Annotated in this window: 53 protein-coding genes; 19 read left to right on the plus strand and 34 right to left on the minus strand. The window is 37.6% G+C overall.

What is annotated here, in order from left to right; all coding sequences use genetic code 11:
- The first annotated feature begins 54 nt into the window (after positions 1-54).
- From comGA to V7161_RS09725, 10 genes are all read left to right on the plus strand, one after another.
- Positions 55-1,137, plus strand: a complete 1,083-nt coding sequence (comGA, locus tag V7161_RS09680; RefSeq protein WP_335444567.1) for a competence type IV pilus ATPase ComGA — start codon at positions 55-57, stop codon at positions 1,135-1,137.
- Complete coding sequence (gene comGB, locus V7161_RS09685) at positions 1,124-2,155, plus strand: competence type IV pilus assembly protein ComGB (RefSeq protein WP_335444569.1); 1,032 nt, start codon at positions 1,124-1,126, stop codon at positions 2,153-2,155. Before comGA ends, comGB begins: the two co-directional genes overlap by 14 nt.
- Positions 2,156-2,173: 18 nt before the next feature.
- The gene (gene comGC / locus V7161_RS09690) at positions 2,174-2,491 is read left to right on the plus strand and encodes a competence type IV pilus major pilin ComGC (protein WP_335444571.1); all 318 of its coding nucleotides are present in this window, start codon (positions 2,174-2,176) and stop codon (positions 2,489-2,491) included.
- The gene (gene comGD / locus V7161_RS09695; protein ID WP_335444574.1) at positions 2,488-2,928 is read left to right on the plus strand and encodes a competence type IV pilus minor pilin ComGD; all 441 of its coding nucleotides are present in this window, start codon (positions 2,488-2,490) and stop codon (positions 2,926-2,928) included. The genes comGC and comGD overlap by 4 nt, the downstream gene beginning before the upstream one ends.
- On the plus strand, positions 2,912-3,244 hold the full coding sequence (comGE, locus tag V7161_RS09700; RefSeq protein ID WP_335444576.1) for a competence type IV pilus minor pilin ComGE: 333 nt from the start codon (positions 2,912-2,914) through the stop codon (positions 3,242-3,244). Before comGD ends, comGE begins: the two co-directional genes overlap by 17 nt.
- Positions 3,195-3,668 carry a competence type IV pilus minor pilin ComGF gene (gene comGF / locus V7161_RS09705; RefSeq protein ID WP_335444678.1) on the plus strand — a complete coding sequence of 158 codons (474 nt, stop codon included), beginning with the start codon at positions 3,195-3,197 and terminating at the stop codon, positions 3,666-3,668. Before comGE ends, comGF begins: the two co-directional genes overlap by 50 nt.
- Positions 3,665-4,051, plus strand: a complete 387-nt coding sequence (comGG, locus tag V7161_RS09710; protein ID WP_335444578.1) for a competence type IV pilus minor pilin ComGG — start codon at positions 3,665-3,667, stop codon at positions 4,049-4,051. The genes comGF and comGG overlap by 4 nt, the downstream gene beginning before the upstream one ends.
- Positions 4,052-4,111: 60 nt before the next feature.
- A complete protein-coding gene (locus V7161_RS09715; protein WP_223591394.1) occupies positions 4,112-4,297 on the plus strand; it encodes a YqzE family protein in 186 nt (61 codons plus the stop codon).
- A gap of 227 nt (positions 4,298-4,524) precedes the next feature.
- The gene (locus V7161_RS09720) at positions 4,525-5,223 is read left to right on the plus strand and encodes a helix-turn-helix transcriptional regulator (protein ID WP_335444581.1); all 699 of its coding nucleotides are present in this window, start codon (positions 4,525-4,527) and stop codon (positions 5,221-5,223) included.
- Between the two features lie 82 nt (positions 5,224-5,305).
- Positions 5,306-5,548, plus strand: a complete 243-nt coding sequence (locus V7161_RS09725) for a DUF2626 domain-containing protein (RefSeq protein ID WP_289985032.1) — start codon at positions 5,306-5,308, stop codon at positions 5,546-5,548.
- Between the two features lie 40 nt (positions 5,549-5,588).
- Here V7161_RS09725 and V7161_RS09730 read toward each other — a convergent pair whose 3' ends face one another.
- Together V7161_RS09730 and V7161_RS09735 are read right to left on the minus strand one after the other, a co-directional pair.
- On the minus strand, positions 5,589-6,680 hold the full coding sequence (locus V7161_RS09730; RefSeq protein WP_335444586.1) for a class I SAM-dependent methyltransferase: 1,092 nt from the start codon (positions 6,678-6,680) through the stop codon (positions 5,589-5,591).
- A 238-nt stretch (positions 6,681-6,918) separates the two neighbouring features.
- The gene (locus tag V7161_RS09735; protein WP_335444588.1) at positions 6,919-7,554 is read right to left on the minus strand and encodes an MBL fold metallo-hydrolase; all 636 of its coding nucleotides are present in this window, start codon (positions 7,552-7,554) and stop codon (positions 6,919-6,921) included.
- A 93-nt stretch (positions 7,555-7,647) separates the two neighbouring features.
- On the opposite strand from V7161_RS09735, the gene V7161_RS09740 reads away from it, so the two are divergent.
- Both V7161_RS09740 and V7161_RS09745 read left to right on the plus strand, forming a co-directional pair.
- On the plus strand, positions 7,648-8,124 hold the full coding sequence (locus tag V7161_RS09740; protein ID WP_335444592.1) for a hypothetical protein: 477 nt from the start codon (positions 7,648-7,650) through the stop codon (positions 8,122-8,124).
- Between the two features lie 106 nt (positions 8,125-8,230).
- On the plus strand, positions 8,231-8,407 hold the full coding sequence (locus V7161_RS09745) for a DUF2759 domain-containing protein (protein WP_223591389.1): 177 nt from the start codon (positions 8,231-8,233) through the stop codon (positions 8,405-8,407).
- Between the two features lie 34 nt (positions 8,408-8,441).
- Here V7161_RS09745 and V7161_RS09750 read toward each other — a convergent pair whose 3' ends face one another.
- The 21 genes from V7161_RS09750 to V7161_RS09850 all read right to left on the minus strand — a co-directional run bounded on the left by V7161_RS09750 (position 8,442) and on the right by V7161_RS09850 (position 27,789).
- Entirely contained in the window at positions 8,442-9,584 is a 1,143-nt protein-coding gene (locus V7161_RS09750; RefSeq protein ID WP_335444595.1) for a hypothetical protein, read from the minus strand.
- 96 nt (positions 9,585-9,680) lie between these two features.
- Positions 9,681-10,868 (minus strand): M14 family metallopeptidase, encoded by a 1,188-nt coding sequence (locus V7161_RS09755; RefSeq protein ID WP_335444598.1) that lies wholly within the window; start codon positions 10,866-10,868, stop codon positions 9,681-9,683.
- Between the two features lie 100 nt (positions 10,869-10,968).
- A complete protein-coding gene (locus V7161_RS09760; protein WP_335444601.1) occupies positions 10,969-11,943 on the minus strand; it encodes an ROK family glucokinase in 975 nt (324 codons plus the stop codon).
- 15 nt (positions 11,944-11,958) lie between these two features.
- Positions 11,959-12,165 (minus strand): YqgQ family protein, encoded by a 207-nt coding sequence (locus tag V7161_RS09765; RefSeq protein ID WP_289988005.1) that lies wholly within the window; start codon positions 12,163-12,165, stop codon positions 11,959-11,961.
- 118 nt (positions 12,166-12,283) lie between these two features.
- Positions 12,284-13,831 (minus strand): rhomboid family intramembrane serine protease, encoded by a 1,548-nt coding sequence (locus tag V7161_RS09770; protein ID WP_335444604.1) that lies wholly within the window; start codon positions 13,829-13,831, stop codon positions 12,284-12,286.
- Positions 13,832-13,920: 89 nt separating this feature from the next.
- Entirely contained in the window at positions 13,921-14,115 is a 195-nt protein-coding gene (locus V7161_RS09775) for a hypothetical protein (RefSeq protein ID WP_335444606.1), read from the minus strand.
- Positions 14,116-14,175: 60 nt separating this feature from the next.
- The gene (locus V7161_RS09780) at positions 14,176-15,129 is read right to left on the minus strand and encodes an L-lactate dehydrogenase (protein WP_335444610.1); all 954 of its coding nucleotides are present in this window, start codon (positions 15,127-15,129) and stop codon (positions 14,176-14,178) included.
- Positions 15,130-15,263: 134 nt separating this feature from the next.
- The gene (locus V7161_RS09785) at positions 15,264-16,034 is read right to left on the minus strand and encodes a DUF92 domain-containing protein (RefSeq protein ID WP_335444612.1); all 771 of its coding nucleotides are present in this window, start codon (positions 16,032-16,034) and stop codon (positions 15,264-15,266) included.
- A gap of 11 nt (positions 16,035-16,045) precedes the next feature.
- Positions 16,046-16,612 (minus strand): 5-formyltetrahydrofolate cyclo-ligase, encoded by a 567-nt coding sequence (locus V7161_RS09790; protein WP_335444614.1) that lies wholly within the window; start codon positions 16,610-16,612, stop codon positions 16,046-16,048.
- Positions 16,613-16,666: 54 nt separating this feature from the next.
- On the minus strand, positions 16,667-16,816 hold the full coding sequence (gene rpmG, locus V7161_RS09795) for a 50S ribosomal protein L33 (protein ID WP_015594975.1): 150 nt from the start codon (positions 16,814-16,816) through the stop codon (positions 16,667-16,669).
- A gap of 54 nt (positions 16,817-16,870) precedes the next feature.
- On the minus strand, positions 16,871-17,503 hold the full coding sequence (locus V7161_RS09800) for a hypothetical protein (protein WP_335444618.1): 633 nt from the start codon (positions 17,501-17,503) through the stop codon (positions 16,871-16,873).
- A gap of 75 nt (positions 17,504-17,578) precedes the next feature.
- Positions 17,579-18,154, minus strand: a complete 576-nt coding sequence (locus V7161_RS09805; protein ID WP_335444621.1) for a DUF4912 domain-containing protein — start codon at positions 18,152-18,154, stop codon at positions 17,579-17,581.
- A 162-nt stretch (positions 18,155-18,316) separates the two neighbouring features.
- Positions 18,317-18,976 (minus strand): phosphate signaling complex protein PhoU, encoded by a 660-nt coding sequence (phoU, locus tag V7161_RS09810; RefSeq protein WP_335444624.1) that lies wholly within the window; start codon positions 18,974-18,976, stop codon positions 18,317-18,319.
- 12 nt (positions 18,977-18,988) lie between these two features.
- Complete coding sequence (gene pstB / locus V7161_RS09815; RefSeq protein ID WP_335444627.1) at positions 18,989-19,762, minus strand: phosphate ABC transporter ATP-binding protein PstB; 774 nt, start codon at positions 19,760-19,762, stop codon at positions 18,989-18,991.
- Between the two features lie 12 nt (positions 19,763-19,774).
- Positions 19,775-20,596 (minus strand): phosphate ABC transporter ATP-binding protein PstB, encoded by an 822-nt coding sequence (gene pstB / locus V7161_RS09820; protein ID WP_335444629.1) that lies wholly within the window; start codon positions 20,594-20,596, stop codon positions 19,775-19,777.
- Between the two features lie 16 nt (positions 20,597-20,612).
- A complete protein-coding gene (gene pstA, locus V7161_RS09825) occupies positions 20,613-21,500 on the minus strand; it encodes a phosphate ABC transporter permease PstA (RefSeq protein ID WP_335444632.1) in 888 nt (295 codons plus the stop codon).
- Positions 21,500-22,420, minus strand: a complete 921-nt coding sequence (pstC, locus tag V7161_RS09830; protein ID WP_420491603.1) for a phosphate ABC transporter permease subunit PstC — start codon at positions 22,418-22,420, stop codon at positions 21,500-21,502. Before pstC ends, pstA begins: the two co-directional genes overlap by 1 nt.
- A gap of 77 nt (positions 22,421-22,497) precedes the next feature.
- Positions 22,498-23,409, minus strand: coding sequence for a phosphate ABC transporter substrate-binding protein (locus V7161_RS09835; RefSeq protein ID WP_335444634.1), 912 nt, complete (start codon positions 23,407-23,409; stop codon positions 22,498-22,500).
- A 193-nt stretch (positions 23,410-23,602) separates the two neighbouring features.
- The gene (locus V7161_RS09840) at positions 23,603-25,657 is read right to left on the minus strand and encodes a peptidoglycan D,D-transpeptidase FtsI family protein (RefSeq protein ID WP_335444683.1); all 2,055 of its coding nucleotides are present in this window, start codon (positions 25,655-25,657) and stop codon (positions 23,603-23,605) included.
- 190 nt (positions 25,658-25,847) lie between these two features.
- Entirely contained in the window at positions 25,848-27,065 is a 1,218-nt protein-coding gene (locus V7161_RS09845) for an MFS transporter (protein ID WP_335444637.1), read from the minus strand.
- A gap of 115 nt (positions 27,066-27,180) precedes the next feature.
- Complete coding sequence (locus V7161_RS09850) at positions 27,181-27,789, minus strand: superoxide dismutase (protein WP_223591361.1); 609 nt, start codon at positions 27,787-27,789, stop codon at positions 27,181-27,183.
- A 346-nt stretch (positions 27,790-28,135) separates the two neighbouring features.
- Here V7161_RS09850 and V7161_RS09855 point away from each other — a divergent pair, with 346 nt between their 5' ends.
- From V7161_RS09855 to ispG, 4 genes are all read left to right on the plus strand, one after another.
- The gene (locus V7161_RS09855) at positions 28,136-28,831 is read left to right on the plus strand and encodes a Crp/Fnr family transcriptional regulator (RefSeq protein WP_335444640.1); all 696 of its coding nucleotides are present in this window, start codon (positions 28,136-28,138) and stop codon (positions 28,829-28,831) included.
- A 103-nt stretch (positions 28,832-28,934) separates the two neighbouring features.
- Positions 28,935-29,702 carry a DUF1189 domain-containing protein gene (locus V7161_RS09860; RefSeq protein ID WP_335444643.1) on the plus strand — a complete coding sequence of 256 codons (768 nt, stop codon included), beginning with the start codon at positions 28,935-28,937 and terminating at the stop codon, positions 29,700-29,702.
- 374 nt (positions 29,703-30,076) lie between these two features.
- Positions 30,077-30,409: a hypothetical protein gene (locus V7161_RS09865; protein ID WP_335444646.1), complete on the plus strand. Its 333-nt coding sequence runs from the start codon at positions 30,077-30,079 to the stop codon at positions 30,407-30,409.
- Between the two features lie 119 nt (positions 30,410-30,528).
- A complete protein-coding gene (gene ispG, locus V7161_RS09870) occupies positions 30,529-31,629 on the plus strand; it encodes a flavodoxin-dependent (E)-4-hydroxy-3-methylbut-2-enyl-diphosphate synthase (RefSeq protein ID WP_223591652.1) in 1,101 nt (366 codons plus the stop codon).
- A 60-nt stretch (positions 31,630-31,689) separates the two neighbouring features.
- Here ispG and V7161_RS09875 read toward each other — a convergent pair whose 3' ends face one another.
- A complete protein-coding gene (locus V7161_RS09875) occupies positions 31,690-32,127 on the minus strand; it encodes a DUF308 domain-containing protein (RefSeq protein WP_335444648.1) in 438 nt (145 codons plus the stop codon).
- Positions 32,128-32,323: 196 nt separating this feature from the next.
- Here V7161_RS09875 and V7161_RS09880 point away from each other — a divergent pair, with 196 nt between their 5' ends.
- Entirely contained in the window at positions 32,324-32,929 is a 606-nt protein-coding gene (locus V7161_RS09880; RefSeq protein WP_335444651.1) for a hypothetical protein, read from the plus strand.
- Positions 32,930-32,965: 36 nt separating this feature from the next.
- Here the strand turns inward: V7161_RS09880 and V7161_RS09885 are convergent, their stop codons facing one another.
- From V7161_RS09885 to V7161_RS09895, 3 genes are read right to left on the minus strand one after another with little or no spacing between them, the layout of a single operon-like run.
- Positions 32,966-33,379: a Fur family transcriptional regulator gene (locus tag V7161_RS09885; RefSeq protein ID WP_223591354.1), complete on the minus strand. Its 414-nt coding sequence runs from the start codon at positions 33,377-33,379 to the stop codon at positions 32,966-32,968.
- Positions 33,369-34,238, minus strand: coding sequence for a metal ABC transporter permease (locus V7161_RS09890; protein ID WP_335444653.1), 870 nt, complete (start codon positions 34,236-34,238; stop codon positions 33,369-33,371). Before V7161_RS09890 ends, V7161_RS09885 begins: the two co-directional genes overlap by 11 nt.
- Positions 34,235-35,008: a metal ABC transporter ATP-binding protein gene (locus V7161_RS09895; protein WP_223591351.1), complete on the minus strand. Its 774-nt coding sequence runs from the start codon at positions 35,006-35,008 to the stop codon at positions 34,235-34,237. Before V7161_RS09895 ends, V7161_RS09890 begins: the two co-directional genes overlap by 4 nt.
- A 138-nt stretch (positions 35,009-35,146) precedes the next feature.
- On the opposite strand from V7161_RS09895, the gene V7161_RS09900 reads away from it, so the two are divergent.
- The gene (locus V7161_RS09900) at positions 35,147-35,401 is read left to right on the plus strand and encodes a DUF2624 domain-containing protein (RefSeq protein WP_223591350.1); all 255 of its coding nucleotides are present in this window, start codon (positions 35,147-35,149) and stop codon (positions 35,399-35,401) included.
- Positions 35,402-35,436: 35 nt separating this feature from the next.
- On the opposite strand, the gene V7161_RS09905 is transcribed toward V7161_RS09900, so the two are convergent.
- Both V7161_RS09905 and V7161_RS09910 read right to left on the minus strand, forming a co-directional pair.
- Complete coding sequence (locus V7161_RS09905; protein ID WP_335444656.1) at positions 35,437-36,330, minus strand: deoxyribonuclease IV; 894 nt, start codon at positions 36,328-36,330, stop codon at positions 35,437-35,439.
- Positions 36,331-36,352: 22 nt separating this feature from the next.
- Entirely contained in the window at positions 36,353-37,669 is a 1,317-nt protein-coding gene (locus V7161_RS09910; protein WP_335444659.1) for a DEAD/DEAH box helicase, read from the minus strand.
- A 266-nt stretch (positions 37,670-37,935) separates the two neighbouring features.
- Between V7161_RS09910 and vrrA the strand changes: the two genes are divergently transcribed.
- On the plus strand, positions 37,936-38,592 hold the full coding sequence (gene vrrA / locus V7161_RS09915; protein WP_335444660.1) for a VrrA/YqfQ family protein: 657 nt from the start codon (positions 37,936-37,938) through the stop codon (positions 38,590-38,592).
- A gap of 56 nt (positions 38,593-38,648) precedes the next feature.
- On the opposite strand, the gene V7161_RS09920 is transcribed toward vrrA, so the two are convergent.
- The 5 genes from V7161_RS09920 to V7161_RS09940 all read right to left on the minus strand — a co-directional run bounded on the left by V7161_RS09920 (position 38,649) and on the right by V7161_RS09940 (position 43,372).
- Entirely contained in the window at positions 38,649-39,587 is a 939-nt protein-coding gene (locus tag V7161_RS09920) for a 4-hydroxy-3-methylbut-2-enyl diphosphate reductase (protein ID WP_335444662.1), read from the minus strand.
- A gap of 170 nt (positions 39,588-39,757) precedes the next feature.
- Positions 39,758-40,873: a Nif3-like dinuclear metal center hexameric protein gene (locus V7161_RS09925; protein ID WP_335444665.1), complete on the minus strand. Its 1,116-nt coding sequence runs from the start codon at positions 40,871-40,873 to the stop codon at positions 39,758-39,760.
- Positions 40,851-41,579, minus strand: coding sequence for a tRNA (adenine(22)-N(1))-methyltransferase (locus V7161_RS09930; RefSeq protein ID WP_335444668.1), 729 nt, complete (start codon positions 41,577-41,579; stop codon positions 40,851-40,853). The genes V7161_RS09925 and V7161_RS09930 overlap by 23 nt, the downstream gene beginning before the upstream one ends.
- Positions 41,580-41,668: 89 nt before the next feature.
- Positions 41,669-42,037: a cytochrome c550 gene (cccA, locus tag V7161_RS09935; protein ID WP_335444671.1), complete on the minus strand. Its 369-nt coding sequence runs from the start codon at positions 42,035-42,037 to the stop codon at positions 41,669-41,671.
- Between the two features lie 195 nt (positions 42,038-42,232).
- The gene (locus V7161_RS09940; protein WP_335444675.1) at positions 42,233-43,372 is read right to left on the minus strand and encodes an acyl-CoA dehydrogenase; all 1,140 of its coding nucleotides are present in this window, start codon (positions 43,370-43,372) and stop codon (positions 42,233-42,235) included.
- Between the last annotated feature and the right edge of the window lie 272 nt (positions 43,373-43,644).

A 43,644-nucleotide genomic window follows, 5' to 3' on the forward strand; every position in this document is an offset into this window, starting at 1 on the left:
GGAGGAAAAGAGAGAAACATGTCGAAATTTATGTAAAGACAATATAAAAAGGTGGTGTTACCGATTGTTAGCTCAATTGAAATTTTAGCAAACAGGATCATCACAGATGCAGCCCGAAACCAGGCAACAGATATACATATCATTCCACGGAAGAAAGACACTCTTGTCCAGATTCGTTTAACTAACAAGCTCATTCCCCGATTATCACTTCCAAAAGAAGAATGCGACAGATTAATCTCACACTTTAAATTTACAGCCAATATGGATATCGGAGAAAGAAGACGCCCGCAAAGCGGAGCCATTTTTTGCGAGGTCGATGGACAATTAATGGGCCTTAGGCTTTCCACTCTTCCATCTAACAACAGAGAAAGTCTTGTGATCCGGCTATTACCTCAGCAGGAACAAATTCCTTTTCATCAACTCTCACTCTTCCCTTCTATGACTAGAAAACTGCTGGCACTTCTCAAACATGCTCATGGATTAATTATTTTTACAGGTCCAACTGGCAGCGGCAAAACTACCACACTTTACTCCCTTTTGAATGAAACTGCCCACCTATTTCATCGTAATGTCATCACCCTTGAAGACCCAATAGAAAAAAACTACGAATCCGTTCTGCAGGTACAGGTCAATGAAAAAGCCGGCGTCACTTATGCAGCCGGTTTAAAGGCCATTCTTCGTCATGACCCTGATATTATCATGGTTGGGGAAATCAGGGATGCCGAAACAGCTAAAATTGCCGTAAGAGCAGCTCTCACTGGGCATTTGGTTCTCAGCACGATGCATACAAGGGATGCCAGAGGTGCGGTTTACCGCCTCAGAGAATTCGGTGTCAATTGGTTAGAGGTGGAACAGACATTAATTGCCGTTACAGGACAAAGATTGGTAGAGCTAACCTGCCCCTATTGTGAGGGAGATTGTTCACCATTATGTTATTCAGATGGAAGATGGAAAAGAGCCAGCGTGTTTGAACTGCTATCAGGAAGAAATTTAAGCAATACCATGAAAGCGGCAAAAGGTGAGAACATTGAAACACATTATCGGACAATTAAAGATGTGATTAAAAAGGGCATTGCCCTTGGTTATATACAAGAATCTGAATATGACCGGCTGGTATACGATCATGAAAAAACGTAAATGGTCAGTTAACGAGCAAGCCGCCTTTTTAAAAAGAATTGGTGAACTATTAGCCAGGGGGTATCCAATTGCAGCTGCAATTGAGTCGATATCATTACATTTACCTAAATCTAGAAAGGAGGAATTATATGATTGTTTAGTAGAGTTAAAAAGAGGTTTGCCTTTTCATGATGCACTGGACAAACTAGGATTTCACAAAGACTTAATTGGTTATGTTTATTTTGCTGAACAGCATGGGAGCTTCGCGGAAGCCCTTCTCGAGGGAAGCAGCCTTGCACAATTGAAAAATAAGGATTTACATAAGCTGATAAAACTTCTTCAATATCCTTTTGTTTTAATCCTGATCACTGGGTTCCTCTTTGTGTTTATAGAAAATACCCTGCTCCCGAGATTTACGACCCTATTTGCATCGCTTGGCCTTGAAGCAAATTTCTTTACAAGGGTCATTTACGCCTTTGATCATTATTTTCCTGTCTATATTGAGACAATGCTTGTCCTGTTATTCTTAACAGCAATCTACTACTTCTTCATCTTCCGAAAATACTCTATCCTAAGGCAACGGGAACTTCTTGTTCGGATACCTATTGCTGGCAGAATCCTCAAATTGCTGTTTACCCACTACTTTTCCATACAATTAAGTTTCCTTTTATCCGGCGGAATTTCAGTTTCAGAAGCTCTTGTTCTTTTTGAGCAAAATGAAAAACAGCCCTTTTATAGTGAACTGGGTAAAACAATTAAATCAAAGCTTGTTACCGGAGAAAAATTAGAGACGATTATTGCAACTTTTTCGTTTTTTGAAAAAGAATTTCCAATGATTATGAAGCATGGCCAAGAAAATGGAAAATTAGAGCAGGAATTGCTTTTTTTCAGCAAGCATTGCGTGTCAATCATGGAGGAATTAATTGAAAAAAGCTTAAAAACTATTCAACCAATTCTTTACTTATTTATTGGCCTTCTTATTGTGTCGATGTATCTATCTATTTTATTACCAATGTTTCATCTAATGGATGGAATCTAAAAAATGGAGGTTTTTAAAATGAACTTTAAAAAAATAAAAAACGAAAAGGGATTTACCTTAATTGAAATGATGATTGTTATGCTCGTGATATCAGTAATATTAATGATTACGATTCCGAATGTCACAAAACATAATTCGAATATCAATAACAAAGGCTGTGATGCATATGTAAAAATGGTTCAAGCCCAGGTTCAGGCTTACGAAATGGAACATAACGAGGTTCCTACCCTGGCTGAACTGGAAACAGCAGGATATTTAAAAGAAAATCAAGGTTGTCCTAACGGCAAGAATGTTGTCATCGATGCTGCAGGAAATGTTTCCGTTGCCTCATCATGATAAATAACCAAAAAGGATTTACATTAGTTGAGTCCTTGGTCGTTCTCTCCATCTTTATAATTCTTTCCCTAGTTACAGCCATTTCTTTAAAACCACAGCATGCTGTATTAGAAGATGCAGCGTTTCTTACCCAATTGAAGGCAGACTTATATTATGCTCAGAACTATGCAATTTCACATCAACATGAAGTATCGGTAGTTTTTATCCCCAGTGAGTATAAGTATTATATGTTTTTGCGGACCGAGGTACCGCCCATAGTTGAGAGAACATATTCAACCAACATTAATCTCACGGTAGGAACTCTCCCCTTTTATTTCAAATTCCTGCAGGACGGAAATGTAAATAAATTTGGTTCCTTTGTGATCCACACTCAGAAAAATGATTACCTCTTGACCGTTTTGATTGGAAAGGGACGGTTTTATGTTACGAAAAAATAATGGATTTTTTTTACTGGAACTATTATTATCACTTTCAGCCCTTTTAATGATTTGTCTGTTTTTAATCCCACTATTAATTGATATAAGAGCTCAAGCTAGAACACTGGAAATTGAAAAAAAGGCCCGTCAAATCATGTTTGAGGAACTACAAGCAAAATTAAACAATAACCCCGTTTTCTTAAATTACTCAGTTAATCACAATAGCATTGAGTACAAAATTAATTGGACTGAAAACAGCCAGTATAAGGAGGTGTGCGTTAGAGTTGATGACAGTTCAATCCATAAACAAACCCAAATTTGCAGCCAACTTGAATGATAAAGCTTTTACGCTTATCGAAGTGCTCATTGCCCTTTCCATTTTTTCTGTCCTAGCTTTTTTTATGATGCCTATTTTTCAAATTTTGTTTAACAGCAAAGATTCGCAAGCAGAATTACAATCTATGGAGTGGGAAGTTTTTTGCAATCAGATAAAAAAAGAAATCCGATTGTCCACAAAGGCCCAAGTTATTTCTGGCCGATTAATCCTGACAAAGGACGCAGAAACGATTCAATATGAGAAATATGGATCCAATCTGCGCAGGCGGGTCGATTCCACCGGACATGAAATTCTTCTGCAAAATGTATCTCAGTATTCCTTTTCCATTCAAAACAATTCGGTAAAAGTAACGGTTAAGGATCTTTCAGGGAAAGATTATTCAGTGATTGCTTACTCCATAGTGAATTGGAATGCAGCCCCATGAAAAATAGTCAAAGTGGATTTACTTATCCTTTAACACTTTGCCTGCTTATCCTTTTTCTTATGTTTCTCTCAATCCATATTGAACAAATACTATCCGAAAGAAAAATGGGTCATGAAACGGCCACAATTCTGCAGGAAGAGTATTATTTTCTCTCATCAGTGAAAAAAATTGAGAATCTATTCCAATCAGCTGGAGCAATTCCTTTAAAAGGAACGCTCGTTTATCAAAAGGGCAATTTGGGATATCAGGCGGAAACTCCTATAGTGTATGTTCAGAAGGTCAATTTTACGCTTAACCTATACTCTGGAGAAATGGTATATGGGATAGGATATTTTGATACGAGAACAAAAAAGTTAATAAAATGGGTCGAAAAAATGAATTAATTTGTTTGAATTAATAATTTTTGGACATACTTATATGTGTATAAAAAGGCAGGTGTGTCCATGAAAACGAATGATTATGTAAAATATATGACACAAACGATTGTTAAATATGCAGACCAGCCAAAAGAGGAAAGGAAACGTATACGTCAAGAACGTAAAGACGGAAGAGCTTCCTTTTGGTATCGTTGGTTTGGAATTCTCCCTTATATCCTATACACCGAAGTTAAGAAAAGAAGGAAAATATAAGAAGTGGTCCTTCATGACCGCTTCTCTTTTTTTACATTCCAATAATAACACATTGACATTATACTATCCCCTTCAATTCCAATCCAAATATAAATATTGTTACAATATAAAGTCTATAAATGTGAACATTTTCTAAACATATAGTGTATACCTTGTTAACCTCATTCCCTCTTTATTATTGCTGTATTATAATGGAATAAATTATGGGGGTCCGAGGTGAACTAGAGATGGAACAAACTTTAAAAATTACAAACGTTTTGTCAGATCCAACGCGGTACTACATTTATCAATACATTACGAAACGCCATCAAGAAGTAACTGTTCAAGAAGTGGCAGATAATTTTAATATTCATCCAAATGTGGCAAGACTGCATTTATCAAAGCTTGAAGATGTGAATATGTTGGCATCCGAAACAAAAAAAACGGGTAAAGGCGGCAGACCTAGCAGATTATATCGCTTATCTGATGATGTTATTCAGCTGCATTTTCCATACCGTGACTATATGCTCCTTTCGAAGGTTGCGATTCAAACCATGATTTCCCTTGGGGAGGTTGGCAGAGAGGCCCTTTTCTTAACTGGAAAACGGTTTGGTGCAGAAATTATTGAGCAGGAAATGACAAAAAGTTCACTTGGTGAAGAATTAGAATTCGAGCAAAAGCTAAATATATTAAAGAGTGCAGCAACACTCGCAGGTTTCTATCCGGAATTTGAAGCAAATGGCGAAAAAACCAAAATATACTTCCAAATTTTTAATTGTCCTTTTAAAGAAGTGGCTGAAGAACATACGGAAACAGTTTGCAGTATGCACCATGAATTTTTAAAAGGAATGTTTGGAGCTCTTTTTGAATCGGTAGAGTTGATTGAAAAAGAAAATATGATTTCCGGTTGTGAAACCTGTTCTTATCAAGCACTTGTCACAAACTAATTCGAAACCATTATTTACATTGCACCTCCTTTTCTTTATAATATTGTAATGATGGTATCGTAGGGTAAAAGGAGGGATACATATGGATCGCATGTTCAGAGTTTGTGGTTTCTGGACGGGCATTTTCACCGTTATGTTATATCTTGGTGATTTGGATAAGACAGCTATGCTTTTCTTAGCCCAAACAGGATTCTTTGTTCTGTTAAGTTATCTTAAACTTTCCGAGCGTATGTATTTGTATGTTTTCGGAGCATATTTAACTATTTTCTTCGCTGGCTTTACATATTGGACAACGTTCATGATGCCACTTGGTGGCGGAGAATAAGAAAAAATAAAAACGCCGTTAAAACCGGCGTTTTTATTTTTTATACGGAGAATAGATCACTTTCACTTAATTGAAGAGCTTTTTGTTGAATAATAATATGAAAGTAAGAACTCATTCCTGATGGCATGATCAAACTTCGTATAGCCCTATTCCTTTTGCTAACCTCTGAAAAAGGATTGGGGTCATAATGGTCCTCTAGTTCCTTAAGAATACCCGTTTTAAGTAAAAATTCATCCTGCCGAAGTTTTGTTAAGAATCGTAAACTTACTTGTTCCCCTTTTTGGATAAGATAATCAAAATGGATATGCGTGGTAATATCCATTTCACCTGGATTTTCTAGGACATTATTTATCATCCGATGTTGTTGATATCCTCTCAAGCTTCCCTCTGCCCTTCTGGGATTCCTCCACTCTTCATTTGTATATCCATAATCAGCCGTTACTACGAATCCTTTGGTAAGTACATTCGATATATTCTGCAACATTTTTTCCATTGCTAAAGGAATCTCTATCCGTTGACTATCACGCAAAGTTAGATCGCTTTCCCGTAAAAAGCGGAGAATATCTTCATTTTCTAGAGGTATCTTTTTCTCTACAAAACCTTCACTTTGATAACCGACCATCACCTCGGATAACTGCCCATGATTTTTTTCAATGACATGAACCGGAAGTGCATCAAAGAGTTCATTGGAAAAAATCACCCCTTCAAAGGCGTGCAGTTCCATCAAATTCTCAATTTGGATCACGGAAGGATAATTTTTTAGTAATTCCTTTTGCAGGTTTCGGTGAAAGTTACTTGTTTCCACAATAATGTATTGTAATGGAGTATTGATTGTTTCATACCATTCCTGCAGGAAAGATTGAGCAAATCTGCCATTCCCTGCCCCAATTTCGCAAAATACAGGTTCAAGATTCGCTATTTTACATATTCGTGAAAACCATTTGGCGATTAGCCTGCCATATACGTCTGAGATATTACTCGTAGTAATAAAGTCGCCAAGACGTCCAATTTTTTGTTTATCTTTCATATAATATCCGAATTGCGGATGATAAAGGGCTGCACCAATAAAGTCAGCATAGGATATAAGACGACTTGGTGAATTAGAAATTAGCTGTTGTAAATATGTATCCATCATTGCTCCTTCGAATTAACACTATTGACATAGTGAAAACTTTATTATATTGTAAAATTAGTAGCTTAACAATATCCCCTCCCATTATTATGAATAGAACATCCCCCAGAAAGACCCTTCTCTTTATGAGAAGGGTCTTTCTATTTAGATTAATCTTGGCTGTTGATTTGCGCTCCAGGCGCTTCGCTCCACTCAACAGAGTGCCAAAATCAACGATAACTACTAACACATACACAAGTTAGAAGCCATTCAAAAACGGATTACCATCCATTTCATCAACAATCGTTGTTGCAGACCCATGTCCTGATAATACATAGGTTTCCTCTGGCAATGTTAAGAGCTTGTCATGAATACTTTTTAACAGCTGGTCCTGATTTCCGCCTGGAAGATCTGTTCGGCCAATACTGCCTTGAAACAGAGCATCGCCTGAGATGACAAACCCGTCTTTTTCAAAATAATAAGAAACACTTCCAGGTGAATGACCTGGTGTATGTAATACAGTAAACTCAAAATCATCGATTTTCATTACGCCTTCATTTTTTATAAGATGGTCGGCGGGATTTACCCTAATTTCTTCAATTAACCTAAAGAAGGCGGATCCATTTAGCGCTGGGTCCCCGAGCCATTTTTCTTCCTGTTTGTGAATATAGACGGGAATATTATAAAAATCTCTTACTTCACTTACTGCGCCAATATGGTCAAAGTGCGCATGGGTAAGCAGGATTGCAGCGGGCTTTAAGCCTCTCTTTGTTAATAAATTGATCAGTTTTTTTCCTTCACCGCCCGGGTCGAAAATTAAACAAGCACGATCCGGATTTTCAACAATATAACAATTGGTCTGTATACTTCCTAAGGGTATTTGCTGCCATTTCATTTTCATTGTCCTCCAAATTGGAATTGAGATACAATTATTTTACACTATTAATTAAGAAGGCGGAAGAATTGCCTATAAAAGGGGGATACTAAAATGAAACAAGCTTTTGCAGTCGAAGCTAATTCTGAAATTGCCGATTTCCCAGAAATTCATGATTTGTTATTTCAAGAGACCAACATTAATTGGAATGTTAGAAACTTTTTTATTTACCTTATAGATGAGGAGGCGAACCTCGCACAAGAATTATTAGAGGCTGCTGATCTTTTTGAACATATTCACCCGTTATTGGTTGTGGCAAATGGTAAAAAGAGCACAACTTTCGAGGATTATGCGATTGAATTAGACGTTGACCATTGCGGTCTATTTGCGTCTGATATCCTTCCCTTTTGTATTACCAAGGGAAATCAAAATGACATTCAAATGGCGATGTATCAATTTGAGGAGCATTTAGTGTTTGAAACAAGGGAAAATGGGTCAGCTCTTTTCTTTATTGATAAAGACAATATTGAACTGATTCAGAAAATTGCCAGGGCATATAATATTGTTGTCACTTTTGCCCTCGACAAATGAAAGAAAAAAATATAAAATAGGAATCGAATGTATATAATATTGTTACATAATTTTCTTTCAAACTTAGGCTTCATGCCTGCTTATTACTTATAAAGGGGGATTTCTCATGGGTTTGGTTATCATTTTTGCTCTCGTTACCTTGCTCGCTGTATTTGGAGGATTAAGGTCACTAAAGGATAAAAATATGCTAGGTGCATTTTGGGGTGTAGCATCCTTTCTTGTTTTTGGCTGGTTTACAGTTATGACCATCGTTGAACACGGTTTCCCTACTGGAACACATTAAAAAAAAGACTGTCAGCCGACAGTCTTTTTTTATGTCATTCTTTTATCAGCTTATATTTTTTCTTTGCTTTTAAATCGATAATATTTTCAAAACTGTTTCCAAATAACAAGGCATAGCCGGATGGTGAAATCGTTATGGGCGCGTTTTCTAAACCTTCCATAATAACTTTATTGCTCCCCTTTTTAACATCATATAATACTAATTGAAAACCACTCGTATAAGAATCAATTTCACCACTACTCAGCGGTTGAAGAGTGATAAATTGTCCCTTATTCTCATTGTAATCATAAAAAGGGACTAACCAATCCGAGAAATTCGTTAATTGCGGGATAGAGAATGAAAATATTTCTTTTTTGCTTTGATCATAGAAGAAATAGACAGCCTTAGATTGATCCTGCTTACTCACCGTGACAGTCATAATTAAATGGCGAAATGTTGAAAAATGAATGGCTGATGAAAATATTGGTTTCTTACTTTCATCATCCAGGTTCATCCCGATAAGTGGAGCAAATAAAGCAGGATTATTTTCATCCCAATTTAGGAAAGCTATTTCCTCTTCATTCATCCATTTAATAAATGGCTGAGGTATGGAAAGCTCCTTTGTTTTTGAATTTTCGATGTCTAGTAATGAAACAGAGAAAGTCCAATCTTCTGCAAATTTGGTAACGAGTATTTTTGACTCGTTATATGGATTCCACTCAAACTCTAACTCATGAGAGGGAAATGATTTATTTAGTTTTTGTGAACCCTTAGCATCGATTATTGTAACTAAGCCCTCATACGAAGATGGAGAGGAATGAATTAAAATATAATTTTTTGATGGGCTAATTTCAACAGTAACGATTGGATACTTACTTTTATAAATTAAAGCACTTTTGCCGGTTAATAATTGATATCGGTAGACATTGGAAGTCTGCTCGACGTTTGTTATATAGAGGACTTCGGTATCTGAGATCCACCCTGCAAATTTGTAAAATTCACCTTCTGGTGGTGAAACAGGCAGCTTCCATTCTGTTCTTTGTTCTGTAGTAGGAGTTTTGCTCTTATCTGGTTTAGCTGAAGTCTTTGATTTCTGCGGGTCTTTATTCACGCAGGCACTTAAAAGGAGGGTCATAACAATCAATAGTATGGACAAAGTATGATTTTGATAGGACACTTTTCTCTTTAACAGAATCATCTTCCCCCTCCTTGTATCCCTCTTTTGCTTTTTTCCATAATGATAATTAATTTTAATGAGAATATACGGACAATACAAGTAATGAGCTTACTAAATTTATAAATAAAGGGCTGCTAAAAATATTGCTTCTGCCCGTTTCAATATTTTTGGAAATTGCGATAGCGGCAGGGGGTTTATTCCTTTTCCTAACTCCAACGTAAAACCTGGCTGTTTAAACTCCTGAATAAACCAGTCCTTATATCCTGCATGGCTATTTACATAGCGAATCGCCTCATATCCGCTGACTTTTTCAAATTCTTTAGCAATCGTCTCTGATTCAGCAGGTTCAAAGCCTTCATAACCCCAATAAAACTCCTCCCCTTGGGTATGGAACGCTAATACACGATTAAATGGGTTATTTTTTGCCAAATCAGCCATGGCAATAGCTTCTGGTTCCGTTAACGGCAAATCGCCTGGATAGTCCCTTGGCGCTGGTGATTTGGGCCGCTTGTTTTGTTTATAAATATCCCAGTTAGCCGGAAATTGATTATTTAAATCAATGCCTCGGATATTGGCTTTCCAATGAATAAAATCATCCGTACCCTCATTAATGCTGATGACTTCATCTCTTAAACTAATAGGAGGCCCGTTTAAAACCAAATCCACTCCATCGGGATTAACCATTGGAACGATAGACAATTCTACATTTTGATATAGTTCAAGAGTATTCCTCCCTCCCATTAAGCTTCCATTTGTTAAAGAAAGCAAATACTGATTTACCAGATTCATCAGCACCAAAGTTGTAATCCATTCATTCGCATGGAAAGAGGCATTCATATGTACTTTTTTAGCACCCTTTCCAATCCGAATTTCATGAATCGAATTTCCAAGTACACTGTTTCCAATTACAGTAACTTTTATAAAGGGGTATACCTTTTGAAAATGATTAATTATTTTAACTAAACTCTTATAATCGCAGCCTGCTTTTGCTGATATATTGGGTTTAGTAATCCTTTCAGGCAAGTACATCGTTTCACCCAATATTAACTTTTTAGAATCCAGGTTTTGATTTAATAAAAGAATGGCATCAACGTCTATATTTTTAGAATGGGCAATTTTCCAAAAGGTATCATCTTTTTTAATGGTATATGGTACAGAAATAAATCCAGGCAAAAGTATTTTTTCTGAGACTTTTAAATGAATTGGATCGACATCCGGGTTGGAATCGATAATGAGTTCAAGCGGTACCATATACAAATTACTCAAATATGACAAGGTATCTCCGGAGCGTACAATTATCTCCATAATATCTCCCTCCATTTTATATGTAACATATGAAAGAGATTTGGAAAAATGATTTCAAAAGAAAAAACCTGCAATAAATGCAGGCTTTTTTCTAATTCTCTTACAGGTTTAAGTTATTTTTAATGAGATATGCCGCTCCAAGTACTCCAGCATCATTTCCCAACGTAGCAACCGCTAGCTTAGTAGAATCCTTTACTGATGAGAATGCATATTTTTCAAAGTTTTCTCTGACAGACTTCAATAAAATATCACCAGCTTTTGATACACCGCCGCCCAGAACGATTTTTTCAGGATTAAGTGTGTTTGCTATATTGGCCAAAACATATCCTAAATGGAATGAAACATCATCTAATACCTTTTTAGCCAATAAATCACCATTTCGTGCAGAATCAAAAACATCTTTTGCGGTAATATTTCCATTTGCTGCATGCTTTTCAGCTAATTCTCCATTTGATCCGTCTTTTAAAAGTGCTTCATTAGCCAAACGAACAATGCCAGTTGCTGAGGCAACTGTTTCCAAACAGCCTGACTTCCCACAATTGCACGGAGCCCCGCCAAAAGGAATGGCGGTGATATGGCCAATTTCTCCCGCAGCACCGTTAACCCCTTGAACAATATTTCCGTTTGCAATGACCCCACCGCCAACACCAGTTCCCAGGGTGACACAAACCAGGTCCTTCGCTCCATTACCTGCCCCCTGCCACATTTCTCCTAATGCGGCACAGTTGGCATCATTTTCAATTACTGCTGGCAAGGAGGTTGCTGCCTCTAAGCTTTCTTTAAGCGGGTAGTTATCCTTCCACCCAAGGTTGACAACATTTAAGATAATTCCTGCTTCATAGTCTACTGGTCCAGGTGCTCCCATTCCGATTCCAATTAATTGTTCTCGGTTGGCACCAAGTTCAGTTAGTTTTTTATTGATTGATTTTGCAATATTAGAAGTGATGTTTTGACCTTCATTCGAATTATCTGTTGGAATTTCCCATTTATGTACGATAACTCCATTCATTGATATAAAAGCAATTTTGGTCGTTGTTCCTCCCAAATCAACACCTGCGAACCACTGATCTGACATTAATCTCACCTATCTTTATAATTGACTTTTTTCTTTTAGAAATTGTATTTCTTGTCTTAAAATTAAAAGGGCTGTTTGATATTCCCTTTGCTCAATTAATTGGGCTTGAAACAACTCCGTTAATTCCGCTTCCATTAGTTCTAGGTCTGCGACTCGATCTCCGATATAAATGATCGTTCCAAATTTCTTTAAAAATTGTTGAATTTCATAAACCGTTTTCATTTAGAATCCCCTTAATTTATTAAATGGAGGAAAAAATATTATAGAAAAAGTATACCGTATGCCACATTTCTCCTCAAGGAAATATATTTTGAAAAAAGGTTAATTAAAATTTAAAGGCTCACTGTCCTCCATTAGCTTTGATAAATTGGACTAGTTTTGCAAAATCCTGGTTATCTGGTTCTAATTTTAGTGCCTTTTCTGCATTTGTTCTGGCTTCCTTGATATCATTTTCATTTAAGTTTACCAATGCCAGATAATAATAGGCTGCAGCTGTATTTGGTTCTAGTTTTACCACCGTTTGCAAATGATTTTTTGCATCTGGATACAACTTTTCCTTATATTCAACAAAGGATAAGATTAAATATAATTTTTCAGAAGGATTGACCCCCGTCTCTTCGAAATTCTTTAATGTATCATATGCCTGATCATATTTTTCCTGATGAATATACTCCTGTGCCATCGAAATAGCAGATTTTTCACCAATCAACTTTGATGAATTACTAAATCCATAATATAACGAACCCCATAAAATAATAGCAGAAATAATGAAAATGAATATTTGCAATCCAATCTTCCGTTTTTTAGGGAGATGTACAATCCCTGCAGCCAGGAATCCCCCGAACAGGCCTCCTAGATGACCGGCATTATCAATTCCTGATGAAGAAAACCCAAAAATGAGATTGATTGCCAGGACAAAAATTATATTAAACCCCATGGTCCGGAAGAATAATTTAGGGTAGATTACCCCGAAATAAAGCAAGGCACCAAAACAGCCAAAAATAGCACCACTTGCCCCTGCTGATAAATTATAACTGGATATAAAACTGGCAATAACACCAGTAACTCCTGCAAACAAATAAATGAATAAAAAACGAACATTACCAAATATCCGTTCCACCGTAGTTCCAAGAAAATACAACGCAAGAGAATTCATGGCCAAATGAACAAATCCAATATGAAGAAATACCGGAGTAATAAACCTCCACCATTCACCTTCGTATATTAGCTGGTTCATTTTGGCTCCATATTTAATTAGAGTTGCAGTATTTGTACTTCCACCATGAAGTTGAAGCCAGAGAAAAACCGCAATTTGCATAATAAGTAAAATATAAGTAATAAACGGTTTCCCATTCATGAAAAGTGCCTTTTCTGAATTTACCTTTTGAACAGCAAGCCCCAAAGTCGTTTTCTTAAGAGCGTCAACATCCATTTCTGTTATTTCATCTTTAATGGGAAATTGAACGTCTGTTTGCATCAGAGCGGAAATTTGCTGGAACCCTGATTCATATTCATCCATTGCCAATAATATCGAACGAACGGTTGTTTTATTGGATTCTGAATTCACATATGGAGTTGATAGACGATATTGATACTCATCAACAGGCGGGTATTGACTGACATAAATGTTAATGACACGTAATTCATGGCGGCCAATTTGCCTTCGAACTCTTTCCCCATTTATCGCGGTAAACTCTATATCTCTTTGCATCGCATTACTCCAATCTAAATCATGGAGGAGCATTCTAATAATGGGAGCAGGTTTATTTTCTAATTTCTCAAGCCATAGCTCTTTTTGATTCTCGAATAATTGAATAATTCTATAGCCATGATCTGCTATTAACTCATAGGCAAGCTTCCAGAATATGTAACCTTCTTTATTATTCATTTCTCACCAACTTTCTATTAACCTCTATTTCTTCATTATAAACGAAATGTACACGGTCCAATAATATAAAAAAAAACCATCTGTGGTTTTCACCATTCAGATGGTCCTCCAAACACCGATTGCATCATTTTTCGTTTCACACCAGGTAAACTCATTATAGAACCAACCGCAATTCTCCGCATCCAGCCAGAGCCTAACAAGACATTAATTAAACGATAACGGAAACGGAATACAAAATAACCAATTGACCCTATCATTAAAATAGATGTTAACATTCGAGACATTATCATCCCTCCTGCTACTATTCTGTGAAGATGATAACTTTTTTATCCAATAATAAACCATTAAATATTTTTAAAAACAGGCTCCATTGTATTCTTTAAAACATTTACAGAATGTGTAAATTTCTGTTTTTCATCTTCATTTAAATCCAGCTCGACAATCTGTCTAATTCCGTTACGGTTTACCACAGCCGGTACTCCGATGTATATATCCTTTTCACCGTACTCACCATCTAAATAGGCGGAAACAGTTAGAACTGAATTTTCATTTTGTAATACTGCCTTCGTCAATCTTACTAAGCCCATGGCAATACCATAATAGGTAGCCCCTTTTCGTTCAATAATATGATAGGCTGCATCCCGGACATTTAAAAAGATTTGGTCAAGTTCTTCTTGTTTGAATCCCTCTTTATTCTTTGTCCATTCAGAGATCGAAGTACCTGCAATATCGGCGTGACTCCAAACTGGCAGCTCTGTATCACCGTGCTCGCCGATAATATATGCGTGGACATTTCTTGTATCAACGTCAAAATAATCTCCAAGTAAAAAGCGAAAACGTGCTGTATCTAAGATTGTACCTGATCCAATAACCCGTTCTTTTGGAAGCCCTGAAAACTTCCAGACAGCATAAGTTAAAATATCTACTGGATTGGTTGCTACTAGAAAAATACCATCAAAGCCGGATGACATAATCTCTTCGACAATCCCCTTAAAAATTCTTGTATTTTTCTCAACTAGGTCAAGCCGGGTTTCCCCTGGCTTTTGATTAGCACCTGCAGTGATAACTACAAGATCTGCCTTCCCGCAATCCTCATAGCTGCCGTACCAGATTTTTGTTCGAGAAGGTGCAAAGGGTAAGCCATGATTTAAATCCATTGCATCTCCTTCAGCCTTATTTTTATTTAAGTCGATTAAAACAAGCTCTTCAGTAATGCCTTGATTTAATAAAGCAAATGCGTAACTTGAGCCAACAAACCCAGTCCCAATAAGAGCCACTCTATTAACACGATTTAACATAAAAATTCCTCCTTACAAATCTGGTTTGGTTATTTTATTTGTCTACACTTAGATTGTATATCATTTCACAATCTTTTTTTACTGTAAAAATTAAATGAAACCGTTATCTCTTTGACAATTTTGTTAACCAAATATCATGAAAGATGGATGAGCGAAATCGCTAAAATTGCAGCTATTAAACCGGACAGAAAATTAACCATATCATTATCCACGAATGGAACACCTTTTATGCGCCTAGTAGGCTTACCACAGTGAACCTTTTTTTCAGTATGAATTCCACAGTTAACACATCTATATTCTTGTTGATAATAGGCACCAACTATAGTATCGATGACATTCCCTAAAAATCCAAACAAAAAAATAATCAAACTTTCGTAAACAGGCAAATGAAATAAAAGCATTGTAAGGATAGTGATCAAAAGGGCCCCGCTAATTGCTGCTGCACTTCCTAATAAACTAATTGCCCCAGAGGTCCCCTTTTCAATTCGCTTAAAGGTTCGTATGTATATCGGATTATTTCGGCTTAAACTTCCGATCTCAGAAGCCCACGTATCCGAATTAGCACTTGCAAGAGAGACGCTAAAACCCATTAACCAAAGGCTTTCATTTTGAAAATAATAAATGATACTAAAAAGGGCGGCAGCCCCTCCATTTGCAGCAACCTGACGCCAATCCCTTGTCGCACCTTTTGCTAATTTTTCTTCAATGGAAGCTTTAGCCGCACTTTTATATTTTGACCAAAGGCTTGAAGTGGCAAAGAATGCCCCTAACAGGAACAGCCCCTTTACCCCAAAACCAAAATAAACAGCAAGTCCAGTTAAAATAGCCGCAATCGCACCTGACTTGGTTAAGGAGTTAAGTAAATATCCCGATGTGCCGGTAATAAGGATCACCCCCTGTATCAATAATGGCGTCATTACGTTATATGAATGACCTCTTCCACAGTAACAATTTTTGAAACAGGAATATCATGCTCCTCGACATGAAATTGTGAAATCATTTGCTCATTAAAGGCAAGTGATAAGGTTTTACCATTAAACTTTGTTAATAAGCGATCGTAGTAACCGCCGCCAAAGCCCAAGCGGAAACCTTCTTTTGTGAAAGCTAAGCCAGGAACAATTAAAAGGTCAATATCGGCAGGATTCACCTCGGTTGTTAATTCCACAATGGGTTCGTATAAGCCATAAAAAACGGATTCTAACTGTGAAAATTGCGTTAATGTTCGAAATGATAGCCTTTTTTCCTTCGGATAGCACTTGGGAATTACAACAGTTTTTCCTTCTTCCCAAGCTTTTCGAATAATTTGATATGTATCGACCTCTGGCCGTTTTGAAACGGTAATTCCAATCACGTTTGCTCGCTTCCAATCGTTCTCATTATATACCCTGGTGGCAATTTTATAAGAATAATCCTCGTAAAGGGGTTTTGAAAGCTTTGAAAGAGTTTCTTTCATTTGATTACGAAGGGAGTTCTTATTATTCATCAATAGTGACCTCCATTTTTAGACAACAAAAAAAGCAGCAGGAAGCCCTACTGCTTATTTTGTTTCACGGTGTGCTGTTGTGCGCTTTTCTCTTGGGCAATATTTCTTAAGCTCAAGACGATCTGGGTTGTTACGTTTATTTTTTGTTGAAATATAGTTACGGTCTCCACACTCAGTGCAAGCTAACGTAATATTAACACGCATGTTATTTCCCTCCAAACGATTAAGCTAGTTCGTTCATACGACTTTTCTATAATATCACTTTTCAAAAGGAAATGCTAGTGTGTTTTTTAAAAGTCCTTGCTCCATTGAAATCAATTCATTTTTGCTCGATCCTGCAATTGTCCAAGTATTCATTTTTCTCGTCTCATGCTGAACCAATGACATTCTAATGGCGTAAATACTAGCAGCAGGGCCCCCAGTCATCGGCTGATATTTTAAGCTTCCTTTAAGCAATGAACTCCAAATTTTGTCCGTATAGGCTGACCATTGTGGAATGGTAGTATATTCTTTCATACCAAATTCGTCAAATTTTCCATTAACCAGAAAAATACCTTTATCTGCAACATGAAAAATTCTACTATCTGTCGGTGACACGAATGTTAAATTGTCTTGTTTAATATTCGCATAATGGTGCATAACTAAAACTTTGATCTCTTTCCTATGATTACTGTGATTACTTACAAAAACACTGGAAAAGCGAATTTTTGAATGAATAGGTTCATTTTTTACTCTTATAATCAATTCTTCATCAAAAATTACCTTTTCTGTACAATTATGAAGCCAATAATATTTTCCATTAACCCAAATACCGGGTATAAACTGAAGCGAATCAATGGCAGCCTGAGGTTCAAGAGACGGTTTATTTTTTTGTGAATCTGTTAAGTTCATATCGCATACACCTTTTACAAATTATTTGATGGTACAATTTCATCGTTTTCATTAATAAATTTTCAGCTTTGAACGTTAAAACATGGACTTCGTGACATTGTTCTCCTCTATGTTTTTTTCATTCAAATAATAACTATAGGTGCTTACATAATCCAGCCATTTCGGAGGATTTTCTTCATATCGGTGAAACTGTAATATGTCGTAATTAAGTCCACTTTCGCCTGATATTTCAAAAATGGGAGTTTGCAAGCAGTTTGACCTGAAAATTGGGAAAAAGCCCTTATCCGGCATTTGAATACCTAATTCAGCAACATAGCGGCGATTGGCAGCCAATCCTTTTACAAACCAATGACCCATTTGGTAGGGAACTGTAATTTCAAAAAAGTGGTTAGCATTTCTTCCATTGAAAATTAAATCAGTAACATCATAAATTCTAATATCTGCAACATGTTCCTCAAGTTTGTAATTAGTAAATAATTCAATTACTCTTTTGGCTACATTTGAAACATCCCAGAAGAGAAATAGTTTTCGAGGTGTGACAAGCTTTGCTTTTAATTCACCTGTTTGAGGAATATAAGTCTGTGGCATAGAGTTATTTGAGGAGTTTTCATCCTTTGTGGGTCCATTATTTTTGATTAATTCATTAAACATGTTTTCCTCCATTCTGCAAACTTACATTTTATGCGAAAAAAAACAAATTATTCAATAATTGTTAATTTAATCGTATCACCTCATAGACAAGGAGACAATAAACGCAAATTGTCGCATTTTGCTTGTGCTTCGACAAAAAAGGTGAAGCAATTATGCTTCACCTTAGGCATTCAAATCAATACGTTGACCAGTTACAAGATAAATAACGTTCTCTGCGATATTTGTAGAGTGATCTGCAATTCTTTCTAAAAATCTACAAACAAACGCTAATTGGATAATTTGGTTCGTGGAGTTAGGATTTTGTGGAATGTACCCCAAGAGCTCTTGGATTAATCTTCCAAACATTTTATCCACTTCATCGTCTTTTTCTGCACATTTCTTAGCAATCGTAATATCTTCCGAATAATAAGCAGTTATCGACTCAGCAACCATATCTAAAGCCCTTTCCATCATATTCGGAATATCAACAAGTTCTTTAATATGCTTTTCTTCCCCAATATGAACTGCTGATTTGGCAATATTTACAGCCATATCAGCCATTCTCTCTACTTCAGACGAAACTTTCAATGCAACATTAATTTTCCTTAGGTCCGATGCAACAGGAGATTCTCTTGCAATTAGTAACAAAGCTTTATCATTTATTTCATGTTCCAACTCATTGATTTCACTATCACGCTTAATAACAAGTTTAGCCTTTTCGATATCCTGATTAATTAGAGAAATCATTGCTTCTTTAATTGCATACTCAGATTTACTAGCCATTTTTAAGAGCATTGCTTTCAGCTCTTTTAAATTTTGATCAAAGTTTGCTCTCGTACTCATATCGTCACCTCATCATCCGAATCTTCCAGTAATATAGCCTTCTGTGCGTGAATCTTTAGGATTTGAAAAAATTGTTGAAGTAGAATCTAATTCTATTAATTCACCCATTAAAAAGAATGCAGTCTTATCTGAAACTCTGGAAGCTTGCTGCATGTTATGGGTCACAATTACAATCGTATATTTCTCTTTTAATTCTAAAATCAATTCCTCGATTTTCAATGTAGAAATTGGGTCCAAGGCGGAGGTCGGTTCATCCATTAACAGTACATCTGGTTTTGTCGCAAGTGCTCGTGCAATACATAATCTTTGCTGCTGACCTCCAGATAGCCCTAGCGCCGGAGCATGAAGACGGTCCTTTACTTCATCCCAAAGGGCCACATCCATTAAAGATTTCGTTACGATTTCATCCAAATCTTTCTTTCGTTTGATTCCATGAATCCTTGGGCCATAGGCGATATTATCATATATAGATTGTGGAAAAGGGTTGCCCTTTTGGAAAACCATTCCAACGTGTTTTCTTAAGTCAACAAGATCGATTTTTTCATTTAAGACATTCTGACCATTGAAATTAATTTCGCCCGTCATTTTTACATTTGGTACCATATTAATCATCAGGTTCAATGTTTTAATAAACGTAGACTTACCGCAGCCTGAAGGTCCGATAATAGCCGTTACCTCTTTTTTATTAATTGGAAAGTTAATATTTTTTAGAGCATGATGTTCTCCGTACCATAAATTAAGGTCTTGAATATGAAATACCTCTCTTGTTAATGTTGCGATTGACATCCTGTCTCCTCCTTATCCAAACCTTCCAGAGATATATTCTTCTGTCTTTTTAACAGATGGGTTTGTAAAGATTTTTTCAGTAGCATCGTATTCAATTAAATCTCCACTTAAGAAGAAAGCAGTTTTATCGGAAATCCGGGAAGCCTGCTGCATATTGTGTGTAACGATGATGATAGAATAGTCCTTCTTTAAATCCACAATTAAATCCTCAACCTTAGCATTTGAAATCGGATCAAGCGCGGATGATGGTTCATCCAGAAGCATGACAGTCGGTTTCATCGCAATTGTTCGAGCAATGCAGAGACGCTGCTGCTGTCCACCCGAAAGTGAAAGTGCCGACTTATGAAGCCTGTCCTTGACTTCATCCCATAATGCTGCTTTTTGAAGACTCTCTTCGACAATTACATCAAGCTCACTTTTCTTTTTTATCCCGGCAAACTTAAGGGCATGAGTAATATTCTCATAGATTGATTTTGGGAAAGGGTTCGGCTTTTGAAACACCATGCCTATTTCCTTCCTTAAGGCCACAACATTTATATCCTCAGATAAAATATTCAGATCTTCATATATAATTTCGCCTTCAGCCCTTGCTCCTGGAATAAGATCATTCATTCTATTGATACTTCTCAAAAAGGTAGACTTCCCGCAGCCTGAAGGACCAATGAGTGCTGTTACCGCATTTTTTTCAATTTCCAACGTTATTCCGTTTACCGCGCGTTTTTCACCATAGAAAATCTCTAAATGATTTATTTGTAAAATTTGTTCTTTTTGTTGTTGACTGTTGTTAGCTAAAATACGATTTGTTATTGGTTCATCTTTAAACGCTGTAACCATCTTTTCTCCCCGCCCTTTATTTAGTTGCTGTGATTTTCTTATGAATCATGCTTCCAATCCATCGGGCCAATAGGTTAAAAATTAATACTGATAGAACTAAAACTGCTGCGGCACCATTGGATACCTCTTCAACATCGGGAATTAATCCTTGGGTATTTACAGACCAAATGTGAACGGCAAGGGTCTCTGCCGGTCTAAAAATATTCAATGGCGAAGTTTCCGAAAATGGATTCCAATTTGCATAATCAAGTCTTGGAGTAGAAAGACCTGCTGTAAACAATAGTGCGGCCGCTTCACCAAACACACGGCCGGAAGCTAGGATTGCACCTGTTAATATCGATGGAAAAGCACTAGGTAATATAACCGTTTTAATCGTATGCCAATGGGTAATTCCAAGTGCCAGGCTTGCCTCTTTTAAATCACGAGGAACTGATCTTATTGCATCCTCACTGACACGTACAATGACCGGCAGATTGAATACAGTAAGCGCTAAGGCACCTCCCAAAATGGTATAACCCCAGCCCGTTAAATTAACAAACATTAATAATCCAAACATCCCGATTACAATCGATGGAAGAGATGCTAATACTTCAATACATGAACGAATGATATCTGTTACCTTCCCTGGCTTAGCATACTCAGCCATATAAATTCCGCCGCCAATTCCCAGCGGAACAGCAATTAACATCGTAATGAGTAAAATATAAAACGAATTGAATAATTGGTCTCGAATTCCTCCGCCTGCCCGAACATTACTTGAAGGCGATGTTAAGAAATCTAACGAAACATGTTTAAGTCCATTAACTAAAATATAATAAAATAAGCCAACTAATATAGAAATGATAATAATAGCAATTGCTATAAATACACCTGTAGCGATACGATCGGCTGTTTTACTGTTCATTACATTTTCCTCCTTGAGGATAGATAGCGAATGAGGAGAATAAACGCGAACGACATGATTAATAAAATTAACCCCATTGACCAAAGTGTGTTATTTTCGACACTTCCGTAAGTGGTATGACCCATGTTTAAAGTTATGATCGTCGTTAATGTTGCTGATGCATCAAGGATATTTGATGGTAAATCTCTAACGTTACCGATGACCATTTGTACGGCTAATGCTTCTCCAAATGCCCTTGCCATACCAAGGACGATGGCAGTAAGCAGATTGGGCATCGCTGCAGGGATTAACACTTTTCGAATTGTTTGCCAACGTGTTGCACCAAGAGCATAAGACCCTTCACGTAGGTTCTTTGGCAGTGAGCTCATGGCATCTGTCGCGATGGTTGTTACTGTCGGTAAAATCATAATTGCTAAAACTATGGTTCCAGCAAGTAAACTAAATCCGAGTCCCCCCACATGCTCACGAATAAAAGGAACCAATACTGTAAGTCCGATGAATCCATAAACAACAGACGGGATGCCGACTAATAGTTCAATCACTGGCTGTAAGATTTTTTTGCCCCACGATGGAGCAATTTCTGTCATAAAGATCGCGCCGCCAATTCCTAACGGGGCAGCTACAAGTGCAGCTGCAAACGTTACAGCAAAGGAACCAAGGATAAACGGTAATGCCCCATATTGCGGGCTGACTTGATTAGTGGGATTCCAGTGCTTACTGGTTATGAACTCAATAAGACTTACACCATTATGGATAAAGGATTGTAAACCTTTTGAACCGAGGAAAATAGTAATTGAGATTGTAGCTGATATCATGATCACAGCACATAAAATAACAAGAATCTTCCCGCGTAATTCGCCATCCATCCATTTCTTTTCGGATTTCAACAATCTTTCTTTTGCAGGAATAAGCTTTTCCATAATACTAAACACCCCTAAAATACGTCATAATAGGGTAAATGCCATGCGCACTTACCCTAATGTAATTGTCCATCTAATTAGATGTCTTTTTGATTTCCTTTTGCATCACGTTCTACTTTCATTTTCGTAACTGGAAGATAACCTTGATCTTTTAATAAATTGTTTTGAATATCATCTGACATCATATAATCAAGGAACTCTTTAGTAAGGCCTGTTGCCTCACCCTTTGTATAAGAGTGTTCATAAGCCCAAACTGGGAATTTACCAGATTGTAGATTTTCATCAGTCGGTTCTATACCATCGATTGAAAGTGGAGTTACAGAATCATCAGTGAAATATGAGAATGCAAGGTAACCAATGGCACCGTCAGTTTCGTTAATAATCTTTTTAACTGTGTTTGAAGAATCTTCTGTGATTCCTTCAGCAGGAGTTGCGCCATCAAGTGCGAACTTGTTAAAAACTGCACGAGTTCCAGAAGAGTCAGGACGGTTTACTAGAACGATCTTTTGGTCTTTACCGCCAAGTTCTTTCCAGTTGGTGATTTTTCCAGTGAAAACTTTAATTAAATCTTCTTTTTTAATATCCTTAATACCTACTTTAGGGTTAACGGCTGCAGTCATACCGACAACTGCTACTTTATGATCCACAAGTTGATCAGCCGGAATACCTTCTTTTTCTTCAGCGAATACGTCTGAGTTCCCAATTTGAACAGATCCTTCAGCAACCTGTGATAAGCCTGTACCGGATCCGCCCGCATTAACTTGGATATCAACCTTAGGATTTTCCGCCATAAACTCTTCAGCCGCTGCTGCCACTAATGGCTGCATTGCAGATGATCCTGAGATGACTAATGAGCCGGTTAATTCTTTATTTTCTTTTCCAGAAGCACCTTCTGCAGTATCTTTAGAAGCTCCGCCGCCACATGCAGCAGTTATTACCATTAATGCCGATAAGGTCATACCAAGGCCAAATTTTTTCAAATTTTTCATTTCCTTATTTCCCCCTATGAATGTTGGTTTGTTCAAGTTGCTTCTTTTTGTTCTGTCTTACATGTATAAGAATACTTCCTGACTGTTAACTTGGTTTTAATCTAATGTAAAGGTTGTGTAAATCAATGTTGAGATTATGTAAATTTATAATCAAAAAACACCTGTCTCTGACGGAGACAGGTGTTAATATATATTATTGACTATTTTGATTAGTATCAGTGGTTTCAGTAGCTTGCCCAGTTTTCTTTAAGTTAAAATAGGCATCCAATACTCTACGGCCAATTATGTTATTGATGCTTGGGCCAGAATTCCCTTGATAGGCCCAGGGAACCAATACGGCAATAGCCACTTCAGGATTATCTGACGGGGCAAAGCTGACAAGACTTAAATTCATGACAGGTGTTCCCCATTTGCTTCTATCCTTCCCGTAATAAAAGGCCTGTGCTGTTCCCGTTTTTCCGGCTGGGTGATACGGGGCACTTTTAAAGTAACTGACTGCCGTACCATCGCCAACCTGCATAACCATTCGAAAACCTTCTTGAACTCGCTTGATCCATTGATCCTTCATATCAATATGATTTAATACTTTGGGCTGGATGTCTTCGATAATTGGACCCAATTCATTATTTTCCATAACGGGTTCACGAATTTGTTTGACGATATGCGGCTGTATTCTATTTCCCCCGTTCGCAATAGTGGACACATACTGGGCAAGCTGTAATGGTGTATACATATCATATTGTCCGATTGCTAAGTCCATTAATAAACCAGGCTTTTTTTCTGTGCCAGTTACCCCTGGAGTTTCACCAGGGAGGTCAATTCCTGTTCTTGAACCAAGGCCAAATTGGCTAAAGGATCTGCGCATCGTTTCAAAGGCAGTATAATCTAAATCGATCGGTTGATTGTACTTATAATGCCCTCCTGCAATGGCAATGGCCGTTTTGAACATATAGACGTTTGATGAAACTTGAAGTGCTCTTAAATCATTGATGGCACCAAAGGTTTTCCAGGATTTTTTAACCTGTGTACCCTTTATTTTTAATGGTTCATCCACCTGAATGCTTCCAGGTTTAATCGCACCAGTTTTATATCCCGTTAGTATTGTTGCACCTTTGACAGCCGATCCAACATTATAGGAGGAGGTAAAGTTCCCTAGGGCATAATCCTGCATCTCCGTTTTACCGGTTTTTTTATTTTTTCCGATTTGTTTTCCCGCCATTGTTAAGATTTCACCGGTATGTGGATCCATGACGACCACAAAGGCTCGATCTAATAAGCCGGTATTCGGTTTTTGCTTGGCACTCCACATTTCTTCTTCAATAATTTTTTCAGTTTGAAGCTGGAGATCCATATTGACAGTTAGAACAAGGTCCTTTCCTCGTTTCCCTTCGGAAACCACTTCTGTTGATAATATATTGCCGGACTTATCTGTAACGTTTTTTATTTTTGCTTTTTGACCATGGAGAACATCTTCGTATTTCTTTTCGAGATAACTTGTCCCTACGCGGTCGTTCCGGCTATAATCGCGGGCAAGATATTTATCTAAAAGCTCTTTCGGCAAGCCTGACTGGGAGGAAGAAACATCCCCTAGGATTGATTTCAACGTATCCTCAAAAGCATACTTGCGATCCCAGTCGGTGGTCGTATCAACACCTGGGAGGCTCTCCAGGTTTTCGCTGACTATCGCAAATTCCTCCGGTGTTACATCTTTATTCTTCACGATATGCGGAGTCAAGGCATAACCGCTATTAAATTGTCTATAGATGGCCAGGGTTTCAAGTTCTTCGCCTTTAATACTATTGATTTCATCATCGGTTACTCGGTCAAGCTGCTTATTATAAATTTGTTTATCGTCTAATTTTTTTTCTTTAAATAAATCCCATTCTTTTTTAGTTATTTTTGCTTTGGCTTCTTTTGGGTGCTTTAATATCCAATAGTCCTTCTTATCGCGGATCGGAACTTTTGAAGTATCCATGGTTATTAATTTTGCTAATTTCCCCGCAGTATCAATCATTTCCTTTTGAGTTGATTTCTGAGTTTTAGTATAAGTAATCGCATTTAATGGGGTATTATCCACAATAACTTTTCCATTCCGGTCAAACATTTTTCCTCGTGGTACCGGGTTATTAACAGTTACATCTTCGGTCCGCTGAATTTCACGTTTAAAATCATCACCAAAGACTATTTGTAATTCTCCAAGACGGAGAATTAGAACGGAGAAAAGCAGAAACACAACAAAGAATAACATGTTCAATCGGAACGGGACATGCGTCTTCTTTTTCTTTTTATTGTTCAAGGTCTACACACACTTCCTTTTTTCAACGCTAACATAACTTTCTCTATTTTATTAGATAATGCTCCTTTTTTCTATGAATAACCCTTACCAATTTTTTATCCTCTACAAAAATGCGATGAGTATTGTAAAAATACTCATCGCACTAAGCAACTGGCAGATGTACTCTTTTAATGAAAAAATAAATCAATGTATGACCTGCACCCAATAACAATAACAAAATTGGAATGCTTCTTTCCGCGTTAAACCAAGTCACCGCCGCTAAAAATGCTAAAATAGAAACGATTCTTCCTAAATTCAAGAAAATTTCTCTAACAACAATATATTCAATTCTCATTTCTGCCGCTTTCCAACCTATTCCAATTACATCATAGGTCGTTGACATATATGGGACAAGTAATAAGGGATAAGCAATGGCAATCATTCCCGCATAAACAAGCAATTTTGCATAACTTAAGTCCCAGACAATAAGTATGACAGCCGCATAAAGAATGATTCCGCCAATCAAAATTGCCTTTTTTCGGTAGCTTTTTTTAATCATTCGGGAGGCTAAAAAATAGGCAATAAAAGATATCCCTGAATTTAGCAGACCAAAGGTCCCTAGGGCCATTTCACTTCCGGTTGATAAATAAACAAAGACTGAAATAACAAATAAAAACGTCCCTTCTCTTAGTCCCTGAAAAAAGTGGGCATTCGTAATGAGACGCCAATTATCATTCAATTTTCTTTCCTCTAAAATCCTTTTAAAACAGTATCTCCCTTTAGCCGGACGTGGTTTCAGGGAAAAACTCATTAAGACTGCCAGAGCAAATAAACCTAAAGATAATCCAAATACGATCGTATAGCCTGTGAATTTCTCAAATCGGGTGATAATAATGCCCGAAGCAATGGGACCAATCATTCCACCTATGGATGATAAAATCCCTAAAAATCCATTAAAAAAATCTCTTGTCTCAGGCTCAGTAATCTCAAAGGTTAACACATTATAGGCCAGCCAATAAAAGCCATAGCCTACCCCCAAAAGACTTCCTAATAAAAGCAAAAATGTGGCAGCTTTTGTTCCTGTTATTAAAACCATTAAGTAGAAAAGGGACAAAAAGATAACCCCAATTCTTAAAACAATCACCCGATCAATTTTTTTAGCCCATCTTCCCGCCAGAATAAACGTTAAAGGCTGCAATACGACAATCGAGAGGTTATAAAGGGCAATATCCGAATACTTTCCCGTTTGTTTCCAGAGATAAATATTCACAAACGTATTGGATAAAGCAACACTTAATGAGTACAAACCGCCAATAATCAGCAAAAGTGATAAATCCTTAGTTAATTCTACATCACCTAAAAGCTTAAATCTTTTTGCCATAAAAAAACTCCCCTTTATCTTAAGGGTAGTCTTTAACAAGGCGGTTGTTATTATTCAATTTTTTAGGCAAACAAAAAGACAGCTATGTAAGCTGCCTTCTTTAAATTGACTCAAATTATTTTGCTTCGTTATAACGCTTTGCTACTTCGTCCCAGTTTACTACATTCCAGAAGGAACCGATATAGTCAGGGCGCTTGTTTTGATATTTTAGGTAGTACGCATGCTCCCAAACATCAAGGCCAAGGATTGGTGTTTTACCTTCCATTAAAGGAGAATCTTGGTTTGGAGTGCTTGATACTTCTAATTCGCCATTTGATACAGACAACCATGCCCAGCCAGAGCCAAAGCGAGTTGTTGCAGCTTTTGCAAACTCTTCTTTGAAGCTTTCGAAGCTGCCAAATTTATTGCTGATTGCATCAGCTAGTTCACCAGTTGGTGCACCGCCGCCATTTGGAGAAAGGATTTGCCAGAATAAAGAGTGATTTGCATGGCCGCCGCCATTGTTGCGTACTGCTGTACGAGCAGCTTCAGGAACAGCATCTAAATTTGCAATTACTTCTTCAACTGATTTAGAAAGTAATTCTTCATTACCTTGTAATGCTGCATTTAGATTTGTCACATATGTGTTGTGATGTCTAGTGTGATGAATATTCATTGTTTCCTTGTCAATGTGTGGCTCAAGTGCATCTTCTGCATAAGGTAATTTTGGTAATTCAAATGCCATGATAAATTCCTCCTATGTATCCATGATATTATTGGCTTTATCCATATTTAGAATATTTCTAAAGCTTTGTTCTTAACATACCAAAGTTGTGGCGTCGTTTCAAATAAAATGCTTACATTTCACCATATATACAATGCTCATTTGAGCAACTTTTTATACTGAGTCTAAAAGAAAAACATTCATAAATCAAACTTTCGAAAAGTTTTCATAATTAGCTAAACAGCATGCTGTCAACGATTTTTATCATATCCGACCTTAGTCACTTGAAATCCATATAATTGCTTCATTGACATGTTACTAATAAAGGATTTTAATCAGGTTGAAGGGTAAAAAGGAGTGACAAATTATGCAAAATAACAGCTTATCTATATATAGTTTAATGGTGCAGTTTTTTCAAAAAAGGGAACCAGTTCAAAAAATAAAAGCCGGCACAATTCTTTTTCAAGAAAAGGATCCGGTAGAAAATGTCTTTTTATTGCTGAAAGGAAGCTTTGCGCTTGGAAGGGTCCATTTACGAGGGAAGGATTTTATTTTGAAGATTTTAAGCGAACGAGAGTTAATTGTTGAGTATCAACTATTTAAAGCTAATCCCCGCTATCAATTTTACGCTAAGGCGTTGACAGACTGCGAGGTCCTTGCCTTCAAAAAAGATCTTTTCGAAGATTTTATTTTAACGGATTCCGAGGCTATGAATGCTTTTGCCGCTTGGCTAAGTACTGGATATTTAAAGGCACAAATGAAGTGCCAGGATTTAATTATGAACGGGAAAAAGGGTGGGTTGTATTCCATCCTTATCCGTCTTTGTAATTCTTATGGTGTAATGACTGAAAAGGGAATCCTGATTGATTTGCCATTAACCCATCAAGAATTGGCGAATTTAACCTTTGGAACAAGAGAGGTCATTCAAAGGGCTTTAAAAGAATTGCGTGAAAAGGGAATCATCACATATGAAAATCAAAAGCTTACCATAAATAATATCCATTATTTAAAAGAAGGTGTTGACTGTCAAAATTGTTCCTATGAGATTTGTGGAATAAATTAATTATGCAGTCTTGAAATTCTAAAGGACCCCTAATAGGTCATTCTTGTATATAAGGTTTACAAAAGCTACAATAGAATGGTGAATCTATATTAAGGTGGTCATTATGAATATTTTTAAGCAATTTATAAAAAGCATTTATTCTCCTAAGGATATTGCTTTATTTCGTTTTCAAGGAATTGGAAAAACCATATTATATGTCTTTTTCCTTACACTTATCTCCGTTTTACCGTCAATAATTTATTTGAGTACAGCACTCTCTACAGGAATAGATTCGGCTCGGTCTATCATTAAAGATGAATTTCCTGCCTTTTCTATTAATAATGGACAATTATCTGCACAAACAAAAGTACCTGTCACAATTAATAAAGAAGATTTTACAGTTATTCTAGATCCAACAGGAACGATTGAAGCAGCAGATGTAGAAGAGGAAGGAAATGCGTTTGCGTTATTAAAAGATGAATTTGTTTTTTCGTCTGCGGGGCAGAGTGAATCCTATCAATACACGATGTTAAAGAAAATGTCTAAAGACGACCTGCTTAATTTTATTGATACAATCCGCGGATTGAAAGCTATAATCATTCCTGTACTGTCGGTCTTTATGTATTTGTTTTCAAGTGCCTCAAGTTTCATTGAAGTATCAATATTAGCATTTATTGGATTAGCATTAAAGAATCTCGCTGGAAGGAAGTTAACCTATCGTCATCTATGGAGGATGGCTGCCTATAGCGAAACATTACCAACCTTATTTTTTACTGTTATGGCGGCAATAAAAACAACTGTACCAAATAGCTTTTTTATAAATTGGTTTGTAGCAATTATCGTATTATTTTTAGCCATTAATGAAATACCAAAACCTAAAAAGGCCAATTAAAACAGGATATGATGCTCAGGCTATCGAAAAACTTTCGATAGCCTTTTAATTCGTCCATTATCGTTAATATTACGCCGCGTTAATTTGTTAATAGGATTGAATATGGGCTTTAAATTGGTCTGTTGATTTGCGCTCCAGGACCTCCCCGCGGAAAGCGAGTGCCCGGAGTGGAAATCAACAGGCCAGGTAGCAGTGACAATCAATTTTAAAAAAATTCGATAATCTAAATTCAGACAAAATAAAAACCGCCGAGAAAACTACCCTTTCTCGACAATTTGGTTATCCAAATCGGATGCTTTTTTTCTATAAAGAAGTTCTAATTATTTGTGGACAAGCATACCAATGTACAAACTTTCCATTTGGGGGCTTGTCCGATGAAAAAATTATTTGGATTCCTGTTGACCGTACTTGTTATTTATGTCATTTATTTTGATTTAACCGTCGGAACACTGACCACCCCCTCACCTGCAAAGCAGGTAGATGCAAAAGTGGAGACCGTTATGAAGAAGCAAACGGGACTTCCATCCTTTGAGGCAAAAGTTAAACCTGGTGAAACCGTCATTTCAATTGTAGAGCATAGATTAGAAAAACCTCTTCCAGTATCGATTACAGATTTAATAGAAGACTTTAAGAAATTAAACCAAGGCCGCAATCCGGAAAAAATTCAAATTGGATCTACATATCATTTTCCTGATTACTCAAAATAATGAAGATACCACCCTTATCCTTGTCAAAAATAGAAGTAGACTGATAAAATAAAGTCGAATTGTTTTTATCGTTTTTTATTGGAATCCCATTTTAAAGGAGCGAATTCCACGTGAGTGAAATTATACATCGTACAAAAACCCGGCCTGTAAAGGTTGGAAATTTAACCATCGGGGGTAATAACGAATTAATTATCCAAAGTATGACGACAACAAAAACCCACGATGTTGAAGCTACAGTTGCCGAGATTAAACGGCTTGAAGAGGCTGGCTGTCAGATTGTCCGAGTTGCTTGTCCTGATGAACGTGCGGCAAATGCCATTGCTGAAATCAAAAAAAGAATCAATATCCCTCTTGTGGTCGATATCCATTTTGATTATAAATTAGCCTTAAAAGCCATTGAAGGCGGCGCGGATAAAATCAGAATCAACCCGGGTAACATCGGAAAGCGTGAAAAAGTGGAAGCTGTCGTAAAAGCAGCTAAAGAGCGCGGAATTCCAATCCGGATTGGAGTCAACGCTGGTTCCCTGGAGAAAAAGATATTAGAAAAATACGGATATCCAACAGCAGATGGAATGGTTGAGAGCGCCCTCCATCATATTAAAATTCTTGAGGATTTGGATTTCCACGATATTATTGTTTCGATGAAGGCATCAGATGTAAATCTTGCGATTGAAGCCTATGAAAAAGCGGCCCGTGCCTTCGATTATCCATTGCATTTAGGAATTACCGAATCTGGGACGCTTTTTTCAGGGACAGTAAAAAGTGCTGCTGGTTTAGGAGCGATTATCAGCAAGGGAATCGGCAACACACTTCGGATTTCCCTAAGCGCAGATCCAGTTGAAGAGGTAAAAGTTGCACGGGAGCTTTTGAAGGTGTTTGGCCTTTCCTCCAATGCTGCAACATTAATTTCCTGTCCAACCTGCGGAAGAATTGAAATTGATCTTATTAGCATCGCGAATGAAGTTGAAGAATATATCCAGAAAATTAAAGCTCCGATAAAAGTTTCCGTTCTGGGCTGTGCCGTTAACGGGCCTGGAGAAGCTCGTGAGGCGGACATTGGTATTGCCGGGGCACGCGGTGAAGGATTACTATTCCGCAAAGGTGAAATTGTAAGGAAGGTTCCAGAAGCTCAAATGGTCGAAGAATTGAAAAAAGAAATCGACCAAGTGGCAGAAGAGTACTTTCAGAAAAAAGCAGCTGAAGAAGCCGCCGCAAAATAACATATGGAAAACCCGGCAGGTATCCCGCCGGGTTTCTTTTTGCCCCTATGCAGCTATATGTTAAAAGAACGGGAGAATAAAGATACCGATAATAATCGATACGGCCCCAATCCCAATTGCCCAGGCACCGAGTCCTTGTGCACCTCTGCGCCTAGCAACGAAACCTAACACAATTCCTGCAGCACCAAAAAGAATAGGTAATACAAACAGAGATAAAATGGATAGTGCTAAAGCTACTGTGCCAATCCCGGCACCACCCTCTGCTCTTTCTCTAACAGCTCCATGGTCCTTTCCGCGTATAACTGGTACAGGGGCCGCAATTTCTGCAGCAGTTTCTTCCCTATAATCAGAATGTCTAATCGGGACAGATGCACCAATTTCTGGAGCAATTTCTGAAGCTGTTTCTTCTCTAAATTCTGAAGGGTAATTTGGGATATCCTGTCCTATATTAGCACTTTGAAGAGCTTCTTGCACTTTCGTGTCTCTCTCATCTGCCATTCGAATCCCTCACTTTCAGTAATAGGAGCACTATTATTGTTTACCTTAAGCCTCTTTTTACTATGTCAATGTTTGTCTTAAATAGGTTTTTATTTCAAATCCCGAAAAATATTACATAAAATTATTTACTTTATAAAACACGCTTCTTTGGTAAAATAGAATGAGATAAGCAAATGCAATTTGAAGGTGAGCACAAATGAGAAAACGTTTTGGAATTGATATCGACGGTACGGTTACGTGCCCAACTTCAATTTTACCTTTTATCAACAAAGCTTTTGGACTAAACATTGCGTATGAGGATGTTAATCAATATGAATTGACCCCGTTTGTAAATGTTTCTGAAAAAGAATTTGCCAAATGGTTTCACGAAAATGAACCGATCATCTATGAAGGTTCACCGATGGCTCAAGGAGCAAAAAGCGTCCTAAAAAAATGGGAAAATCAGCATGAATTGTTTTTTATCAGTGCCCGAGGCCAGCATCTCTATGATGTAACAGAAAAGTGGTTTACCGCTAATGAACTGCTTTACCACCATATTGAATTGATTGGAACCCATAATAAAATTGAAGCCGTGAAAAAGCATCAAATCGATATCTTTTTTGAAGATAAACACGATAATGCTGTTACCATTCACGAGGAGTGTCACATTCCCGTCATATTATTTGATACCCCTTATAACCAAGATCCAATCCCTAAAGGGGTCATTCGCGTTTATGATTGGGCAGAGGCCTATGATTGGGTGGAGCATTGGTTGAGACAGCAGCAAAAGGACAATCGTAATTTGGTGAGCTCCCTCATTTAAAAAAACAGCTTGCGGCAAAGGCCGCAAGCTGTTTTTTTAGTTTACACATTCAGGGCATCTTCCATAGATTTCAAATTTGTGCCCGGAAATATCATATCCTTTTAAATTTTCACTCAATCCATCCATCGGGCAGGTTTCAATTTCCTTCGTTTTTCCACAGTCCAGACAAATAAAATGATGATGATGATGATGTCTCGAACATGTAAAGCGAAAATGCTTTTCCCCTGATAATTCAGTCATCTCTAATATTCCCATGTTAACAAACAGAGAGAGGTTTCGATAAATCGTATCAAAACTTAGGCCTGGATAATCATCTTTCAATTGATCTAAAACATCCTTAGCCGTTAAATACTTGTCGCTGTCAGCAAATAATTGAAGCATATCTTCTCTTTTCCCTGTTTGTTTAAAGCCGTTTTCTTTTAGGTATTGGATAGCTTCATTAACGTTCACTGGACTCTACCTCCGAAAGCACATGCTTTTTAATGATTAATTTCTTATAAAAGATAGCGATTATTAGTATTAGAACCGCAAGCATTACGATCGTTCCGCCAGGGGCCAAATCTAAATAATATGCTGTAAAAAGTCCTCCAAGGACAGAAATTTCACCAAATAAAACTGACAAAAAAATCGTTTGTTTAAAGCCTTTGGCAAGGCGAATACTTGCCGCAACCGGAAGTGTCATTAACGATGAAACTAACAAAATCCCAACAATTCTCATCGATGCTGCAATTACCAATGCCACCATTACAATGAAAATGAAATGAATGCTCTTTGCGGCAATACCAGAAGCTTTCGCATGTTCTTCGTCAAACGATAATAAAAACAATTCTTTATATAATAAAATAATAACGGTGATTACAAGGATGCTAATGATAAAAATGACGAGTAAATCCGTCCGGCTTACTGCAGATACACTACCAAATAAATAACTGAATAAATCGGTATTGAACCCATTCGCCAATGAAATAAATATGACCCCAAGCCCTATTCCGCTTGAAAGAATAATGGGAATGGCAAGCTCTTGATAATGCTTATAAACACCTCTAAGCTTTTCAATAAACAAGGAGCCGCCTACTGAGAATACCATCCCTAAATAAAGTGGATTTAAACCAGTTAACGCTGCAACATTTCGTTCAAGCAAAAGACTTGCCGCAATACCTGCAAGCGTCACATGGCTTAGCGCATCCGCAATTAACGATAACCTTCTAACGACAATAAATACACCTAATAACGGCGCAAGAATTCCAATTAAGATTCCGGTTAAAAAGGCATTTTGTAAAAATTCATAATGAAAAATTCCTTGAATCATTTTAAAACGCCTCCGTGATCATGATTATGGGCAATCAGATGGACATCATGACCATAAACTTTAGACATATCTTCTTTTTTTAGCTGCTCGAATTCGCTAGTTTCCCCATGAAAATGCATATTTTTATTTAAGCAGGCAACATGCGTTACCTTGTCTGAAATCGTTCCAATATCATGGGTAACCAAAAGAAGGGTGATTCCTCGATTCTTATTTAAATCATCAAGCATTTGATAAAAAGCATTAACATTTTCAGCATCGACTCCGACCGTTGGCTCATCCAGGATCAACAGCTTGGGTTCACTGACAAGGGCACGTGCGATAAAAACTCGCTGTTGCTGCCCTCCAGAAAGTTCACCAATATTCCGGTTATGAAAATTCTTCATTCCAACGGCATCCAATGCATCTAAAACAATACGTGAATGCTCTTTTTTAAAAAACTTAAACATCCCAAGCTTTTTTGTCAGGCCGCTTGCGACAACCTCAAATACGGTCGCAGGAAACCCCGTATTGAAAGAATTAGCCTTTTGTGAGACATAGCCGATTTGCTGCCAAGCTTTAAATTTGCTTATTTCCTGGCCAAATAAAAAAATCTCCCCTTTTTGCGGTTTTAACAATCCTAAAATTAATTTCAGGAGGGTTGATTTCCCAGAGCCATTTGGACCGACTATGGCTAAAAAAGACCCGTCTGGAATGGATAGGTTAATATTCTCAAGGACAGTATCCTTTTCATAACGATAGAATAAATGTTTAATTTCAATAATTGATTGCATATCTGCACTCTCACCTTTTAATTATCAGAATCATTCCGATTTAACTTAAAAAAGTATACAATAGTGTTTTCAGATTGTAAAGCATGTTGTCACACTCTTGCCGCATCTTCATACATTAGCAGGGAGGAGTGGTGAGGAATGAAAATTTTTGAAAACATCATTAATCATAAAATAAATACGATTACTGCAGATGAATTATTAAAATATGCAGATCAATTTAATATTGTAATTAATCGGCAGCAGGCAGGAAAAATTGCCGCATACTTAAGAGGAAAAAATATCAATATATTTGATAATGTACAGCGGGCTCAGATCGTTAGAGAAATCGCAAAAGTGGCTGGGCCTGAAACAGCACGCGAGGTCAATAAATTATTTATGTCATTTACAAAATAAGCTGTGCACTCTGCACAGCTTATTTTACATTAAGATTATGATTGCATGATTTTATCCAATAGGTCTTCATCGAACTTTTGCTCACGGAGCATGGCGATTTCGAATTTGTATGGTGCTTTTTTATTATTTTTATCTTCACCGACAAATGGTGTTTCTAAGATTTTGGGAATATCCATCAGCTGCGGATGATTAACAATATAATTGAGTGCATTAAAGCCAATATGACCGAACCCGATATTTTCGTGGCGGTCCTTCCGCATTCCTACAGCATTCTTGCTATCGTTAATATGAAGTACCTTTAATTTTCCAATCCCAATAATCTTGTCAAACTCATTTAAAACACCATCAAAATCTTCAACAATATTGTAACCGGCATCATGAGTGTGGCATGTATCGAAACAAACGGATAGTTTATCACTATAGTTAACCCCATCCATAATCATCGCGATTTCCTCGAAGGATTTCCCACATTCAGAACCCTTTCCAGCCATGGTTTCCAAGGCAATTTGAAGCTGTTCCTGCCCAGTCAGAACCTCATTCAAACCCTCAATGATTTTTTTAATTCCTGCTTCTGTCCCGGCACCGACATGGGCACCCGGGTGAAGCACGATTTGTTTCGCTCCAAGCGCTTCAGTTCGTTCAATTTCCGAACGAAGGAAGCGGACGCCTAATTCAAAGGTATCCGGGTTTTCTGTATTACCAATATTGATGATATAGGGAGCATGGACCACTATTTCTGAAATCCCATTTGCCTCCATATGCCTTCTTCCCGCTTCAATATTCAAATCCTCAATTTTTTTCCGTCTTGTATTTTGTGGTGCCCCCGTATAAATCATAAACGTATTGGCCCCGTAAGAAACAGCTTCTTGGCTTGCAGCAAGCAACATATCTTTTCCGCTCATCGAGACATGTGATCCGATTTTTAACATTGCTTTCCTCTCCATTTCTTCATTATTTCTTTTTCTGATTTAATCTTCGCTGCCGTTTTTTGATTTTATCCATTTCCCATTGCATTTTCTTTTTATAGCCTGGTTTTACTTTTTGAGGCTTTTTAACGATGGATTTCGCAAGTTTGTCGGCCTTATCTTCATGCCTTACCCGAGTCTTCCGTTTATTCCGTTCATCCGCTTCCACAAATCCTTCTTTTTTCAAATCGACATACTTAAACTGAATACCCATTTTTTCTAACCGATTTAAAGCATCTTCATCAGATAATTCATAAATGGTCAAAGCAATTCCTGTATTTCCTGCCCTTGCCGTTCTGCCGACACGATGTATATAAAAATCTAAATCTGAAGGCAATTCATAATTTATTACATGGCTTATCCCTTCGATGTCAATTCCTCTTGAGGCAAGATCGGTTGCTACGATATATTGATACTCCAAATCCTGAATTTGCTTCATCATTTTTTTTCGTTCACGCGGATTTAAATCTCCGTGAACCCGGCCAACTTTTAAGCCTTTTTCATTTAAAAACCTGGCAACATCTTCCGCCATTTTTTTTGTATTCGTAAAGACAATTGCTAAATAAGGATTGTAGGCAAGCAGAGCGTCAAGAACCAGCTGCTTTTTATTGCGATGTCTTGACGGTAATAAATAGTGCTCTAAATTTTCCGCTGCCTTTTGTTTTGCTTCAATTTGAATGGTTTTCGGATTTTCCATATATTTTTTAAGGAAGGGCTTTAACTTTTCTGGAATGGTAGCTGAAAATACTAGCATTTGCAGGTTTTCAGGCATCCTGGCCGCCACACGATCTATATCTTCGATAAATCCCATATCTAACATCATATCTGCCTCATCCACAACGAGAATTCCCGCTGTATGAACAAATAGGGCTTGATCTGCAATGAGGTCATTGATTCTGCCTGGCGTCCCTACAACAATATGCGGTTGTACCTTTAATTTTTCGATGGTGCGCTGCTTGTCCGTTCCGCCAATATAACATCTTGTCATGATGGCTTGCTCCGGATTACAATGTTCGGTGATTTTCAGGATTTGATGATAGATTTGCGATGCCAGTTCCCTAGTCGGTGCTGTAATAACTGCCTGGACCTCCTGCCGCTGCGGGTTGATTTTTTCGAGGATTGGCAGCACAAAAGCAAGTGTCTTTCCAGTACCAGTCTGTGATTGTCCAATAGCACTCTCTTCTTTTAATACCAATGGAATCATTCGTTCTTGGATTTCTGTCGGCTCATAAAATCCAAAATGATTAATGGCTTCTATTATAAACGGTTGAAACTTAAAACGATCAAAACGATTTTCTTTCATGTAATTGCTCCTTAATATAAAAATAATCTAATGACTATGGAGTAGTTTTCTATGTTTAGCAAGAGCTTCCACTTTAATATCCATCATGCAATTATATTAAAGATTCCTGCAAAACACCAGTATCTTTCCTATTAGTATCATTTTTTACCTATTGGGAACTTTTAAACAACTAAATTTGTTTTTGTCCTGTGTATTCTACCTAAACCAATTTATGATAAATGCATACCTTAATTCATAAGGGTCAAATCAGAAAGGAGGCTAAAAATATGCAGCCAAGACCAAGATTCCCCATGCAGGGAGGAATGGGTCCGCAAATGATGCAAGGCCAGTTCGGCGGCGGTGGTCCAATGATGGGGGCAGGTTCTAACCCCTTTGGAGGGAGAGTTCCGATGATGGGAGCATCTGCAAATCCTTTTGGAGGAAGAAATCCCATGATGGGTGGAGCACAAATGAATAGGGGCGGTGGCGGCCTACTTTCGAGACTTCTCGGAAGAGGAAATCAAGCAAGCGGATTAATGGGAATGCAAGGAGCTGGACGTGCAGCTTCAGGGGGCGGCGGTGGCTTACTCCAATCATTAAGTAACCCTGGTGGGCTTACAAACATTCTTAACAATACACAGCAGGTTTTGAAAACAGCACAAACCATTGGTCCAATGGTCCAACAATATGGGCCATTGGTAAAAAATCTGCCTGCCATGTGGAAACTGTATAGAGGACTAAAAAGTGCTTCGAAAAGCACGGATGAATCAACGGAAAATAAGGATAAAACCACTGAAGCAGCAATGGAAGAATCATCAAGCAATGAGTCAAGTGAACTGGAAACTCCTAAGCCGAATACGACACGAAAAAAGAATCCACAGCCAAAAACGAATAGCAATAGGCAGCAGCAAAAAGGAACCTCTGTTCCCAAAATGTATATATAAAAAAAAGCACACAAGATTTCAATTTCTGAAATCCCGTGTGCTTTTTCTTATGAATTTTATTTTTTCACCTTAGGTAAAATTTTGTTTAATGGTACATTCCTGCGTCGTTCCCATGTAGCTGGGTTATTTGGATCAAATTGTTCAAGGAAGGTGATGACTTCCTTTGTAATCGGGGTTGGAGTCGAGGCCCCGGAGGTTACGGCGACGTTTTTAGCATCTTTAATCCATTCAATTTCCAGTTCCGTGATATCAGCGATACGGTATGCTTTAGTTCCTGCAATTTCTTCAGAAACCTGTGCGAGCCGGTTCGAATTATTACTTTTCGGATCACCGACCACAATCGTTACATCTGCCTCAGTTGCCTGTTTTGCTACAGCTTCTTGACGCACTTGAGTGGCAAGACAGATTTCTTTATAAGCCTCAGCATGCGGAAATTTTTCCTGAACCTTCTTCATCGTATCCGCAACATCCCATTGGCTCATCGTTGTTTGATTCGTCACAATTAGTTTCTCACTGTCAAGATTCAATGCATCCACATCGCTTGGAGATTCAACGAGATGGACTTGACCCGGTGCTACGCCAACAGCGCCTTCCGGTTCTGGATGCCCTTTTTTACCAATATAAATGACTTGGTAGCCTTGTTTTGTTTTTTCTTCAATCAAGTCATGAGTTTTTGTAACATCTGGGCACGTTGCATCAATTGTGACAAGCCCTTTCTGTTTAGCTATCTCTCTCACCTCTGGAGAAATTCCATGTGCTGTAAAAATAACGGTCCCTTTATCTACTTTATCTAAAATATCTTTTCGGTTTTTCCCGTCAAGCGTTATAATACCTTCTTCTTCAAACGCATCCGTAACGTGCTTATTATGAACAATCATTCCCAAAATGTAGATTGGGCGAGGTAATGTTTTATCTAAAGCGGCATTTCTCGCTATAACCATTGCATCAACAACACCGTAGCAGTAACCGCGTGGTGATATTTTAATTATTTGCATATAAAAAAGTCCCCCTAAAAGACTATGATTCATAAACTATGTATTTATTATATAAAACTAATAGATATAATACAAAGATACATTTTTCCTGTGCAGCATTTTAAAGTGGCTTCAGCTGCATTAAAAATGTCCTTCATCAGGCAGATAAAGGACATCTTGGTTAGTGGAATTTAGATAAATTGAAAAGGGTCTGTGTTTTCTTCTGAAGGGAAAATTTCAACTTCATAGCCTGCCTCATGACATAGTTTCTGTAATGTAGCAGTCAGCCCCTTTTTCATAATTTTTTCGACATTATGGCCAGGGTCGATCATGTTTAAGCCTTGCATCATTGCATCATGTGCCGTATGGTAATAGATGTCTCCTGTTACGTACACATCTGCCCCTTTGAATTTTGCATGACTAAAATATTTGTTTCCATCCCCGCCTAGAACTGCCACTTTTTTTACTTTCGAGCTTAAATCACCAACCACACGAACTCTTTCAACCTCTAGCGCCGATTTAACCCGTTCTGCAAACTCAGCTAAAGTCATCTCAACAACTTTCCCGATTCTTCCAAGACCGAGGACTTCACCTTTATTTTCCAATGGATAAACATCATAGGCAACCTCTTCATATGGATGTGCTTTAATCATGGCCGTGATCGTCTTCTTTAACAGTGGTTCAGGAACAATCGTCTCTATTCGAACTTCATCAACAGCTTCAAGCTGACCAGTTTGCCCGATATAAGGGTTGGTGTTTACCCCAGGCATAAATCGTCCTGTTCCGTCTGCAGAAAAAGAGCAATGGCTATAACTCCCGATATTTCCTGCTCCAGCTACGCCTAGTACCTCTCTAATGGTATCAGCATGACTTACTGGAACAAACACAACTAACTTCTTAAGCTGAGTATCCTGGGTAGGAACTAACACTTCAGCTTCCTGCAGCCCTAAAGCTGATGCCAGTAAATCATTGACGCCCCCTTTTGCCACATCCAAATTCGTATGTGCAGCATAAACGGCTATATCATGCTTTATTAATTTTTCAATCATCCGTCCTTGAACTGTGTCTGTATTGATATTTTTCAGCGGGCGAAAAATGGGGGGATGATGGGCGATAATTAATTGGGCATTTTTTTCAATCGCCTCATCAATGACATTTTCGAGTACATCAAGGGCAATCATAACTCGTTCAATCTTTTTATTTAATCGGCCGATTTGCAAACCTATCTTATCGCCTTCCATCGCCAGGCCTTTCGGTGAAAATTGTTCGAAAAGCTGAATTAGTTCATGACCGTTTGGCATTTTCATCCTTCAAAACCTCCTCAACCAATTTTATTTTATTTAACAGCTCCTCTTTTTTTTCTATTGTATCTTGTGTTTGAGCAGCATTTTCCAGCTGATTGTATATTCTTAACCAATTATTCCTTTCTGCTGTCCATTTCTTCTTGAAGGCTTCGTTTTTATTTTGGAGAAGAAAAGGTCCAACTAATAATCCTATTTCTAACTCTGAAGAATACGTTCTTAATGGGTCTCCCTTTTCAGCAACAAGCACCTCATAAATCTTCCCATCTTCCTCCATTATTTCTTCCGCAATCAACTGCCAATTATTTTCTAAAAACCACTTTCGGATTGTATTGGCACTGATATTCGGCTGTAATACCAGACGCTTAACGGAGCTGAGTTTGTCCTTTCCGCTTTCTAAAATACTTGTGATTAAGGCGCCTCCCATTCCAGCGATCGTAATGCACTCAACTTCTCCGGGACGGATTACTTCTAAGCCATTCCCCATCCTGACAGAGATAACATCGGTGAGACCTTCAGACCTCACATTATTTTTAGCGGAATTATAGGGTCCCTCCACAACTTCACCGGCAATCGCAAATCGAACACCTTGGTTTTTAGCTAAAAAGCAAGGCAAATAGGCATGATCCGAACCAATATCAGCCATGCTGACTCCATTAGGTACATATTTAGCAACCGCTGCTAAACGAGCTGATAATTTATCTGTATTCAAAAATACCACCACTTTTTATATGTATGTATTTCATTTAGTATATAAAAAAGTCCTTTACAGTTGCAAAGGACTTTTTATATGTTGCTTGATTACTTAATCTTTGATACCCAATCTGCCATTGCAGCAGCTTGCTCTTCTGGAACTAGGCCTGGCGGCATGCTTCCCTTACCTTTTGTAATGAAAGTCTTGATTTCATCCTTTGAATATTTGCTGCCAACACCTTTTAATGGTGGCCCTACAACCCCTTGATACTGGTCGCCATGGCATCCTATACATGTTTGTTTATAAATGTCTTCTGGATTGGAGGCAGCCACTTCCGTTTTCTCATTTCCGCCGCCTTCGCCCTTATCCTTTGCGACCTCTTTCATATCACCAAGGCCTTTGAAAGACAATAGAAACATTAGTCCGATACCAAAAACCATGATGATGATAAAAGGAATAACCGGATTTTTCTTCAAGATAATAACCTCCCTTATGTACGAATACCTTGTAAATAATAAAATGTCTACAAACAACTATTATTTTACTTGAAAATGAACAGAAGGAAAAGCCCTAAACTTATTTTATCACTATAATCTTTGTAAAAAAGAGAAAAGAGACTAAAAACAATTCAATCTTCTGTTCAGTCTCTTTTATATTCCCCTATTTATTTGTTAACAACCAATTAATCTTGAAATAACCATCCTTTGAACTTCAGAGGTTCCTTCCCCAATTTCAAGCAGTTTGGCATCACGCATCATTCGTTCAACTTGATACTCCTTCATATAGCCATACCCGCCATGAATTTGTACTGCCTGATTCGTTACCTCCATACAAATTTCAGAAGCATATAATTTACACATTGCTGCTTCTTTAGAAAAAGGTCTACCTTGATCCTTTAACCATGCCGCTTTGTGAACCATATTTCGCGCTAGCTCAATTTTCATGGCCATATCTGCCAATTTAAATTGAATCGCCTGGAAAGAAGAAATGGATTTTCCGAATTGTTTTCTTTCCTTAGCATATGCAAGCCCCTTCTCAAAAGCCCCCTGAGCTATCCCTACAGCCATGGCACCAATACCAATCCTGCCGCCATCAAGAGTAATTAAAAATTGCTTAAAACCTTCTCCGCGTTTCCCCAAAAGGTTTTCGACAGGGACCCTTACATCCTCTAGAACAAGTTCCGTTGTATTTGATGCATTTAAACCCATTTTTTCATAGTTATCAATTACTGAAAAACCCGGTGCATTCGTTGGAACAATGATCGCGCTTATCTCTTTTTTTCCATCAGATTCACCCGTGATTGCCGTTAAAGCTAAATGGTTTGCATAGCTTGCATTGGTAATAAAGCACTTATTGCCGTTAATGATAAATTCACCATTATCCTCTTTAGCTGAAGTTCTAGTGCCTCCTGCATCTGAGCCAGCGTTCGGTTCAGTGAGACCAAAAGCACCGAATGACTCGCCTGTACAAATGGGGGTCAAATATTTTTGTTTTTGCTCTTCAGTTCCAAATAAGTATAGCGGTGCCCCTCCTAAGGAAATGTGCGCAGAATAGGTAATACCAGTTGAAGCACATACCCGGCTTAACTCCTCCGTAACAATGGCAAAGCTAACAGTGTCGGCCCCGCCTCCGCCATATTTTTCAGGGAAAGGAAGTCCCATAATCCCCATATCAGCCAATTTTTTAAATATCTCTTCAGGAAATTGTTTTGTTCGATCTCGCTCTATCGCACCAGGTGCTACTTCCTCATCAGCAAACTGGCGAATCATCCGTTTTATCATTTCTTGTTCAGATGTTAAATCGAAATTCATGTCCATCCCCCTAAAACAACTTTGTAATCGCTTTCTTTATTATTATACGGGGATTCATTTAAATTTCTCAACATTTAAAAATTTTTAAAAATATTATATTATCCGAATATAATGTAGCAAAAATGCTGAAGTTTATAAAAATTGGGAGTTATTTGTACTATTTTCATTATAAAAACAAAATTAATCTTATTCCCACAAAATAAAATGAAATTTTTCCAAATACCAATTTATAGATGGCTATTTGCAAAATGAGAGACAATTCAGTAAAATAA

The organism is Neobacillus drentensis, assembly GCF_036965425.1.
GTDB classification, from domain to species: Bacteria; Bacillota; Bacilli; order Bacillales; family Cytobacillaceae; genus Neobacillus; species Neobacillus drentensis_F.

Bases quoted from the DNA above. Each gene is read 5' to 3' on its own strand.
- pstB (WP_335444627.1), bottom strand. From the start codon at position 19,762: ATGTCAATCGCAACATTAACAAGAGAGGTATTTCATATTCAAGACCTT.
- V7161_RS09835 (WP_335444634.1), bottom strand. From the start codon at position 23,409: ATGAAAAATTTGAAAAAATTTGGCCTTGGTATGACCTTATCGGCATTA.
- pstB (WP_335444629.1), bottom strand. From the start codon at position 20,596: ATGGTTACAGCGTTTAAAGATGAACCAATAACAAATCGTATTTTAGCT.
- V7161_RS09800 (WP_335444618.1), bottom strand. From the start codon at position 17,503: ATGAACTTAACAGATTCACAAAAAAATAAACCGTCTCTTGAACCTCAG.
- V7161_RS09905 (WP_335444656.1), bottom strand. From the start codon at position 36,330: ATGTTAAAAATCGGATCACATGTCTCGATGAGCGGAAAAGATATGTTG.
- V7161_RS09790 (WP_335444614.1), bottom strand. From the start codon at position 16,612: ATGAATAATAAGAACTCCCTTCGTAATCAAATGAAAGAAACTCTTTCA.
- comGG (WP_335444578.1), top strand. From the start codon at position 3,665: ATGAAAAATAGTCAAAGTGGATTTACTTATCCTTTAACACTTTGCCTG.
- V7161_RS09715 (WP_223591394.1), top strand. From the start codon at position 4,112: ATGAAAACGAATGATTATGTAAAATATATGACACAAACGATTGTTAAA.
- comGE (WP_335444576.1), top strand. From the start codon at position 2,912: ATGTTACGAAAAAATAATGGATTTTTTTTACTGGAACTATTATTATCA.
- pstA (WP_335444632.1), bottom strand. From the start codon at position 21,500: ATGAACAGTAAAACAGCCGATCGTATCGCTACAGGTGTATTTATAGCA.
- V7161_RS09925 (WP_335444665.1), bottom strand. From the start codon at position 40,873: ATGAAAATGCCAAACGGTCATGAACTAATTCAGCTTTTCGAACAATTT.
- V7161_RS09760 (WP_335444601.1), bottom strand. From the start codon at position 11,943: ATGTCAGATCAGTGGTTCGCAGGTGTTGATTTGGGAGGAACAACGACC.
- V7161_RS09730 (WP_335444586.1), bottom strand. From the start codon at position 6,680: ATGGATACATATTTACAACAGCTAATTTCTAATTCACCAAGTCGTCTT.
- V7161_RS09895 (WP_223591351.1), bottom strand. From the start codon at position 35,008: ATGCAATCAATTATTGAAATTAAACATTTATTCTATCGTTATGAAAAG.
- V7161_RS09775 (WP_335444606.1), bottom strand. From the start codon at position 14,115: ATGTCTCGAATGTTAACATCTATTTTAATGATAGGGTCAATTGGTTAT.
- V7161_RS09860 (WP_335444643.1), top strand. From the start codon at position 28,935: ATGAATATTTTTAAGCAATTTATAAAAAGCATTTATTCTCCTAAGGAT.
- V7161_RS09865 (WP_335444646.1), top strand. From the start codon at position 30,077: ATGAAAAAATTATTTGGATTCCTGTTGACCGTACTTGTTATTTATGTC.
- V7161_RS09755 (WP_335444598.1), bottom strand. From the start codon at position 10,868: ATGGAGATAATTGTACGCTCCGGAGATACCTTGTCATATTTGAGTAAT.
- V7161_RS09910 (WP_335444659.1), bottom strand. From the start codon at position 37,669: ATGAAAGAAAATCGTTTTGATCGTTTTAAGTTTCAACCGTTTATAATA.
- V7161_RS09900 (WP_223591350.1), top strand. From the start codon at position 35,147: ATGAAAATTTTTGAAAACATCATTAATCATAAAATAAATACGATTACT.
- V7161_RS09940 (WP_335444675.1), bottom strand. From the start codon at position 43,372: ATGAATTTCGATTTAACATCTGAACAAGAAATGATAAAACGGATGATT.
- V7161_RS09745 (WP_223591389.1), top strand. From the start codon at position 8,231: ATGGGTTTGGTTATCATTTTTGCTCTCGTTACCTTGCTCGCTGTATTT.
- pstC (WP_420491603.1), bottom strand. From the start codon at position 22,420: ATGGAAAAGCTTATTCCTGCAAAAGAAAGATTGTTGAAATCCGAAAAG.
- V7161_RS09725 (WP_289985032.1), top strand. From the start codon at position 5,306: ATGGATCGCATGTTCAGAGTTTGTGGTTTCTGGACGGGCATTTTCACC.
- V7161_RS09780 (WP_335444610.1), bottom strand. From the start codon at position 15,129: ATGTTAAATCGTGTTAATAGAGTGGCTCTTATTGGGACTGGGTTTGTT.
- V7161_RS09850 (WP_223591361.1), bottom strand. From the start codon at position 27,789: ATGGCATTTGAATTACCAAAATTACCTTATGCAGAAGATGCACTTGAG.
- V7161_RS09890 (WP_335444653.1), bottom strand. From the start codon at position 34,238: ATGATTCAAGGAATTTTTCATTATGAATTTTTACAAAATGCCTTTTTA.
- comGF (WP_335444678.1), top strand. From the start codon at position 3,195: ATGACAGTTCAATCCATAAACAAACCCAAATTTGCAGCCAACTTGAAT.
- V7161_RS09740 (WP_335444592.1), top strand. From the start codon at position 7,648: ATGAAACAAGCTTTTGCAGTCGAAGCTAATTCTGAAATTGCCGATTTC.
- V7161_RS09765 (WP_289988005.1), bottom strand. From the start codon at position 12,165: ATGAAAACGGTTTATGAAATTCAACAATTTTTAAAGAAATTTGGAACG.
- V7161_RS09805 (WP_335444621.1), bottom strand. From the start codon at position 18,154: ATGTTTAATGAATTAATCAAAAATAATGGACCCACAAAGGATGAAAAC.
- comGC (WP_335444571.1), top strand. From the start codon at position 2,174: ATGAACTTTAAAAAAATAAAAAACGAAAAGGGATTTACCTTAATTGAA.
- V7161_RS09720 (WP_335444581.1), top strand. From the start codon at position 4,525: ATGGAACAAACTTTAAAAATTACAAACGTTTTGTCAGATCCAACGCGG.
- rpmG (WP_015594975.1), bottom strand. From the start codon at position 16,816: ATGCGTGTTAATATTACGTTAGCTTGCACTGAGTGTGGAGACCGTAAC.
- V7161_RS09845 (WP_335444637.1), bottom strand. From the start codon at position 27,065: ATGGCAAAAAGATTTAAGCTTTTAGGTGATGTAGAATTAACTAAGGAT.
- V7161_RS09750 (WP_335444595.1), bottom strand. From the start codon at position 9,584: ATGATTCTGTTAAAGAGAAAAGTGTCCTATCAAAATCATACTTTGTCC.
- V7161_RS09875 (WP_335444648.1), bottom strand. From the start codon at position 32,127: ATGGCAGATGAGAGAGACACGAAAGTGCAAGAAGCTCTTCAAAGTGCT.
- V7161_RS09855 (WP_335444640.1), top strand. From the start codon at position 28,136: ATGCAAAATAACAGCTTATCTATATATAGTTTAATGGTGCAGTTTTTT.
- V7161_RS09880 (WP_335444651.1), top strand. From the start codon at position 32,324: ATGAGAAAACGTTTTGGAATTGATATCGACGGTACGGTTACGTGCCCA.
- comGD (WP_335444574.1), top strand. From the start codon at position 2,488: ATGATAAATAACCAAAAAGGATTTACATTAGTTGAGTCCTTGGTCGTT.
- V7161_RS09770 (WP_335444604.1), bottom strand. From the start codon at position 13,831: ATGAATAATAAAGAAGGTTACATATTCTGGAAGCTTGCCTATGAGTTA.
- V7161_RS09735 (WP_335444588.1), bottom strand. From the start codon at position 7,554: ATGAAATGGCAGCAAATACCCTTAGGAAGTATACAGACCAATTGTTAT.
- comGB (WP_335444569.1), top strand. From the start codon at position 1,124: ATGAAAAAACGTAAATGGTCAGTTAACGAGCAAGCCGCCTTTTTAAAA.
- V7161_RS09920 (WP_335444662.1), bottom strand. From the start codon at position 39,587: ATGCAAATAATTAAAATATCACCACGCGGTTACTGCTACGGTGTTGTT.
- vrrA (WP_335444660.1), top strand. From the start codon at position 37,936: ATGCAGCCAAGACCAAGATTCCCCATGCAGGGAGGAATGGGTCCGCAA.
- phoU (WP_335444624.1), bottom strand. From the start codon at position 18,976: ATGAGTACGAGAGCAAACTTTGATCAAAATTTAAAAGAGCTGAAAGCA.
- V7161_RS09840 (WP_335444683.1), bottom strand. From the start codon at position 25,657: ATGTTATTCTTTGTTGTGTTTCTGCTTTTCTCCGTTCTAATTCTCCGT.